Raw genomic sequence first — 57,671 nt, 5'->3', positions numbered from 1 at the left:
TTCGCATTTAAAAAGGGCCTTGAGGACGGCAGGCGGTATGACCTTGTCTGTCTCGACCTTGTTATGCCTGAGATGGACGGCCAGCAGGCTTTGCGGGAAATGCGTTCCATCGAAAAAGACTTCGACATAGCTGAACAGGATGAAGTGAAGGTCATCGTTACAACAATGCTTGATGACCGGAAAGAGACCCACGATGCATTTTTTCTCGGAGGAGCCACTTCCTATCTTGTTAAACCGATTGAAGAGACCAAGCTCCTTAAGGAGTTGAACAATCTGGGGTTCAGCCTGTAGAACTGTCCTGGCTTTGAATTTTAAGGATTTGGTAATTTCAGGTTCTAAATAGAGAATTTTTCTTAAAACAGGGAACAAATCCGCGGCATTTGCCGCGGATTTTTTTTGAGTATTATTTTATTTTGTATTATTCAAGCCCGTTAGAATAAAAAAACACAATTGAAGTTCATCATGAAGTGGTTTATTGTCAGTCCTTCATATCAAGTTTTATCCGCCTGCAAGGGCGGTTTTATATAAGGTCTTTGTAATGTCTCAAGTTTTAGGTGTTAAGTTTAATGATTTCGGACAGATATATTACTTTTCGTCCGGTCCGTTCGTAGTTTGCGAAGGACATTCCGTCATAGTCAAGACCGAGCAGGGAATGGGGCTCGGTAAAGTCTTTGTAGTTCAGCAGGATCTGCCTGAGGATGTGTCCGAAGAATCCCTGAAGACCATATACAGGCTGGCCGGGGATGAAGATCTGGAATCCGAGGCTGAAAATCGTGACCTTTCACGTGTTGCGCACAGGTTCTGCAAGGACTGTATAGACAGGCAGAAGCTGGACATGAAGCTGGTCGATGTAGAGGTCTTTTTCGATCGCAGCAAAATGATTTTTTATTTTACCGCACCGGGGCGGATAGATTTCAGGGAACTGGTCAAGGAACTGGTCAAGGAATACAGAACCCGCATAGAACTGCGTCAGATCGGAGTGCGGCATGAAACCCAGATGCTGGGTGCCATAGGCAATTGCGGACAGATCTGCTGCTGCAGAAGGTTTATGCGCAAGTTCATGCCCGTGACCATCAGAATGGCCAAGGAACAGAACCTTTTCCTTAACCCGACCAAAATTTCCGGCATCTGCGGACGCCTTTTGTGCTGCCTGTCTTTTGAGCAGGACAACTATGAAGATTTCCATCGCAAATGCCCGAAAATAGGGAAACGGTATAATACTGTTCACGGCAGTGTGCGGGTTACCCGATCAAACTTTTTTCGCAATGCCCTTACCGTACTGCCTGAAGAAGGTGAGGAAATAGAGATTTCCCTTGATGAGTGGCCGGATATTCTTCGTCAGCAGGCACCTGCTCGCGGAGGTCGGGGGGATAGCGCTGAACAGGAGCCGGAAGAGAACAGCCGCAGTTCCCGCACCAATATGGGCAATAAAGCGAAAGTTGTTCCGGGGAGAGATAATCAATCTTCCCGTGGCAAGGCAACTGCCCAATCCGTGCCGGAGAACCGTAGTGTCGATGTATCCGCAGAAGAAGGGGCCGGTACTGATTCGGTAAGTCCGGTGGAAAAATCAGGCCCGGCAGACAAGGCGGACGTAACCGCAAGTGCTGATCAGAAAACAGGTGCAGCAGTAAAAGATGGTGATGCCCAGAAAAAAGGTGGCAGACCCGGGCCGGCCAGGGAGGCCAAAGGGGCCAAAACCCGCCGTCCGACAAGGCGCAGACGTAAAAGGAAACCTTCAGGATCGCGTAAGAATTAAAAATTTGCTTATATTCGGGTTGTCCGCTATATGGCTGACTGCCCGCGACAGTGGTCAGTCCTGCGGCCGGATGAAGATGTAACTTCTCTCACCCGGCTGTATGGTTTTTTATACTGCTAAAAAAGTTCGGATTTATACCGGTGAAACAGCACCGTTTGTTTTTCTAACCTATTTGAAATCCGATTGTTATCACCGTAACAGGAGTAACTGATTTTGGATCCGTTTTATATTACGACTCCCATCTACTATGTTAATGCCAAACCCCATCTGGGACACGCATACACGACAATTGTCGCCGATGCCATGAATCGTTTTCATAAGCTTCTGGGAGAAGAAACCTTTTTTCTCACCGGAACTGACGAGCATGGAGACAAGATTGTTCAGGCTGCGGAAAAGGGCGGTCAGACACCTCGTGAATATGTAGACGAGATCAGTTCCATGTTCAGCAACCTGTGGCCGGGACTTCAGATTGAAAATGATGATTTCATTCGGACCACTGAAGAACGGCATATTAAATGCGTTCAGCAGGTTCTGCAGCAGGTATACGAAAACGGTGATATCTATTTCGGCGAATATGGCGGGCACTACTGCTTCGGGTGTGAAAGATTTTATACGGAAAAAGAACTGGTGGACGGAAAATGCCCTCAGCATGAAACCGTGCCGGAGTACATTGCCGAGAAAAACTATTTTTTCAAAATGTCCAAGTATCAGGATTGGTTGATTGCGCACATCAATGAAAATCCCGATTTTATCCGTCCTGAAAGATACAAAAACGAGGTCCTGAGCCTGCTCAAATCCGGAGCGCTTGAAGACCTGTGCATATCCCGCCCGAAAAGCCGGTTGGAGTGGGGCATAGAACTGCCTTTTGACAAGGAATTCGTTACCTACGTCTGGTTTGACGCCCTTATCAACTATATCACGGCTCTGAATTATCCTGAGGGAGAAAAATTTACCAAATTCTGGCCCGGTGTAAATCATCTTGTCGCCAAGGACATACTGAAACCCCATGCTGTTTTCTGGCCTACAATGCTCAAGGCTGCCGGAATTGAGCCCTATAAACATCTCAACGTGCACGGATATTGGCTCATCAAGGACACCAAGATGTCCAAATCTCTTGGGAACGTGGTCGCCCCTCTTGATATGGCGGAGCGCTACGGCGTCAACGCTTTTCGCTATTTCCTGCTGCGCGAGATGGTTTTCGGAAACGATTCCAGTTTTTCCGAAGAAGCGCTTGTCGGACGACTGAACGCAGACCTTGCCAACGACCTTGGCAACCTGTTCAGCCGGACCCTGTCCATGACCCACAAATATTTCGAAGGCAAGGTCCCTGTTCCCGGCGAGGAAGGAGATGAAGATTGTGAAATCAAGAGCCTTGGCCGCAAAGCCATGGCGGATTTCCAGAACAATTTTCTTGATGCCAAATTTTCACGCGGTCTTGAGGGACTCTGGGAACTTGTCAGAGGGCTGAACAAGTATATCGATACAACTCAGCCCTGGGCTCTTTTCAAAGAGGGCAATACTTCCCGTCTTGGTACTGTAATGTATGTGCTGCTGGAGAACATGCGCAAGATCGCGGTGCACCTCTGGCCGGTAATGCCGGAAGCAGGCGAAAAGATGCTTGAGCAGCTCGGCATCAAATTTATTCCCGATAAAATAAATCTTCAGGGTGAGATAGACGTGTGGGGCCTTCTTGAGTCCGGTACTGAAGTGGCATCCCGCTCCAACCTGTTTCCTCGGGTTGAAATGCCCAAGGATGATCCCGCCCCGGTCAAAAAGAAAGCCAAACCTTCAAAGAAGAAAGGAGAGGTTGCTGCCGAGATTCCCGGCGTTATTGAATTCCCCGATTTTCAGAAAGTTGATATGCGCGTGGGGACCGTCCTTTCCGCAACAAGGCATCCTGATGCGGATAAGCTGCTTCTGGTGAAGATCGATACCGGAGATGATGAGCCCCGTCAGGTGGTTGCCGGACTGGCCGAATTCTTCAAGCCTGAAGAACTTGAGGGACGTCAGGTGGTGGTTGTGGTGAATCTGAAGCCCCGCAAACTGCGTGGAGAGACTTCACAGGGCATGATTCTGGCTGTACGCAACGGCGAAGACATGCAGTTGCTGACTGTAAGCGCTCAGGTTGCCAACGGGTGCAAGGTTTCATAATTGCCTGATTCCTAATCCCGTTTATGAAAGTTGTTCCTGACCCCGCTTTTTGGATAAAAGGCGGGGTCTTTTTATGAAGTTTTTTTTGAAAAGTTGTGGGAAATGAATATGAACAGCCTCAAAGGATATGCCGATCAGGTTCAGCTGATAATTGACGAAATGAAAAGCGGAAAGCTGTCCATGGCGCAGGCGGTTATTGAACTGCAGGCTGTGGCTGTTCTGGCCGGACAGGATGCCTCGGAAATGGAAGGTTCCGAGTATGCAGGAAGACTGGAACAGTTCGCGGATATGATTTACGCCGTCATTGAAAAAATGGACCCGAAGCGCAGGGTGCTGCAATAGGAAATTAGTTTTTCTACGGGGTTAATTTTATTTTAGCTCGATAAATTACTTTGCAATCGTCTGGTTTGCCGTCTGCACTGCAATATCGGTTTCCGGTCCATGCGGCGGAATATTAAGCATAATCGCCGCCCCAAGTATAAACAGTCCCGGCAGTGCGTAGACAATTTTATTTTTCCCTTTCGATTGGGCGAATATGGCCCCGCCGGAAGATATTATTACTCCTATCTGCGGAAGTATTTTCATAAAATCGTATCTGGTTGCGGCATCGGCAGTCACAAAGTGCACGATTATTGAAATTACGCTGTAGAGCAGAAAGAAAACCCCGAATCCGCTCTGACCCTTTCTACGGGCGTAAATTGAAATTCCTATGATGGCGAGAAGTGTCATTCCCGCAAGAATAAGTGGCAGCATCCGGTTCTCCTTTAGTGTAATCCGTTTCGGCAGTCTTATGCCGTTCAGTCTGAATATATCCGCGTCCTGCTGTCAACTCCGTTCAAGCCTTTAGAACAGTTTGTACTGCTCAATCCACTTCTCTGGTCTGTTCGCCGGAAATCATGCAGAATTGGTTCATGTTTCTTATGATGAGATATGTAAGCTGATTATTTTGTTTGTGCGGCGCGTTTTCGAACATTCTGTTTTATGGTGTATGTATTTCGTATGATATACGCTGAAAATAAATTTCTTGTGCAAAAGTGTCTGTGTGGTTAAATGCTACTCCGTTTTTTTACTGTTTGGGGAATTGACGAGTTGTTTACTTTTGCAAAAAGGATTTATTGTGATTCAGATCGAAACTTTGATTACTTTTGCCGTATATCTTGTTTTTCTGCTTGCCGTGGGCTGGTATTTTTACAAACGCACTACGGATATTGAGGGATATATTCTTGGAGGAAGAGGGCTCGGTGGCTGGGTTACCGCTCTTTCCGCACAGGCAAGCGATATGTCCGGCTGGCTGCTGATGGGGCTTCCCGGTGCGGTCTATCTTAACGGACTGCCGTCGGCATGGATTGCCATCGGATTGTTCCTGGGGACCGCGTTGAACTGGATTTTTGTTTCCTCCCGCCTGCGGGTCTACACACAGCTTACCGGGACCCTGACCATCTCGTCCTTTTTCGAAAAGAGGTTCAACGACCCCACAAGCCTGTTACGGGTCGGTTCCGCTGTAATCATACTCATCTTTTTCACCATATATTCATCTTCGGGACTGGTTGCCGCCGGAAAACTCTTCGAGTCCATGTTCAACATCGATTACAGCGTGGCAGTAATATCCGGGGCAGTAGTTATTGTTGCCTATACTTTTCTCGGCGGTTTTATGGCCGTCTGCTGGACTGATTTCTTCCAGGGAGCGCTCATGTTCTTCGCCATTGTCCTGGTGCCGGGCCTGGCAACCGTTCATTGCGGAGGAATTTCCGCTGTGGAATCAGGGATGATCGCGAAACATATTTCAACCAGCCTGTTTCATAGCGGGACCGGGCAGGCCCTGTCCGGACTTGCAATAATTTCCACCATGGCCTGGGGGCTGGGATATTTCGGTCAGCCGCATATTCTTACCCGGTTCATGGGCATCCGTTCCGTCCGGGAGCTGCCCAAGGCAACTGTAGTGGCGCTTGTCTGGGTAATCATTTCTCTCGCCGGGGCGGTGATCACCGGGATGGTGGCCATACCCATGTTTGACGGTCTCAAGGGTGGGGATCAGGAAAAGGTCTTCATTTACATGATCGGAATTCTTTTTAATCCCTGGATCGGCGGTGTGCTCCTTGCGGCCATCCTTTCAGCGATAATGTCCACTATCGATTCTCAGCTTCTGGTCTCTTCTTCGGCCCTTACCGAGGATTTCTATAAAAAAATCCTGCGGCGTGAAGCTTCCGACAAGGAACTGGTGCTTGTCGGAAGACTTTGTGTGTTGGTCATTTCAATCATCGCCATGAGCATGGCCCTCACTCCGGGGAATACCATTCTTGGACTGGTGGCCTATGCCTGGGGCGGGTTCGGCGCTGCGTTCGGTCCCGTGGTTCTTTTTGCTCTGTTCAGCCGCAGAACGACATGGCTTTCCGCCCTTGGCGGTATGGTGGTCGGAACTCTGGTTCTTATTTTCTGGAAGGATGCCGGACTCGGAGCGGAGATGTACGAAATAGTACCCGGTTTTGCGGCCAACTTCCTGACTATATTTGTTGTGAATATGGTATGTCCGCAGAAGGATGAACAGGTCCTCGCTGATTATGACGCAATGAAGTCTCTTTTGAAAGAGTAAGGGTTGAGGTTTCTCGGCATGGAGTTTATAAGGCTCTGCTCTCTTGCGGCAGGGCCTTTTTTTATGCGGCCGAACCATGTAGTGTCGGATTATGCCTGCGGCGAAATTGAATTGTAAAAGAACTAAGCTCATTGAGCTCGTGTTTTAGAGATATTTCACGCTTCCAGCCAAATTGTTTAAGAGGTATATATGCTTGATTTTGAACGTAAAAGTGTTGTGCTTGCAACCTGCCCCAAAGGTTTCACCCCTTATCTTGCCGATGAAATAGGCCGTCTTGGATTCAAAGTAAGGGCCGAGCTCCCGGCCGGTGTGGAGATAAAGGGCTCGCTCAACGACTGCATGCGTCTCAACCTCTGGGTACGTTGCGGGCATCGGATTCTGTATCAGCTCAAGCGTTTTACCGCGGCAACGCCTGACCAATTGTATGAACAGGTCAGAGAGATGGTCTGGGAGCGCATAATCGAGCCGGACGGATACCTTACCGTGACTTCTTCGGTTAGAACGGAAACAGTCAACGATTCCCGGTTTGCCAATGTCAGGGTCAAGGATGCCATTGTAGACCGCATTCGGGAAAAAAGCGGGCGTCGGCCTTCATCCGGGCCGGATATGTCCGGTACGATTGTTTTTCTGCACTGGCGTGATGACGAATGCACGGTCTATCTTGATACGTCCGGTATTCCCCTTTCCCGCAGAGGGTATCGTAAGCTGCCCCACAAGGCACCGCTTCAGGAGACTCTTGCCGCCACTTTGATCCGCGCATCCGGCTGGCACGGGCAGGGCAATTTCATATCACCCATGTGCGGAAGCGGTACATTGGCCATAGAAGCTGCTCTCATCGCGCTGAACGGCGCTCCGGGGCTTATGCGTGAGGAATTCGCTTTCATGAAGATTCCGGGATTCAATCCCGAATACTGGGAAAATCTCTGCATTGAGGCCGAAGATCGTGAGCGGACTTCCCTGAAAGGGCAGATAATTGCGACCGATATTGATTCTGAAGCAGTGGAGGCCGCCCGCAAGAATGCCCGCGCTGCCGGTGTTGAACATCACATCCGGTTTGATGTATGTGACTTCAGGGATACGGATATTCCCGATGGCGGCGGTATAGTGATGATGAACCCTGAATACGGAGAGCGGCTCGGAAACGTTACAAAACTTGAAAAAATCTATGCCGGCATTGGTGATTTTCTAAAGAATAAATGTCAGGGCTACAGGGGCTACATTTTTACCGGGAATCTGGACCTTGCCAAGTTCATAGGACTCCGGGCATCACGCAGGCTGGTTTTTTTCAATGCCAAGATAGAGTGCAGGCTGTTGGAGTACGAAATATTCAAAGGTAGTGCCAGGGGAAGAGGGTAACTTTTTCACATAACCCTTGAAATTAAATTTCAATGAAGTTAGTTGCTATAATAAAGCCTCGTCCGGGCTCACAGGTAGGTATAGTAATGTTCATGATTGTTTGTTTAAAGGAGTTTGGATATGCCCAGGATTCTCGTCGTAGATGATGATCCGATTTCTCGCCAGGTTCTCAGGGCAATGCTGAAAAGGAAGGCCATCAGGTTTCTGAGGCGGAGGACGGCGCAAAAGCCGTCCGTAATTACGACAGCAGTTTGATTGATCTGGTCATTACCGATATTTTCATGCCGGAAAAAGAAGGCGTGCAGACCGTGCGGGAACTGATGAAGGAAAATCCGAAGGTGAAGATAATAGCTGTTTCCGGAGGCAGTTCCTCGGCCAACTATGATTCGCTGGACTGGATAAAAATGTTCGGAGTAAAGTATACTTTCACGAAGCCTTTCAACTCCAAAGCCATTCTTGATGCTGTGGATGATCTGCTTGAGCACTAGTTAATCTTTTTTTTACCTTTTGATCTGTTGCATAATATTTGTTCCTGCCTTATTTCTTGCTCAAAAAAATATGCAGGTTAAAAATTAATGGCGGATAAAGATAAAGTACGGGTCAAACTTGAATTCGAAGACGGCGGGCTGGCAAGCGTTCTTTTCGGTGCGCAGAATTCCAATCTTGAGCTTCTGTCACGTCATTCCGGGGTCAGGATAGAAAGTCGCGGCAATTCGATCATGCTTATCGCTGAAAACGAGGAACTGATTGATCCCGTAGCCAAGTCCTTCACTCAGCTCTATTCACTTCTCAAATCCGGCAAGGAAGTTTTTCCGCAGGATGTGGAAGCGGCCTACAGAATCCTTTGCCGCGATCCTTCCGCAGATCTGATCAAGATTTTCCGGGATGAGCTCTTTGCCGTTTCCCCCAAGAAAACGCTTACTCCGCGTACGCTAACACAAAGGGCGTATTTTTCCGCCATCCGTGAAAACGATATGGTCTTTTCCGTAGGTCCGGCCGGAACCGGAAAGACCTATATTGCCGTGGCCATGGCCGTTTATGCGTTGCAGCGCAAGGAAGTAAAAAAGATAATTCTTACCCGCCCCGCTGTGGAAGCCGGTGAAAAGCTGGGTTTTCTGCCCGGTGATCTTGTGGATAAGGTCAACCCGTATATGCGCCCGCTTTATGATGCCCTGTACGATATGCTCGATTTCAACCGCGTGCAGGAGATGATTGAGGAAAACATCATTGAGATAGCACCGCTGGCATTCATGCGCGGCCGGACTCTTTCGAACGCGTTCGTTATTCTGGACGAAGCGCAGAATACAACCCGCGAGCAGATGAAAATGTTCATCACCCGGCTGGGATTCGGGTCCAGAGCGGTCATCACCGGGGATATCACCCAGATAGACCTGCCCGGCAACGAACCTTCGGGGCTTGTGGATGCCTGCAACATTCTGCGCGATGTCTACGGGGTCAGTTTTATACATTTCGAAGATACGGATGTCATAAGACATCCCCTTGTCGCTCGAATCGTCAAGGCCTACGACTCCTATGAATGCAGGAGCAAGTAGCAGTGGGCGTGAACCTCAGTATGGAGTGCCTGCCTCTGGCCGAATTCCCCTTGAGCAGGCAGGAGCTTGTCCGTCTTTCCGGAATGCTTCTGAACGTGCTCGGTCTGGACTGCTTTGACTTTGACCTTAAAATAGTTGATGATTCGGCAATTTCCGTTATCAACGAAGAATTTCTGGGCTGTGTGGGGCCCACCAACGTATTAAGTTTTCCTTTTTCCGAAAATCCAGATCCGGATGTAAACAGATTTCTTGGAGAGATCGTCTTGTCAGTCAATACTCTTGCACGTGAAACACGGCTCTACGGCCAACTGCCGGAAGAGCATACCTCAAGGCTGCTGGCTCATGCCCTGCTGCATCTTGCCGGGTATGATCACGGGACTGAAATGTATTCACTTACCGATCTCGCTGTCGAATCCGTTTCCGCTGAATTCCGGCAGCGAATTCCGGGTTGGTTCTTTTAAGAAACCAGCCCGTATCCTGCAGCACGGTTTTTTCTTAAGCCGACCATGTGCTGCCTATGGAAAGTACCTTATCTGTCCCGTGTTTTCACTGGTGATCACACTATTTTATTGTTTACAACGGCGGGCCTTCTGCGCAATAATTCCCGACTGCCGTTTTCAAGCGGCGGGAACAGGCTCACCTAAAGAATTTATTGGAGTTTAACGATGATCAGAAATCTTCTGAAAATAAACGATGTTCCCCGTTCAGAACTCGGCCAGCTGCTGCTGCGGGCGAAAGAGCTGAAAGATAACAAGATTCAAAATGATTCCCTTGCCGGGAAAACCGTTATTCTTATCTTTGAGAAGGCGTCCACCCGTACAAGGGTTTCCTTTGATATTGCCATTGAGCAGCTCGGCGGTCACTCCGTCTTTATGACTCCAGCCGAATCCCAGCTTGGAAGAAGTGAACCGCTTGAAGATACCGCGCAGGTCCTTTCCCGCTATGCGGATGCCCTGGTTGTACGTACTTTCGGTCAGGAAAAGGTGCGCACCCTTGCGGATAATGCCTCCATTCCGGTTATCAACGCACTTACAGACAGATATCATCCCTGTCAGGTGCTGAGCGATATGCTGACCATCTATGAGCGGACCCCGGACCTTAACAAGGTGCACGTGGCCTGGGTGGGAGACGGCAACAACATGGCCCACTCATGGATAAACGCGGCAATTTATTTCCCGTTCTACCTGACCATGGCTTTCCCCAAAGGTTACGAGCCTGATCGTGATATTCTTTCCCGGGCACTGTCCATGGGGGCGAAGATCAACCTCAGCTATGATCCGGTGGAAGCTGTGAAGGGCGCACATTACGTGAACACCGACGTGTTCGCTTCCATGGGACAGGAAGAAGAGCAGAAAAAGCGTGAAATCGCTTTTGACGGCTATCAGGTCAATGCGGAACTGCTCAAGCATGCTGATCCGGATTGCAAGATCATGCACTGTCTGCCCGCCCATCGCGGAGAGGAAGTGACCGCTGAAGTTCTGGATGGACCAAACTCCATTATTTATGATCAGGCCGAGAACAGGCTGCATATGCAGAAAGCCATTCTCGAATGGGCTGTAAACGGTCTTGAAGTTGATCTGGAAGCCGTATCCAGGGTTCTTGGCCCGGTACAGGCCGTTCCCCATATGCATACTGTTGAATAATAGATGTAATTAATGACGGCTTCGGTTTGTTTCAGGCGCTGCCGCAGAATGCGGATATTTCGCTTGTAGGCAGGGCTGACCTGAAATTGAGTCCCGGAGATCCGGTCGGAGATATTTGTAATCAAGAGGATTGTTAAAATGAGCAAAATCGAAAAAGTAGTATTGGCTTATTCCGGCGGTCTTGATACCTCCATCATCCTGAAATGGATCAAGAAGGAATATAACTGCGAAGTAATCACTCTCACCGCAGACCTCGGTCAGGGCGAAGAACTGGACGGCATTGAGGAAAAAGCCCTCAATACCGGTGCCACCAAGGCCTATGTTGAAGACCTCAGGGAAGAGTTCGCCCGCGATTTTATTTTTCCCGCGTTTCGCGCCGGGGCTATTTATGAAGGCCGTTACCTGCTTGGAACTTCCATCGCTCGTCCGCTGATCGCCAAGAGACTGGTTGAGATTGCGGAAAGCGAAGGAGCACAGGCCGTTGCCCACGGTGCAACCGGAAAGGGCAATGACCAGGTCCGGTTTGAACTGGGAGCCATGGGCATGGACCCCAAACTCAAGACAATTGCTCCCTGGCGTGAATGGGACCTCAAGTCCCGTACCGATCTCATGGCCTTTGCAGAGGAGAACGGTATTCCCATCCCGGTAAACCGCAAGAAACCCTGGTCCATGGATGCCAACCTGCTTCACGTGAGCTTTGAAGGTGCTGAACTGGAAGATCCCTGGAACGCTCCGTCCCCGGAATCCTACCGTTATTGCACCCCCATTGAAAAAGCACCGGATGAGCCTGAAATAATCACCATTGATTTTGAAAAGGGTGATCCCGTTGCCATCAACGGAATCAAGTATTCTCCGGCTGCTCTTGTGGAAAAGCTGAATGAAGTAGGCGGCAAGCACGGTATCGGTCGTGTGGACATGGTTGAAAACCGGTTCGTCGGCATGAAATCTCGCGGTGTGTACGAGACCCCCGGCGGAACGATCATCCACGCTGCCCATCGCGACCTTGAAGGATTGTGCATGGACCGTGAAGTAATGCACCTGCGCGACAGCCTGATTCCCAGATATGCCGAAATGCTTTACAATGGATTCTGGTATGCACCGGAACGCATTGCGCTTCAGGCCATGATCGATGAAACCCAGAAGACCATAACCGGAACGGTTCGTGTAAAGCTTTACAAGGGTAATGTTATCCCTGAAGGCCGCAAGTCTCCGTACTCTCTGTACCGTGAAGACCTCGCAACCTTTGAGGAAGACGAAGTCTACAACCAGAAGGATGCCGAAGGCTTCATCAAGCTGGTAGGACTGAGACTCAAGGGCAAAACCTCTTCGGGCTCCAATTGGATCAAAGAATCCGATGTAGAAGATTAATATGGTTTATTTACCCGGACGGACCCAAGGCCCGTCCGGGTTTTCACTATCCTGCCCGGCATGCTGACTCAGCTGACGGCAGGGTTTTTATTTTATCAACCGTATTACGGTTTTTGGGTATAATTAAAGCAGGTTGTGAAGGCATAACTTGAATATTTTATGAAAGTAATGTTTTGCCAAATGAAGTGGCAAAGCCTTAACGGAAGGTTTTGGGATTCTCAAGCCCTTTTGCAAAAGAGTTTGAGGCCCCGGCAGGCCTTACAGTCGCTAAAACAAAAAGCTATGTTTTTGTTTTAGCTCTCTGTTGAGAGCAGAGATGCGCCCTGCGAGGCAGCCGACGGCGAAATCAAATATATTAAAAGCGCGCAGCGCATCAAAGCGTCAAATATAGAAATCATACACAGCGGCACCATGCCGTTAGTCGTACCGGACGTAAAAAAGAGGTAGCAATGGCTGACAATAAACTCTGGGGTGGAAGATTCGCCCGCAAGACCGCGGCATCTGTTGAGGAATATACCGAATCCGTAAGTTATGACCGGAACCTTTATCGTGAAGATATCGCAGGTTCTCAGGCCCATGCAAAAATGCTGGCCGAGCAGGGAGTGCTGACCTCCGAAGAGGCCGAAACTCTCATCAAAGGGCTGGATACGGTTCTTCAGGAGATCGAGTCCGGTAAATTTGAATGGAAAAGGGAGATGGAAGATCTCCATATGAATATTGAGAGCCGACTGACTGAAATAGTCGGTGCCGTTGGCGGCAAGCTGCATACCGGGCGCAGTAGGAACGATCAGGTGGCGACCGATTTTCGTCTGCATGTCCTGCGTTCCCTTGAAGCATGGAGAGAGGCTCTTGTCAGACTCGTGAAAAGTTTTGCGGAAAAGGCCGGTGAAAACACGGATGTGCTTTTGCCCGGATATACACATATGCAGCCTGCCCAGCCAGTAAGCCTTGCTCATCACATGCTGGCTTATGCTTGGATGTTCAAGCGCGATTACAGCCGGGTGGAAGATTGCCTGAGAAGGGCGGATGTATGTCCGCTGGGAGCTGCCGCTCTGGCCGGGACCACATATCCGCTGAATCCTTCGTCTTCGGCAAAAAGCCTGGGCATGAGCGAAACTTTCCGCAACAGCCTTGATGCTGTTTCCGACCGCGATTTCGTCATGGAAGCCATGTTTACCGGCAGCTTGATCATGACCCATCTTAGCCGCATCTGCGAGGAACTTATCATCTGGGCCAACCCCTGTTTCGGTTTTGTCCGTCTGCCGGATGAGTTTTCGACCGGATCGTCCATTATGCCGCAGAAGAAAAATCCGGATGTGTGCGAACTGATGCGCGGTAAAACCGGAAGGGTTTTCGGTGACCTCATTTCACTGATGACTACCTGTAAAGGACTTCCGCTTGCCTACAACAGGGATATGCAGGAAGACAAGGAACCTTTTTTCGATTGCGACAAGACCGTGCTGGCTTCGGTTTCCATCATGGCTGATATGATGACGGCAATGGAGTTCAAGCCGGAAAATATGCGTGATGCCCTGAAGAAGGGATTCCTTAATGCCACCGAGCTTGCTGATTATCTTGTGGGCAAGGGTATTCCTTTCCGTGAAGCGCACCACATTACCGGCTCTGCTGTTGCACGGGCGGAAGAGGAAGGTCGCGGACTTGAGGACATGAGCCTTGACGAACTGAAGACTTTTTCCGACAGGATTGAAGAAGACGTTTTCGAGGTCCTTTCGTACGATGCCGCGGTCCGCCGCAGGGTTTCTCCCGGGAGCACCGGTCCGGAATCGGTTTCCGCACAGTTGGCCGAACTCCGGGAATGGATTCAGCCCAAATCATAATTTAAGAGTATTCCAACCGGGGGATTCCACTTTGCAGTCAGTGGTTTTCCCCGGCCTTTACCTTTGCCAGATCAACCATGTCTGTTTCCAATATGTGTTCGAAGAGCCATTTTTCAAGAAAGTCGCACATTCCCTGTGCAAGCAGGCAGCTGTCGGTCAGATTTTCAAGCCGATATTCTTCAATCTTTTCTGTAAGAAGATTGTGTTTTTTCTGATGAGCTTCAAAATTTTCAACCTTGCTTTCCTTGAGTAATTTTTCTTCTGTTTCAAAATGATAAAGGGTGTACAGATGAAGTTCATCAATCAGGGTTGCGAGTTTTTCAGAGTCGGTACGGTCGCAATTCTTTATTTTTTCCAGAATAGTCAGGAAAGTCTGGTGCTGGCTGTCTAAGATGCCTATCCCGGTATGGAGATCGTAGTCTGTCATCCTCTCTCTCCTGTTGTTTTTGAACAATATTCAATGTAAATAATACAGCATTGATCAGTCAGGGCAAGATAAAACGCAGTACGGGTCGAAAAACCGAGAATATTTGAAGGAATTTGTTATGAGGTGGCGGAAGTGTATAGGAGTCGAACCTACCGACGAGGGTTAACCCGTCCACTGGATTTGAAGTCCAGGCGCCACACCGGTGACGATACACTTCCATTGGAGAGAAAAATCAGCTACCAATTTTATGAACCGAGGGCAAGCATTAATAATATTTCTCTAAATGGCTTGCCTTTTGCCGAATTAACCTTATTAATAGCTGATTGAAACTAGCTGCTGATGTAAATTAAATCCGGGCCTGGCGGAGAATATATCCGACTTGTAAGCCGGAAACATATCAAGGAGTTTTAATTTGAATAGTTTTGCCAAGAATCTCTTGGTCTGGGTAACGATCATGCTGGTTATGATTGTCCTGTTCAATCTTTTCAACCAGCCGCAGGCATCCCAGCTTAAACTCTCCTATACCGATTTCCTCATGAAGGTGGACGAAGGAGAGGTTATACAGGTCAAGATGCAGGGGCAGAAAATCAGTGGGGTAATGGTAGGTGACAAACGGTTTGTGACCTATAATCCGGATGATCCCACTCTCGTCCAGAACCTGATCAAGAAGAAAATAGAAGTCGTTGCGGAGCCTGAAGAAGAGGCCCCGTGGTATATGACTTTGTTTATATCGTGGTTCCCGATGCTTTTGCTTGTCGGGGTTTGGATCTTTTTTATGCGCCAGATGCAGGGAGGCGGCGGAGGTCGTGGCGGGGCCATGTCTTTCGGTCGGTCCCGTGCCCGCATGATCAACGAGGAAACCGCGCGCGTCACTTTCGAGGATGTTGCCGGTGTTGATGAGGCCAAGGACGAGCTTGAAGAAGTTGTCCAGTTCCTCAGCGAACCTCGTAAGTTCACCCGTCTCGGTGGCCGCATACCCAAAGGTGTTCTGCTGGTGGGCCCCCCCGGAACAGGTAAAACCCTGCTCGCAAGGGCTGTTGCAGGAGAGGCCGGTGTGCCGTTCTTCTCCATATCCGGTTCCGACTTTGTCGAAATGTTTGTCGGTGTCGGTGCTGCACGTGTGCGTGACCTGTTTACTCAGGGCAAGAAGAATGCTCCGTGTCTGATTTTTATTGACGAAATCGACGCTGTCGGTCGTCAGCGCGGTGCCGGTCTCGGAGGCGGTCACGATGAACGCGAACAGACCCTTAACCAGTTGCTGGTTGAGATGGACGGTTTCGAGTCCAACGAAGGGGTAATTCTTATTGCCGCTACCAACAGACCGGACGTTCTTGACCCGGCGCTGCTGCGTCCCGGACGTTTCGACCGTCAGGTTGTGGTTCCCACTCCGGATGTGCAGGGGCGTGCTCATATCCTTAAGGTACATACCCGCAAAACCCCGCTGGCCGGTGAGATTGATCTTGATGTCATTGCCCGCGGAACTCCCGGTTTTTCCGGTGCGGATCTTGAAAACCTCGTTAACGAAGCCGCGCTTTATGCTGCCAAGAACAATCAGGACAGCGTGAAGATGGCCGACTTTGAAGAAGCCAAGGACAAGGTTCTGATGGGCCGTGAACGCCGCAGCCTGATCCTGACCGATGACGAGAAAAAGACTACCGCTTATCATGAAGCCGGGCATGCACTCATCGCCAAGCTTCTCAAGAACTGCGATCCGGTTCACAAGGTAACTATCATTCCCCGCGGAAGGGCGCTTGGTGTAACCCAGCAGCTTCCCGTGGATGACCGCCATAACTATTCCAGAGCATATCTGGAAGATACTCTGGTAATGCTGCTGGGCGGAAGGGTGGCCGAGGAACTTATCCTCGACCAGTTGACCACCGGAGCAAGCAACGATATCGAGCGTGCCACCAAGATGGCCCGTTCCATGGTCTGTCAGTGGGGCATGAGCGACAAGCTCGGACCCATGACTTTCGGTGAGAGCCAGGATCAGGTCTTTCTCGGCCGTGAACTTGTTCAGCACAGGGACTTCAGCGAGGACACCTCCCGTCTCATCGATTCGGAAGTGCGCCGTATCATCGATACTGCACACGAAACGGCCCGCAGGCTGCTCAGTGAAAACGAGAAGCATCTTCATGCAGTTGCCGAGTCACTGCTTGAACGTGAAACCATTGCCGGAGATGATATCGATACCCTTATGGCCGGTGGTGTGCTTCCTCCCCTTGAAACCGTATCCAGGGTGAAAACCTCTTCCGCAGCCAGGGCATACGGTTCTGCCGCTCAGGCCGGTTACACTCCGGTTAAGGAACAGCAGGATAAGGCTGATGAAGAATCCGGGGATGATTTCTCTTTTGAGGAACATTCAACTGATGCGGAACAAGATGTTTCCGAAGCGGATAAAGAAAAGAAGCCCGAAGAAGCTGAATCTTCCGAGGACAAAAAAGGCTCTGAATAATAGATGACCAAAGAATATTCATGGACCGTTATGGGGGGCAGGGTTTTAGGCCCTGCCCCCTTTTTAATTGCCGGTATTGTCAACGTTACCCCGGATTCCTTTTATGACGGGGGCAAGAATTTTGATTCGCGTACAGCTGTGGCTCATGGGCGGCTGTTGGCGGAGCAGGGAGCGCATATCCTCGATATCGGAGGGGAAAGCACAAGACCTTTTGCCGATTCTGTTTCCGAGGCCGAAGAACTGGCCCGTGTCATTCCGGTTATCCGTGAATTGGCGACCGATTATGTTGTTTCCGTTGATACGGTTAAGGCCGAGGTGGCCCGTCAGTCCATTGAGGCTGGTGCTGCAATCGTAAATGATGTTTCCGCTTTTTCGCTTGATCCTCAACTGCTTGAAGTCGTTGCTGATTTAAAGCCCGGGTATGTCCTTATGCATAGTCAGGGAAAACCTGAGGACATGCAGATTGCCCCCAGATATGATAATGTGGTAGAGGATATTTTGACCTTTTTTAAAAAAAGTCTTGAAAAACTTGTAAAAGCAGGCTTACCGGAGAATCGTATAGTGCTTGATCCGGGTATAGGGTTCGGTAAAACCATGGAGCATAATCTGGAAATATTGCGGAATATCGACCAGGTTGCCGAACTTGGTTTTCCTGTCTACATGGCCCTTTCAAATAAGTCCGTATGGGGCTCATTGCTGGGTCTTGGACCGGATTGCAGGCAGAATGCCACTCAGGCGGCTACGGCCGTTCTGGCCGCACGGGGGATTCCCATTCACCGTGTGCATGAAGTCGAACTGACAAGCCAGACTTTGAAGATAGTTAAGGAGATAGGCGGGGCGAATTAATGTTCGAGCTGTTCGGATTTCAGATTTCCTGGAAAGAGCTGCTGGACATAGGTCTGGTGGCCGTAGTCTATTACTACGTAATTCTCCTGGTACGCGGCACCCGTGCTGCTGCGGTCATCTGGGGTCTCATGCTTCTGCTGCTTGTTTACTACCTGTCGGACGTCTTCGGCCTGTACACTCTCAACTGGCTTCTGACCAATTTCCTGAGTTCAATCTTTCTGGTAATAATCGTCCTGTTTCAGCGGGACATCCGCAAAGGTCTGGCCCAGATGGGGGCAGGTCGTCTGTGGCGCAGAAACGACTATGATTTAGCTGTAATTGACGAAATCTGTTCCGCAATGGATTCCATGGCCCGTCAGAAGATAGGGGCTCTGCTTGTCATTCAGAAAAATGTCCCTCTGGGAGATATCATAGAGAAAGGTGTTGAAATCAACGGTCGGGTCAGCAAACAGCTGCTTATCAATATTTTCTGGCCCGATACTCCGTTGCATGACGGGGCGGTGGTGGTCAATTCAAACAAGATTGTCGCCGCTTCCTGTATATTGCCGTTGGCCCAGGTTTCCACCCGGCAGAGTTCCATAGGAACCCGGCACCGCGCGGCTCTGGGGATTAGTGAGGAAACCGATGCCGTGGCTATCGTTGTTTCCGAGGAACGCGGAACCATTTCCGCCGCGATAGGCGGAAAGCTGACTACAAGTCTTGATATCACCCGGTTGAAGCGGGTGCTCAAAAACGTTTTTAGCTGAGTATGTCTGCACAACGCTGGAAAATTGCCGCACTGGCAATCCTTATGGCCCTCCTGACCTGGTATCTGGTTACCGGAAGGGACCTTGTTGAAACCTGGGTTGAATTTCCGCTTGAGATTATAAACCCTCCGCAGGGCATGATAATCCGTGACGGGATGATAACCAAGGTTTCCGCGCGACTGCGCGGTCCCAAGGGGCTTATACGCAATCTGGATACAAAAAAACTTGCCTATTCCCTTGATACCGGCAATCTGGTCGTCGGCAACAATCCCATAGAAATAGTTCCGGAGAGGCTCGGACTCGGTAGTGCCCTTGAAGTGGTGGAAATCAAGCCTTCTCACATCAATCTGGTCATGGATATGTATGTGAACAAGAAGGTTGCAGTTATCCCCGTATGGAAGGGAGATCTGCACCGCGATTATGCGCTCAAGGAAAAGCGCTGCGATCCTGCCGAAGTCGTTCTGCGCGGTCCCGCCTCTGTTCTTAAAAAGGTCGCGCAGGTAAATACCCAGCCTGTTCTCATCGATACCAATACCCCTGAAAACTGGGATGGTGATGTTCCTCTGCATCTTCCACAGGCTGTAGAGGCAACCCCCGGCATGGTTCATGTCTATCTGGATTTTGCAGTGCGCCGGGGTAAAATGTGGGTTAAGGTTCCGCTCTATATCCTGGGACCGGAAGATGTTGACTTCTCTGCCAGTCAGAATTACGTCAGGCTGCTTGTGGAAGCTCCTAAACCCTTTTTCCGTAAAAGCGGATTCAGAAACGAAATTACCGCTTCGATTGATCTGAACGCCACAATTCCGGACGGCGATAACATTATTCCTTATGAAGTAAGTCTGCCTAAAGGGTGCAGCATAACCAAACAAAAACCGGAAGCAATAACAGTAACCGTATCCAGACAGGCTTTACCGGGACATTGATGCCCGCAGCCACGACATTTTCGGGAGATTTTAATGAATAAACGTTTATTTGGTACCGACGGCCTGCGCGGGCAGGTCAATATTTTCCCCATGACTGCCGAGATTGCGCTTCGACTCGGCCTTGCCGCAGGTTATTATTTCAGAAACGGCAAACAGCGGCACAAGGTTATCATAGGCAAGGATACCCGTCTTTCGGGATATGTTTTTGAATATGCGCTTACTTCCGGGCTGTGCGCCATGGGTATGGATGTTTTTCAGGTCGGGCCGATGCCTACTCCGGCTGTGTCTTTTCTGACGAGAAACATGCGTGCCGATATCGGCATAGTTATTTCAGCCTCTCATAACCCGTTCATGGATAACGGAATCAAGTTTTTTGATTCGCAGGGGTACAAGCTCCCTGATGATGTCGAAGACGAGATTTCCGCCATGGTTATGTCCGGGGACAGCAACTGGGACTACCCGCAGTCGGAGAAAGTGGGCCGCGCCTTCAAGATAGAAGATGCACGGGGAAGGTATATTGTCTACCTGAAGTACAGTTTTCCGCAGGATATGACGCTGAAAGGAATCAAGATGGTTCTCGACAGCGCCAACGGAGCGACTTACAGTCTGGGGCATATGTTCGAAGAGCTCGGTGCCGAAGTTGTCAGAATAGGCAACAAACCGGACGGCCTGAATATCAACGACAAATGCGGCTCGCTCTACCCCGAAGTCATGGGACGCCGTGTGGTGGAGGAGCATGCTGATATAGGCCTCGCTCTGGACGGCGACGGTGATCGTCTCATTGTTGTGGATGAAAAGGGGCAGGTGCTTGACGGTGACCTGATCATGGCTCTTTGTGCGGCCGATCTCATGGAACGGGGTAAGCTTGCCAAGAATATGCTTGTTGCAACTGTCATGAGCAACATGGCCCTGGAAAATTTCATGAAGGAACGCGGCGGCACCATGCTCAGGACCCCGGTGGGTGACAGATACGTGGTGGAAGCCATGCGCAGGGAAGGAGCCGTTCTGGGCGGAGAACAGTCCGGTCATCTCATCTTCAGGGAATACAGCACCACCGGTGACGGACTGCTTGCAGCGTTGCAGTTATTGCGTATAATATGCACAAAAAACAGACCTCTTTCCGAACTTTCCGGTCTGCTTGCTCTCTATCCTCAGAAGCTGCAGAATGTTCACGTTCAGCGGAAAATTCCATTTGATGAAGTTCCTGCCGTGCGGGATGCTCTCAAGCAGGTGGAACATGAGCTGGCAGGCAAGGGACGGGTGCTTTTGCGCTATTCCGGCACCGAGTCCGTTGCAAGGGTTATGGTTGAAGCTGAAGACAGCGCCAAGGTTGAACTTTACACCTCCGGTCTTGCCAAGGTGCTGGAGGAAAATTTACGCTAATATTTTTTCAGTTGCGTAGGTGCAAACTGAATCTACCCAAGGAGTCTTAATCAATGGTCATCAAGAAAGTTATTATTCCGGTTGCCGGATGGGGCACCAGATCATTGCCTGCAACCAAGAATATTCCCAAAGAGATGCTGCCCATCTTCAAGAAGCCTGTTGTTCAGCATGTGGTGGAAGAAGCAATGTCCAGCGGGCTTACGGATGTTGTTTTCATCAACAACCAGAACAAGAAGATCATTGAAGACCATTTCGATTACAACCTTTCTCTGGAAGACGTTCTTGAGCGCGGCGGTAAGACAGAGGCTCTTGAGGAAGTCAGAAGAGTGGCGGAGATGGTAAATATCATTTCCGTTCGTCAGAAAAAACAGCTCGGCCTCGGGCATGCGGTTCTCTGCGCCAAGGAAGTCTGCAAAAACGATCCCTTCGCCGTAATGGTCGGTGACGACCTTATGTTCGGTATGGAACCCGGCATCAAGCAGCTTATTGACGCGGCTCGGACGGAAAATATGGCCGTAATCGGCGTTATCGAGGTCCCCGAGAACAAGGTCAACAGATACGGAATCATCCAGGGCGAGGAATTTGCCCCCGGAATGTACCGCGTCCGTTCTCTGGTTGAGAAACCGGCCATCGGTCAGGCTCCTTCCAGGCTGGCCATTGTCGGACGTTATGTATTGCTGCCGGAGATTTTTGATCACCTTGAAAATGTCGAGCCCGGAGTGGGTGGAGAAATCCAGCTTACCGATGCCCTGCAGGGACTGGCCGCAAACAACAAGCTGCTGGCCGTAAAACTGCGCGGGCAGAGGTTTGACGCCGGGGACTGGGTGGACTATCTTACCGCGAACGTTTATTTTGCACTTCAGGATGAAGAATTGCGTGACGGCATAGTATCCAGATTGCGGGAGCTCCTGTCTTGTTCGTAAAAAAGATCAATTTTTATGTGATGCTTACAGTCCTTGCCGCGACCCTGCTTGTCTGCAGCCCGGCAAGGGCTTTTTTTCCGTCCGACCAGGACATTGATGAGACAATGTACCGCAACTACGGCGCATTGACTTCATATGAGGCGGTAATCACCTTTCCTTCCGAGCCGGGAACAAGTCTGACTCTTCGTCGCGGGTACGACCGCTGGCAGCAGACTTTCAGTTGTGCGGATGGAAATGCCACTGTTGCTGCGGAAAGTGTCGGGCAGTATTTCAAGACTATTGCCCAGTGTCCGCAGAACGGTGATATGCCTGTTTCCGTGCTTCAGCTCTGGGCGCCGGACGATCCGGTCAATGATTGGATGTCGGCAGGTTTCAGCAATGGAACGCGGAGCTACGGTTTTTATGAAGACACGCCTGTTTTCGTGTTCGGAGCTCAGGCCGGAGATGAGAATTCTCCCCAGATCTGGTTCGATAACGAGAATTTTGTTCCGCTCAAAATTATTCTCGGAGCCGGAAGAAGTATTACTTTCGGGGGATATTCCAAATTTGCAGGTTTTATCCTTCCCCACAGCGGAACGTTGACTTCCGGTGACGAAACCGTTGATTTCAGGATTGAATGGAAGGGCATCAGGAAGAAAATCGCTTCGGCTCTTTTTTCGCCGGTAGCCGTAAAAAAGAAAACCGGTTGCGCAGTGCCTTCCGGATCGGTCTACGAGATGCTTCGCAAATGCCTCAAGCTTAAATTGATGGATAAATAATGACTGTCCTCTGGCAGGCCTGCCTCGCCAGTCCGCCTTATTCAATATACACTTACGTTGCGCCCGCTGATATTCCGGAACTCTCGGAAGGTCAGCGGGTGCTTGTGCCTTTGGGGCGTTCCGTGCGGGTCGCCTTCCTTATGGAAACCGTAGAATCCGGTCCCGAAGGGGTGGAACTTAAATCCGTTATCTGGCCGCTGGAACGGGTCCCCCTGCTGAACCCCAATCATTTCAAGCTGTATCGCAGCATAGGCGCACGGCAGATGCAGCCGCTTGGCAAGGTGCTGGAAAATGTCGTACCTGCCCGCTTTCGCAGCGCAAGGATTTCTTTTCGAGTTGCGGACAGAGGTTTTCCTTCCCGTTTAAAGGGCCTTGATATTGCGCGCATGCCGGTGGAAAGACGTCTGGAGCTTGTTGAAATATACAATGACGGCCGGATGGACGTCTGTCTTCCTGCTTCGCTTGAAAAGGAAGAATATGTAAGTCTTGCCGCAGATCCTCCATGGCCGGTCAGGCCGAATGCCGCCCGGCAGTTGCAGCTGCTGGAATATCTGTATGAAAACGGGCCGAGGGAGAAGGGTTTTTTAAAGAACGTTCTGGGCGAATGGACCGGGGGTGTCATCAGGAAACTGCATTCCGATTCTCTCCTGAAGATAGGCCCTCCTCCGGATGACGAATCCGATCCTGCAGAGAAGTGTACTGCCGGAATGCCCGCTTGGGATTTCGTCCCGACCGAGCAGCAGGAACAGGCTATTTCCGATCTTTCCCATGCTCTTGATGAAGGTCACAATGCCGTTCGGCTGCTGCACGGTATAACAGGAAGCGGCAAGACGCTGGTCTATATGACTGTTGCCAGACGCTGCATGGAGCAGGGCAGGTCGGCGATCATACTGGTTCCGGAGATTGCTCTTGCGTATGCCCTATGGAACGGAATATGCCCTCTTTTTCCGGACAGCAGGAAATATCTCTATCACGGCTACCAGACTCCGGTACGCAAGGAAGCCATTTTCCGTGCTCTGGCCGAGGATGACAGCCCCGCCCTGATCATCGGAACCCGTTCGGCTCTTTTTCTTCCTGTCCGCAATCCCGGTCTGATCATCGTGGATGAAGAGCATGACGAATCGTATAAGCAGGAAGAACGCCTGCCGTATCAGGCCAAGGAAGTGGCGTATTATCTTGCCGGATTAACCGGAAGCCTGCTGGTTCTGGGCTCTGCCACACCGGATGTGAAAACTTTTTTTGCGGCAAAACAGGGTGCTTTTGATGTAATTTCCATGGAGAAAAGGGTCGGGAAGTCCGTACTTCCCGCAGTTCGTGTTGTTGATGTCTCGGCTATAAAAGACCCTGAACAGCCTTTCGCCCCGGAAACACAGGCCAGATTGCTTGAGGTTGTGGAAAAAGGCGAGCAGGCCGTGGTCATGCTCAACCGCCGTGGATTTTCTCCGATTATTTATTGCACCGATTGCGAAGAGCCCATCAAGTGCCCTCACTGTAACGTCAGTATGACCTATCATAAGGCAAGGGAAAGGGTGATCTGCCATTATTGCGGCAACTCCTATCCTTTTCCGTTGCCGTGCACGGCATGCGGCGGCAGTAATCTGCTGCCTCTTGGTGGAGGCACGGAGCGGCTGGAAGAACAGGTCGCCAAGGTGCTGCCCAAAGAAGCGAAGATTCTGCGTCTGGACCGGGACTCAACCCGCAGGCAGGAAAGACTGGACGAGATTCTGAAAAGTTTTGCCAGGGGTGATGCGCAGGTACTGGTCGGAACGCAGATGCTTTCCAAGGGCCACAATTTTCCCGGTGTCACACTGGTTGTTGTGTCTGAGGGTGATCTGGGGCTGAATCTGCCGGATTACCGGTCCGCGGAGCGGACATTCCAGCTTCTGGTGCAGGTATCCGGAAGGGCCGGGCGCGGAGACAAGCCTGGTGAAGTCATCATTCAGACCCGCAACCCGGAAAATCCGATCTGGTCCGCGGTAACATCAGCGGATTATCAGACTTTCTTTGAAAAGGAGATAGAGCGGCGCAAGAGATTCCGCTACCCGCCCTTTACCAAATTGACCCTGATCAGGATAAGTTATCCGCTTGGCTGGGAAGGAGAGGAGCTTTGCCCCGGTTTCTTCGCAGCAGTAAGGGATGCCGCTCGCGAAGCCGGTCTAATGGCGATGGGCCCGGTTCCTGCTCCTCTTTCGCAACTGCGCGGGCGTAAGCGTTTCAACTGTCTGCTCAAGGCGGATGACTGGATGAAAAGCAGAGAGCTTTACGGCAGGATTCTCGTACTCAATCCGGACAAAAAGAATATCCGGATCACAATGGATGTTGATCCGGTAAGCATGCTGTGATGCTGGATTAAGTCTGGTTGCAGGTGGCCTAGTACTAAGTGCGGCCGAAGCAGATATGTCCTGAAAGGGCTGGTGATTGAATCCGGGATTCGTCCATCTGATTCGTTAAACCTGCCCGTAATGCGGGGGAGGGGCGTCATCCATGGGGGTGGCGTGTGCAACGGCTTCTTTCAGGTCTTTCATCTGTGCCGCCATAATTGCGATTTTCTTTTCCAGTTCGCCTATCTGTTTTTGCTGTGCTATAATGAACCGGTTCAGTTCTTCAAGCGTCTGGTCCTGCAGAGCCAGCGCTGTTTCCAGCCGCTCTATGCGTTCTTCTTCGGAGTAGTTTGTTTCCATATGCGGAAAATGCCAGAATGCGGAATAATAGGCAAACAGAGATTTCAGTGAGAGGATGCGGGATGAGGATTCTATGCCGCCTGCAGGCTAGGCTTTTGTCTTTTTCGGAAGGTCGTAAGGCACATCCGCACCGTTGATAACGAGGTTTACAACGCGTCCTTCGGTCCGTTCCGCGAATTCTTTGTAGCTGTTCAGGGAGTTCATGGTCGCCACTGTATCCTGTGTATTGGACCAGACTCCGTAGTCGTTCTGCAGTCTGTCATGCCACTTTTTCATTTCGAGCATGGTCAGGGACAGAGGTGAGCGGTCATTGGCAAGAATTTCTATGGATCGCCATTTTGAATTTGAATCCATGTATGAATCTCCTGCAATTTATTATGCTGTATTCAGGGGACTTAATATGTTTTTCGGCAGTCGTCGCAATCGCGTACCGGGATGGCCATGATTTTGGCTGCCATCTCACAGCCGATTGCAAACTGGGAAGATCTGACCCTGATGGTCATTCTTCCGCAACTGCTTAGTACTGTGATTATTGTGCCGGGGATGATGCCAAGGGCAAGCAGCCTGCTGCGGCAGCAGCGTCCGCCTTCCAGGGCGGTCACTCTTACCGACACACCGTTTCCATAGCAGGAAAGAGGTCTTGGAGTAGTTTTTTCAGTAAGTGCGTTCATTGCAATTGAGATTTAAAGTCAATTATGATGTTTGTCAATAAGTGAACAGTCTTAGTTGCTAAATAATATAAACGTTAGAGGGGTTGCCCATCTTGCAATAATAATTTATATCTTCTCGTCTCTTCACAGGTCCTATGCGCGAACATAAGTTCGCCGAGACATAAACAGGACCGCACAGCCAATATCTCAAACCTTTATTTGGGTGGAGTTCATGCCTAAACGCACTGATATCAAGAAAATTATGCTCATCGGCTCAGGGCCGATCGTAATCGGTCAGGCCTGCGAGTTCGACTATTCCGGAACTCAGGCTCTCAAAGCTCTCAAAGAAGAAGGATACGAGGTCATCCTCGTAAATTCCAATCCCGCGACTATTATGACTGATCCGCACCTTGCGGACCGAACCTATATTGAACCTATTGAACCTGAAACAATCGCCAAGATCATCGAGAAGGAAAGGCCCGATGCCCTCCTGCCGACCCTTGGCGGCCAGACCGCGCTTAACACCGCACTGGCTGTGGCTGAAGCCGGTGTTCTCGATAAATTCAATGTTGAACTTATCGGCGCATCCGTTGATGTTATTGAAAAGGCGGAAAGCCGTGAGCTTTTCCGTGCAGCCATGGAAAAGATCGGCCTCAAGGTTCCTTCAAGCGGAATCGCCCGAAATATTGATGATGTCCGCTACTGGGGCAAGCAGCTCAGCTTCCCGATCATCATCCGGCCCGCCTTTACTCTCGGCGGTACCGGCGGCGGTGTGGCTTACAATCTGGAGGATCTGGAACACATAGCCATGCAGGGTATTGCCGCCAGCCTTCACAGCGAAGTAATGCTTGAGGAATCCATCCTCGGCTGGAAGGAATACGAGCTTGAAGTCATGCGCGATCGCAAGGATAACTGCGTGATCATTTGTTCCATCGAGAACATTGATCCCATGGGGGTGCATACCGGTGACTCCATCACCGTGGCCCCTGCCCAGACCCTTACCGACCGGGAATATCAGGTCATGAGGGACGCTTCCCTTGCAATCATGCGCGAAATCGGCGTTGAAACCGGTGGGTCCAACGTTCAGTTTGCCGTCAATCCGGAAAACGGGGAGCTTGCGGTCATTGAGATGAACCCCCGTGTTTCCCGCTCGTCAGCCCTGGCTTCCAAGGCTACCGGGTTCCCCATTGCCAAGATCGCGGCCAAACTTGCCGTCGGCTACACGCTGGATGAAATTCCCAACGACATCACCCGCGAGACCATGGCGTCTTTCGAACCTACAATTGACTACTGTGTCATCAAGATTCCGAGATTTACTTTCGAGAAATTCCCCGGTTCCGAAGACTATCTGACCACTGCCATGAAGAGTGTCGGCGAAACCATGGCTATCGGACGTACATTTAAAGAATGTCTGCAGAAAGGGCTGCGCTCACTTGAAGTGGGTATGCCCGGTTTCGGCAAGAAGTTCGATAAATGCGATTTTGACCGCGAAAAACTCGTCGGCCTGTTGCGCAAGCCCAATTCCAAGCGGATTTTCTTTCTGCGGGAAGCTTTTCTCTGCGGCATGACTCTGGAAGAAATTTTCGATATCACCAAGATTGACCCCTGGTTCCTGCATCAGTTCGAGGACATCGTTAAATTCGAGGATGAACTGAGGACCTTCACTCTTGAGGTCGGAATGTATTCCGGTGATGAGCGCGTTGCCACAATGTTTAAAAAGGCCAAGGAATACGGTTATTCCGATCCTCAGCTTGCGTCCATGTGGCGTGAAACAGAAGAGAATGTACGTAATTTCAGGAAAAAGCTTGAGCTTATTCCCACATACTACCTTGTAGATACCTGTGCTGCCGAATTCGAGGCATACACACCGTATTTTTATTCCACCTACGAATCCGGTCAGGAAGCCGCTCCCATGGAGGACCGCAAGGTCATGATCCTTGGGGGAGGGCCCAACAGGATCGGTCAGGGGATCGAGTTTGACTACTGCTGCTGCCATTCTTCATTTGCGTTGAATGAAATGGGCATAAAGTCGATTATGGTCAACTCAAACCCGGAAACAGTTTCAACCGACTACGATACCTCGGACAGACTTTATTTTGAACCGCTCACCTATGAAGATGTGCTCAACATCATCGAGTTCGAGAAGCCTGAAGGCGTAATTGTCCAGTTCGGAGGTCAGACTCCGCTGAACCTCGCCATTCCGCTGCTCAAGGCCGGAGTCAATATTCTGGGAACTTCCCCGGACGCCATTGACCGTGCGGAGGATCGTGAAAGGTTTCAGGCCCTGCTCAGAAAGCTGGATCTGAAACAGCCGGACAACGGCACGGCCATGTCTCTTGAAGACGCAAAGGTTATCGCCGCCGATCTCGGTTATCCTCTTGTGCTGCGTCCCTCCTATGTCCTCGGTGGTCGGGGCATGGACATCGTATACAGCGATGAGGAATTTGATTCCTATTTCCGCGAAGCAGCGGTTGTTTCTCCTGAGCATCCCATTCTCATTGACAAATTCCTTGAGAATGCGATCGAGATTGATGTTGATGCTCTTTCGGACGGCGAGCAGACCTACGTTGCCGGTGTCATGGAGCATATCGAAGAAGCCGGAATCCATTCCGGCGACTCCGCCTGCGTACTGCCTCCGCATACCCTGAGCGATGCAATCGTGGAAGAGATCAAAAGGCAGACCGTGGCGCTGGCCGAAGAGCTTGAAGTCGTCGGTCTGATGAACATTCAGTTCGCGGTGAAGGATGATGTTGTTTATATCATCGAGGTAAACCCCAGAGCATCGCGTACTGTGCCTTTTGTCAGCAAGGCTACCGGAATTCAGCTTGCCAAGATGGCAACCAAGGTAATGCTTGGCGAAAAGCTGAAGGATCTTGATCCCTGGTCCATGCGCAAGGAAGGTTTTTATTCCGTCAAGGAAGCGGTTTTCCCCTTCAACAGGTTCCCGAATGTCGATGTAATGCTCGGACCTGAAATGCGTTCAACCGGTGAAGTCATGGGTATGGATTATACTCCGGGACTGGCCTTCATGAAGGCTCAGCTCGGTGCCGGTCTCAAACTTCCCCTTGAAGGAACGGTCTTCATCTCCGTCAAGGACCGGGACAAGGAAAGCATCCTTCCCGCTGCGGCAAACTTCAGCGAACTCGGTTTCCGCATACTGGCAACCGGAGGTACTGCAGATTTCCTTAATGAAAAAGGGATAAGTACCGAAAAGATACTCAAGGTAAACGAAGGAAGACCTCATGTTGTCGACTACATCAAGAACGGCCACATTGATCTTCTTATAAATACCCCGTCCGGAAAACAGACGGTCACCGACTCCAAGGAGATACGGCAGACTGTTTTGCTTTACGGTCTGGCATACACCACAACCGTGGCCGGAGCCCATGCCATGAGTCTGGCAATCAAGGAACGGCGCGGAAAAGGGCTTGACGTGCAGTGTTTGCAGCACTATCACGGCATGTAACAAATTCTGACTGGAAATATCGGGCCGGGCATAACTGCTCCGGTCCTTTTTCCTTTTAGCGGAAGCGGCGTTCAAGAGCTTCTTATCCAGTGGTTTTTTAGTGACTGCTTTCGATGTTACCTCTTTAATTATTAGGGATTCCAAAGGGAGTTATTCCCTTATTAATTAACCCTTACGACCAAAACCGGTTTGTTTGCTTTCAGCTATTCATTGTAATAGTTAAAACAGCAATTCAAGTCTGATCATGCAATATGCAGGCTAAACATGCAGTCAATGCAAGAGCAGGAAAGATGAAAAAAGAATATTGCGGACTGTTCGGAATATACGGACATCCTGAAGCGGCTAGAATGACCTATTTCGGCCTTTACGCCATGCAGCACCGCGGGCAGGAATCTGCCGGCATAGTCACCTGGGATGGTGACAGTATCCGTGAGCAGAAGGGCATGGGCCTTGTCGCCGATGTCTTTAACGAGCGTCACCTCGGCAAGGAACTCAAAGGTGATATCGCTGTCGGGCATATCCGCTACTCGACAACAGGTGCTTCTCTTATCAGGAACGCCCAGCCGTTTCTGGTGCGTTTCGGTGATTTGCGCCTTGCCATTGCCCACAACGGCAACCTCGTAAACACCAAGGAACTGCGTGAAGAGCTAGAAGCTCAGGGCTCCATTTTTCAGACCACTATGGATTCGGAAGTCTTTGTCCACCTGATTGCCAAGAACCTGAACGGCAATACTATTGAAGACGCCATAATGAAGACCTGCCGCAAGGTTAAGGGCGCCTTCTCGCTGTTGATAATGGCCAATAACAAGCTTATCGCGATAAAAGATCCTCATGGTTTCCGCCCGCTGGCTATGGGCCGTGTCGGCGATAACTATGTATTTGCTTCCGAAACCTGCGCCTTCGATCTGATTGATGCCGAGGAAATACGTCCCCTCAATCCCGGTGAAATGATTGTGGTGGAAGACGGAAAGCTCACATCATACACATATTGTGAATCCATCCCCAGACGTCAGTGCATATTCGAACTCATTTATTTTGCCCGTCCGGACTCCACTGTTTTCGGTGAAGTAGTCTACGAACGGCGCAAGAAAATGGGTGCAGTCCTTTCCACCGAAAAGCCGGTTGATGTTGATTTTGTAATGCCTTTTCCTGATTCCGGTAACTACGCGGCTGTCGGCTATTCGCAGGAGTCCGGCATTCCCTTCGAGCTGGCCATGATCCGCAACCATTATGTCGGCAGAACTTTTATTCAGCCCTCTCAGGACATGCGTGATTTCAGCGTGCGTGTGAAGTTGAACCCGGTAAAATCTATGATCAAGGATAAAAAAATCATGATCGTGGAAGATTCTATTGTACGCGGCACCACCACCCGCACAAGAATCAAGAAACTTCGCGAGATGGGTGCCCGTGAAATCCATATGCGGGTCAGCTGCCCGGCTATCCGCTACCCATGCTATTACGGGATTGACTTTTCTTCCAAGGGAGAGCTTATTGCCGCCAACAGCACAGAAGAGGAAATCGCACGTTTCCTCGGCCTTGATTCTCTGCACTATCTTTCTATTGATGGATTGCTCAGTTCTGTGGGAGACAAGGATTCATACTGTCTGGCCTGTTTTAACGGTGATTATCCTATTCCTCCCTGCAACGGATACGGGAAGATGTGTTTTGAGGACGAAAACAAGTAATTTTCGATCACATGGAGTGCTCATCTGATGAAGGATCCTTTTGTCTGCGCACGCTGTGCCGCCAAGGGACCCACATGTTGTGAAATAACTCCGGGTCTCGAAGAGGTCTGTTTTCCTGTTTCAGATTTTGAAAGGGAACGCATCCGCGAGTGCGTTCCCTATTCCGGCGGGTTCGTTTTGCAACCGAACACCGCCGTTTTTATTGAAAATCTGCTCAGGCTGTTTCCGGATCAGCGCAGAACTGTACGGGAAGTGTTTCCTCCCGGAGGTATGCACTACAGGCTGGCGGTGGACTCTTCCGGGAAATGTGTCTTTCTCGGTGCCGAAGGGTGCCGCATTCCCGTGGAGGCCAGGCCGTTCTACTGCCGTCTTTTCCCTTTCTGGATAGATGAGCGGGGCCGGATAAGCCTGCTTGAAATAGAACGATGCCTTGCCAGGCATGAAAATAAGACCCCGTCCAGGTTGTTCGGGGCGCTGGGAACTTCCCAGTCGAAGGTCCGGCAGCTGCATGCCGGGCTCAGAACCGCATGGGGATTTGTTCCGCATGGTGAATAGCAGCGTGCGGCGCCTCTACATTGCGCCTGAAAGTGAAACGAATACCGTCAATTGCCGAGTTCCTTAAATGAAAAAAGTTTATAAGATTTCACTGATCGTATTGCTTGTGATCGGTATCCTCGGAATAGCATCGCTGGCCGGGCTTTATTTCTGGGCTTCCAGCGAGCTGCCCGGATTCAAGAATATAACCGACTACAACCCTCCGCTGGTAACTACCGTTTACACCAGAAATAAGAAAGTTCTGGGGTATTTTTATAAGGAAAAACGTTTTCTGGTACGCATGGACGAAATGAGCCCTTTTCTGCCCAAGGCTTTTCTTGCGGCGGAAGATGCTTCTTTTTACGAACATGACGGAGTCGACCTTACGGCCATTTCCCGTGCATTCGTTGCCAACATGAAAACCGGCGCAAGGACTCAGGGCGGCAGTACAATTACCCAGCAGATCATCAAAAGGCTGCTTCTGTCCCCGGAAAAAAGCTACAAGCGTAAACTTAAGGAAGCCATCCTGGCCTTTCGCCTTGAGCACTACCTTGAAAAAGATGAAATCCTGACCATCTATCTGAACCAGATTTATCTCGGAGCCGGAGCCTACGGGGTAGAAGCTGCGGCCAGGACTTATTTCGGAAAGCATGTCGGTGAGCTCAGCATTGCGGAATGTGCGTTGCTGGCAGGACTGCCGCAGGCTCCCAGTCGCTATGACCCCTACAAACACCCGGAAAAGGCAAGAGCCCGTCAGCTTTATGTGCTGGGCCAGATGTACGAACACGGCTGGGTTAATCGCGAAGAATACAACAAAGCCGTTGACGAGCCTCTTGTCTACGGCAGTATGGAAGATCCTTCATGGAAGCACGGAGCTTACTTTCTTGAGGAGGTTCGCCGCTGGCTTGTGGATAAATTCGGAGAGGAAACCGTCTACACAGGTGGACTGAACGTCTACACCTCCTGCGATATCAAGCATCAGGATGCTGCGGATGAGGCCGTTAAGGAAGGGCTTGAAAATTCTACCTTTCGTCGTGGATGGAGAGGTCCTCTCAAGCAGCTCAAACCTGAGCAATATGCAGAATTTCTGGCCTCTGATATTATTCCTGAGTCGCAACTGCGTCCCGGAAAATGGGTCCAGGTACTGGTTACCAAGGTCTCCAAAAAGGAAGCACAGGTAAAATTCAACAAATACGCTGCGGTAATGCCGGTTACCAGCATGGGCTGGTGTCGCACCCCTGATGTGAAAAAAGCACATGATGAAGTACGTCCCAAAAAGGACGCCACGGAAGTTCTCAATAAAGGTGATGTTGTATGGGCAAAGCTCGACAAGGCTTTTTTCAAGGACGGCAGTGAAGTCAATTTCAATCAGGTCGACCCTGATACCGATACTCTCGGCGATGTAAGCTGGGAGGTCTCGCTGGTTCAAAAACCCATTGTACAGGGTGCACTTGTCTCCATGGACCCCAAGGACGGAGAAGTCCTTGCCATGGTAGGCGGCTATTCCTTTTCCGAAAGCCAGTTCAACCGCGCAACTCAGGCCAGACGGCAACCCGGTTCGGCGTTCAAACCCATAGTCTACTCCACAGCTATGGATAACGGGTTTACTCCCGCATCAATCCTCATGGACGCTCCTTTCGTTTATACGGATATGGAAGCCGGAAAGCTCTGGAAGCCGGAAAACTTTGAAGGTGTCTTCTACGGACCGACCCTGCTGCGTACCGCGTTGGTGAAATCACGAAATCTCGTTACCATCAGGCTGGCCCGCAAACTCGGCATCGACAAGATAATAAAACGGGCTAAGGACATGGGGCTTGAAAGCGATTTCCCGCAGGACCTGTCCGTGGCACTGGGGTCCGCCTCCGTAAGTCTGCTGAACATGGTCGAAGCCTATTCCGCTTTTGCCCGTGGCGGAACGCGTGTAAAAGCCCGGATGATTCTTTCGGTGAACAGCCCCTGGGGAGATCTCCTCTATGAGTCCAAGCCCGAAGTGACCGAAGCTATCAGCCCCCAGACGGCCTACATAATGTGCTGTCTGCTCAAGGAAGTTGTTCAGCACGGCACAGGCTGGCGCGCCAAGGTCCTTAAACGGCCCGTTGCCGGTAAAACCGGTACAACCAACAACGAACAGGACGCATGGTACATGGGATTTTCACCCTATCTGCTTACCGGTATTTTTGTCGGGTTTGACCAGCTTACCCCCATGGGCAAGTGGGAAACAGGTTCGCGTGCGGCAAGTCCTATCTGGGTTTCCTATCGCAAACAGGTTGAAAATGACTATCCCTACACGGACTTCACCCAGCCCGAAGGTATAGTTATGGCGAAAATTGACGCATCAACCGGACTGCTGGCAGGGCCATCGTCCGCAGAGTCCTTCTTTTTACCATTCAAGGAAGGAACGCAGCCGACCAGAACAACCCCCGGTGCGGACGGAGATTCCGGCAGTGGAGGGTCAGGTTCAAGCGAAGACCTGTTCAAGCAGACCTTTTAATCTGTATTAATGGAGTTGCTGGCCGCCCCTTAAGGTGTTGCCTACCGGCGTCCCTTAGGGTGTTGCCTGCCGGCGGCCCCTCCGGGGGCCAAAGAAACTTTTTGGGAAAAAGTTTCTCTGGACTCTTCAAAAACTTTTTAACGATGCTTCGCAGCTTCGTGAGGCGAAGCTATATGAAATATGAAAGCCCCTGTCGGTAAATTACCGGCAGGGGCTTTTTTTGATATTAGTAGCTTTTTATTTGTACGAATGTCTTATTAATCCTATGCTTGGTCTTTAGCTTGTTGTTCTAATAACTGGTTGAATGTTAATGGCATTTAGTCGTGTGGAACGGCGAAGCCTAAACAAAAAAGTTTGGGATTCTTAAACCCTTTTCAAAGGGTTTAAGGCTCCCGGCAGGGCGCCCCGCGAGGCCGTCGGAGACGAACTCAAATTATTACAAGCGCGAAGCGCATCAAAATTGCTAAAAATTCTTTTCTTTCCACTCGGCGAAGACTTCCATGGCACGCTTGCCGTAGAGTTCTTTGCGCATGCGTTTGGGAGCCCGTTTCTTGAGGTCCGGCATGAGTCCGAACTGAACGTTTGAAGGCTGGAAGTTTTTCTTCTTTTCGCGCAGGTGGCCTAGCAGGGCACCCAGTGAAGTTTCCGCAGGCGGAGTGGGGAGATTGTGTCCCTTGGACTGTTCTGCCAGCATGAGCCCCACCCAGAGCCCGCAGGCTGCGGATTCCAGATATCCTTCCACTCCGGTTATCTGACCGGCCAGATGGATGCGTGAATCCGTTTTGAGGGCCAGGTTTTCGTCCAGCACTTCCGGGGCGTTTACGTAGGTGTTGCGGTGAATTGAGCCAAGGCGCAGGAATTCTGCGTTTTCGAGTCCGGGAATCATGCGGAAGATGCGTTTTTGTTCCGGGTATTTCAGCTTTGTCTGAAAGCCGACAAGGTTGAAGGCGGTTCTGTCTTTGTTTTCGGCACGGAGCTGGACCACGGCAAAGGCCTGTTCGCCTGTGCGCGGGTCAATGAGGCCCACCGGTTTGAGCGGTCCGAATGCCAGGGTCATGTCACCGCGATCAGCCATTTCTTCTACGGGCAGACATCCCTCAAAATGGATTTCCTTTTCGAATTCACGGGGAACGACTCGTTCGCCGGTCTTGAGTTCCTTGAGGAAGGCATAGTACTGCTCCTCGGTCATGGGGCAGTTCAGGTAATCATCGTCTTCGGGCTTGTAGCGCGAACCGTAGAAGGCCGTGTCCATGTTGACTGAATCACGGCTGACGATGGGGGCTATGGCGTCATAGAAATAGAGCCGTTTTTCGCCTGTTCGGCTTATGAGGCTTTCCGTAAGCGGCTGGGAGGCCAGCGGCCCGGCAGCTATTACGATTTTGGCGTAATCGGCGAGTTCCGGGTCGTCTATGGAAGTTATTTCACGGCGGATAACGGTGATGTTTTCGTTGGATTCTATCAGCCCGGTGACTATATTTGAAAAAATTTCACGGTCAACAGCCAGGGCGGAACCGGCCGGTACGCGGGATTCCATTGCCGCTTTCATTATTACGGAATCAAGTTCTACCAGTTCATGTTTGAGAATCCCGATGGCGGTATTCAGTTCGCCGGAGCGCAGAGAATTTGAGCAGACCAGCTCGGCCAGACCCGGCATGGTGTGGGCTTCGGAATATTTTTCGGGCTTCATTTCATACAGGTCGACGGGTATTCCTGCCTTGGCGAGCTGCATTGCGCATTCACACCCGGCAAGCCCTCCTCCGATTACAGCGATCTTGTCCACTTGACACTCTCCGAAGTCGATTGAATTTTTCAGTTATCTCAATTACTACTTTGCTGAGGAAAGATGAACCGTGAAGCATTGTCTGTACGTATTCACATGTCCGGTTCAGCCAGCATTGCAGCTAATCAATTAAAGCATACACATAGTTACGGCTCGCGTTTATGACCGCACCAATTTTAGAAATCAGGAATCTTACCACCTCGTTCGCAACTCCGGGCGGAGTTGTCAATGCTGTGGATAATGCCAGTATCGAGTTAGGGCAAGGAGAAACTTTGGCAGTGGTCGGGGAATCCGGCTGCGGCAAGACGGTTCTCTCACTTTCCATAATGGGACTGGTTCCGGACCCTCCGGGCAGAATAACCGGTGGACAGGTTCTGTACCGCGGAAGGGATCTGGTACAGCTGCCGGAAAAGGAATTGCAGAAAATTCGCGGCAACAGTCTCTCCATGATTTTTCAGGAGCCCATGACCTCGCTGAACCCTGTATTCAGAATAGGCGATCAGATAAGCGAGACTTTGCGGCTGCATCAGGGTGTTTCGGCTCATGAGGCTGAAGAGGCCGCTGTTGATGCTTTGAAGCTGGTCGGCATTCCCAATCCGCAGAAAAGGATAAACAGTTTTCCGCATGAACTGAGCGGGGGCATGCGCCAGCGGGTCATGATTGCCATGGCTCTTGTCTGCTCACCGGAAATACTCATTGCCGATGAGCCGACAACCGCGCTTGATGTGACCATTCAAGCCCAGATTCTCAGATTACTGAATGACCTCAGGAACCGGATGAACGGATCACTGATGCTCATCACTCACGATCTCGGAGTGGTGGCCCGGGTGGCTTCGCGTGTAGCGGTCATGTATGCTGGTCAGATTGTCGAGTCCGCAGGCTTGAATGATCTTTTCAAGGACCCGCTTCATCCCTATACCAGAGGGTTGCTTGCTTCCGTTCCCCGGCTCGGCAGCCGTGAGGAACTTACCCCCATTCCCGGAAATGTTCCGGCTCTGACCAATCTCCCCAAGGGGTGCCGTTTTCATCCCCGGTGCGCACATGCCTTTGATCTATGCCGGGAGCAGGAGCCGCAATTGATTACGGAAAACGGCCGCAGTGTCCGTTGCTGGCTGCATTCCTGGGACGCAGGAAAGGACAATATGAAATGAGCGGATTTATTCTGGAAGTTGCTGATGTTAAGAGACATTACCCGGTAAGCGGCGGGCTCCTGTCTATGTCCAAGGCAACGGTCAAGGCTGTAAACGGTATTTCCCTGCGGGTTGAAAACGGCGAGACTCTCGGGCTGGTTGGGGAGTCCGGTTGCGGCAAATCCACGCTTGCGCGGCTTTTGTCCGGGCTGGAAAAACCGGATTCCGGGACAATCTTTTTTAAGGGTAAGCCTCTTTCGGAGTGGAGTTCCGCTGAAAAGGGCGGATTGCTGCAGATGGTTTTTCAGGACCCGTATTCCTCATTAAATCCGCGCCAGAAGATAGGGAAAATTATTTCGGAAGGTTTGCGCATTCATCATATGGGAACCGGGAAAGAGATTAAGGACAGGGTTTCCGAACTGCTGCAGCAGGTCGGTTTGCGCCCGGAACATGCTTCCCGTTATCCGCATGAATTTTCCGGAGGTCAGCGGCAGAGGGTGGCAATCGCCCGGGCGATTGCCATGAATCCGGACCTTGTAATCTGTGACGAGCCCGTTTCCGCTCTTGATGTTTCCGTGCAGGCTCAGGTGCTTAATCTGCTCAAGTCGATCCAGAAGGAGTTCGGTTTGAGTTACGTCTTCATTTCGCATGATCTTTCGGTGGTCAGTCATATCAGTGACCGGGTAGCGGTCATGTATCTCGGCAAGCTCATGGAAGTCGCACCTGCCGAAGCTTTGTACCGGGAACCGCTGCATCCGTATTCGCGTATACTGCTGGACGCAGTCCCGATTCCCGATCCGTCTGCCCCCGGCGGGGATGTCATTGTTCCCGGAGATATGCCCAGCCCCATCTCGCCGCCGGAAGGATGTCCATTTCACCCGCGTTGTCCCAGGGCCATGGATATCTGTTCATCTGAGCCACCTGAGAGTGTTGAGGTTGGGGAAGGGCGGACTGTTTTTTGCCACTTGTATTGATTTTAAATAATTAGGAGTTGTCAAAATGATATCACGTGATGAAGCGTTTGAGCTTCTCAAGGCCAATGTTCCCGAGGAAAATCTTATTCAGCATTCACTTGAATCCGAGGCTGTGCTTGGCGCATTGGCTCGCAAGCTTGGGCAGGATGAGGAATTGTGGTCCATCACCGGGCTGCTGCACGACCTCGATTACAGCAGCACGGCATCGCAGCCGGAGAAGCACGGGCTTGTATCCGCTGAAATGCTTGATGGAAAGCTGCCGGATGAAGCCGTGCAGGCCATCCGTGCGCACAACGGGGAGATGACCGGAGTTGCTCCGCAGACAGATTTTGATTTTGCACTGCGTTGCGGCGAGACTGTTACCGGCCTTATCCATGCAAATGCTTTGATGAGACCCGAAAAGATGTCGGGCATGACTCCCAAGAGTCTGAAGAAGAAAATGAAGTCAAAGGCGTTTGCCGCCAGCGTGAACAGAGATATCATCAAGGAATGTGACAGGATTGGATTGGAGTTGGGTGATTTTTTTGCAATTGCTATTGATGCCGTTACCGGCATTGCTCCTGAAGTCGGTCTCGATTAATTGTTCAGCCGATCGGCAGGAATAAGAAAGCCCGCTCAGTTTACTGAGCGGGCTTTCTTTGTGATTTTGATTTTGACCGCTTAAATGATCCCGTTTTCCTTGAGCGTTGCTTCAAGCTTGCTTTCGTTTTCGGGAAGCAGCGGGACAAGGGGCAGCCTGAAGGATGTTTCAAGCTTGCCCATCATTCCAAGTGCTGTTTTGACTGGAATGGGGTTTGTCTCAATAAACATGGCCCGGTTCAGGGGCTGCATTTTATAGTGCAGTTCCTGAGCTTTCTTGATGTCCCCGTTACGGAAGGCTGCGCACATGCCGGACATTACATCGGGCATGATGTTGGAGACAACGGATATTACTCCGTGACCGCCCAGTGCAAGCAGGGGCAGTACGGTGAAATCGTCACCGGAAAGCACCGTGAATCCTTCTGGGCATTTTTCGATCACATCGGAAACCTGGGACAGGTTGCCGGTAGCTTCTTTTACACCGATTACGTCCGGAACTTCTCTTGCAATTCTGGCAATGGTTTCCGGCAGAGCATTCAGTCCTGTTCTGCCCGGTACATTGTAAAGAATGAAGGGCATGGAAGCCTCTTCAGACAGAGTTTTAAAATGAGCAATCAGTCCGTTCGGAGTCGGTTTATTGTAATAGGGTGTTATCTGGAGGGTGGCATCGGCGCCCGCATTTTTGGCGAGCAGGGTCAGGTTTACGGCTTCTTTAGTATTGTTTGAACCTGCACCGGCGATGACGGGAATGCGTCCCTTCACCTGCTCAACACAGATTCTTATAACCTCACCTTGTTCTTCGTGGGTCATTGTTGCCGCTTCGCCGGTCGTTCCGCATGGAACCAGACCGTCGATCCCCTGTTCAATCTGCCATTCGATCAGTTCGCGGTATGCGTCCTGATCAATCGCTCCGTCCTTGAACGGAGTGACCAGAGCAGTTAATGCTCCTTGGAAACTCATTGTTTGCCTCCGATTTAATCCTATTACTTTTCATCCACAATATCAGCCAGCAGCTCGGCTACTTTCGGATCTTCCCTTTGATTCTGATGCAAAGTCTGCAGGAACCATTTTGCGTTTTCGTCGGAAACCCATTTGAATCCGGGATCTCGCGTCGGGAATTTAAAAATATCGATCCGGTTGACCGCCTTTCCGGTGGGGTAGCTGCGAACCCACAAAGTCCTGCCTTGCGCGGCAAGACTGCCGGTCATCCCCGGTCCGTCGCCGCTCCCCAGAAGAATATCCGGAGGATTTTCGGTGACCCCGATGGAACCGAGAAATTTCTTTTCTCTGAAATAACCCCAGGAGCTCATGGCGATAACAATATCGCATTTGCTTCTGTATTCCTCAAAGAGCTTTTCCGCACTGTCGACAATATCATCCGGGATGTCATTCGAGCCTTTTTCCAGGTATGGAAGTATGATGATTGCCGCTGTACTGCCGTCCTGCAGTTTTTTTTCAACAACCTTCATTTCCCGGCTATCGATCCAGTTGGGAGGGATACCCCGTGGACTGCTCTTGAGAAAATCTTTTTCTGCCGGGCTCAGGATTCCTAAATCATAATCAAGTTTCAGGAAAGCCTCAGGCAGAGTTTTCTGTTTGTTTTCGGGAACATATTCGCCAGATGTCGGCAGAAACTCATAAGCACCGCCAAGCACAAGCACATCGTTTTTGAGAACCTTTTTCAGGTCCTCGAAATATCCGGCCCTCCGGGCCAGTCCGCCAATGGTCTTGTGTCCTCACGTGGGGCAGGGATTTACTGTCCCGAAGGTATTGGCCGTGTCAACAATAGATAATAATACATCCCTGCCGGCATAGGCATTGGCAGAGCCACCTAAACCGGCAAGGAAAATAAGCGCAAATATGATCAGTCGCATTAAGCGTTCAGATATTCCTTCAATTCTTTACCCGGACGGAAGAAAGGCAGTTTTTTGGGAGTTACGTCCACTACATCTCCGGTTTTGGGATTGCGTCCGGTATAACCTTTGTATTCTTTCATCTTGAAACTTCCGAAGCCTCTGATTTCGACCCTGTCACCGCGGATAAGGGCTTCCTTGATGGCATCGACAAAAGCATCCACTATTTCAGCAGATTCGTCGACGTGCAGACCTTTCTCTTCCGCAAGACTCTTGATCAGTTCGCTTTTGTTCATTCTTATCTCCCGCGTCGTGTTTGTTGTGGCTTTCACATGTTTGGCCATCAATATTACAACCATGCCGAAAAGCTGTCCTTTTCGTCAAGCAATTAGTCGGCAAGAATCGGAAATTTTTTTATGATCGGCTGTTCAGCAAGTTTGGCCATGTTGTCCATGCGTATTTTCTGAATTTTGACTGCGATATTTAAAATATCTCTGCTCGCATCGGATTTCGGGGCAAATTTGATGAACGGTATCTGTCTTCTCACCGCTTCAGTAACGTTGGGATCATAGCGCACAAAACCCATATTTTTCAACTGAATATTCAGGAATTTTTCACAGGCCATATTCAGCCTGTTGAAGGTCTCATTTGCTTCCTTGGCGGATGATGCCTGATTGACCACGATGTGAAAATCGCTGACCCCGTGCTGTGAATTCAGAACCTTGATCAGGGCATAACTGTCTGTCAGCGAAGTAGGTTCCGGGGTGATGACAACGATTCTTGAGTGCACCATGGCCGCGAAGGAAAGTACGGTTCCGTTTATGCCCGCGCCGAGATCCAGAACCAGAAACTGGTAACTGCCCACAAGATCGGTAATCTTGCTGAAGAGCATTTCCTGCATGTCCTCGTCCATTTCGACGAGTTCCGGAACCCCGGAAGCTGCGGGCAGAATGTCGAACCTGCGGCCTTTTTCTATGGGAATTACGATATCGGAAGGTCTGGCCCCGCTGATCAGCAGATCCTGCATATTGCTTTCCGGGGAGATTCCCAGAAGGACGTCAAGGTTGGCAAGTCCCAGATCGCAGTCCATGAGCAGCAGACTGTTGCCCCCGGTGTTGAGGGCATAGGACAGGTTAAGGGACAGGTTGGTTTTACCAACGCCTCCTTTTCCGCTCATAATCGCAAGGCTCATTGTCTTGTTGGCATTTATCATGAAAGAACCGTCCTTTATTTACCCGTAAATAGAAATTTTTTTTCGTTGGCGTGCACGAGAGTTTCCTTGCTCACAGCTTCGTAATCAAGAACATCCGCTGTACAGACTCGATCCTTGCCGCTGCTTTTGGCTTTGTAAAGAGCCTTGTCCGCTTTGTCTATCAGATCGTTTGTGTTGCTGATTACAATGCCTTTGTAGCAGACCAGCCCGGCTGAACAGGTTACGGAAAAAGTTTCTTTGTTGTCCGGTGTGGAAAAGACCAGACTTTTTGTTTTCTCAAGAATTCTCTGCAGGAGCTGCTTGGCCTTGAAAAGTCCTACTCCGGAAAGCAGAACGGCGAATTCCTCGCCACCGATGCGGGCAACAATGTCGTATCTTCTTGCCCGGTGCGAAAGCATTTCGGCGAAATTCATAAGCACCTCATCCCCTTTGAGGTGCCCCCAGGTGTCGTTTACGGACTTGAAATTGTCTATATCCAGAATGGCCAGGCTAAGGGGCGTCTTGTGGCGGCGCGAGCGCTCCATTTCCTGATCCAGAGCCCTTTCGAATGCTCTGCGGTTGGAAAGTCCGGTCAGCGGGTCATGGTCAGTCTTATATGAAAGTTCCTGCAGAACATGCTGTACATGGTTGAGGTGAGGCACGGCGTTTCTGTCCAGCGGCAACGTCATCCAGTCGTTCAGCCCGTGGCGTTCAGCCAGAATTTCCCATGCTTCAAGAGTCATGCCCGGACAAAGCTTCATTACCGCAAGTCCGTCCGCATCGGCGGTCTCGGAACATGCTTCGTTGTCCTTGCAGAAGCGGTCACGAACAGAAAGCAACTCTTCAAGCAGGCATGCCTCGTTTTCAGCAATGTATTCAGCGCTCATTTTCTCCGCCGTATGCGTGGAGCATGTAGTTTCTGATCAGATTGTCAAGTTCTCCGTCCAGAACCGCTTCAACATTCCCGTCTTCAGCTCCGCAGCGGTGGTCCTTGACCAATCTGTATGGTTGGAGGGTGTATGTCCGTATCTGGCTTCCCCAAGCTATTGAATCCTTTGTTGCGTAGTCCGCTTTCTTGCTTTCCTCCTGTTTCTTGAGCTCCTGCTCGTAGAGACGGGATTTGAGCACCTTCATTGCCGTTTCCTTGTTTTTGATCTGCGATTTTTCATTCTGGCACTGCACGACTATGTTGGTCGGCAGGTGGGTGATTCGCACTGCGGAGTTGGTCTTGTTGACGTGCTGTCCGCCGGGGCCTGAAGCCCTGAATACGTCAATACGCAGATCCTCGTCCCGCACTTCAATCTCGATATCCTGAGAGATTTCCGGATAAACGTCCACCGAGGCAAACGAGGTGTGCCTCCTGCCGGATGCATCAAACGGAGATATGCGGATCAGGCGGTGTATGCCTGCTTCACCCTTTAGAAAGCCGTAGGCGTAAAGTCCTTCGACCCGCAGAGTCACACTCTTGATCCCGGCCTCGTCATCGGGCTGGTAATCAAGGTAGCTGGTCTTCCAATTGCGTTTGTCGCACCAGCGCAGATACATGCGCAGAAGCATTTCCGCCCAGTCCTGGGATTCAAGCCCGCCGGCACCCGGATGGATTTCAAGTATGGCCGTGCTTTTGTCTTCGGGACCGGCGAGCAGGGCGGCAAGCTCAATCTGTTCCACCATTGCCGAAAGCTTTTCCACGTTGTCCGAAAGAGCTTCAAGTATTTCCTGATCCTGATCTTCAGCAGCCATAAGCAGCCATTCTTCTACATCATCTCTGGTAGATGAAAGGGCATCATATGAGCCTATTTTTTCTTCAAGGACCGCTTTTTCGCGCAGGACAGGCGTCAGTTCATCGGGTTTGTCCCATGCACCGGGTTTGCTGAGGTCGTGTTCTATTTCATCAAGGCGCTCTTTGCTCTGAGCGTGGTCAAAGACGCCCCCAGAGGGTTTCGAATTTTTCCATGCTCTCCTGAGCCCGTGATTTTATATCTGAAAACTGAAGCATACTGTGGCTTTCTTTCCTTTGATTCTTGACGTTGAACGAAAATAATTTGTCGACCTGTTCCGGTGCTCTGTCCCGGCTAGTTGTTCCGTTTTATGCAGATTTTTTTCCGGTCAGTCCTGTAACTTTATGATTCCTGTTTCTTTCTTTTGCGGATGATCAGGAATATCCAGCAAATCATGATACCCGTGAGGCTCGGGGGCGTAACTGTTTCCACCATGTAGTTCGCATGAAAAAATGTATTGCCGCTCATAAGTACCGGGTGTGTCAATTCCGCCGAGTCGACAAAGAGGCCGGTGCTTTCGCTTATTCTTCCCAGAGGGTCGATGCAGGCTGATATGCCGGTGTTGGTACAGCGGATCATATACCGGCCCTGTTCCACCGCACGCAGAGTGACAAGCGCCAAGTGCTGGAGCGGGGCGGATGTTCTGCCGTACCATGCATCATTGCTGATGTTTATCAGCAGGTTGGCTCCTTTGGCCACCCGTTCCTGCGCAAGTTCCGGGAAGATTCCTTCATAACAGATGAGCACTCCCATCGCAAGGCTGCCGCTTTGCAGCGGGGCGCAGTCGTTGCCGGGAATGAAATCTCCTGCTCCCTGTACCAGTTTCTGCAGCGGCAGAAAGTCCTTGAGCGGAACATATTCCCCGAAAGGGACAAGGTGGTGTTTGTCGTACCACGAAAGTTCCGAGGTATGCGGCTTGATCAGAAAGGCCCTGTTGTAGAGGGAAAATGAATCCCGGCTGTGCATTATATAGCCCGGAGCACCGGTAAGAATCGGAGTTTCGGTGCGGCTGGCGAAGTTGAAAAGCATGGCCCGCATCAGTCCGTGATCCTGAATGTAGAACGGCATGGCGGTTTCAGGCCAGACGACCAGATCCGCCTTCGGGGTGAGTTTTTCGCTCAGACGTAGATACTTATCAAAAGTGGTCTTTTTGTATTTTGCATCCCATTTGCTCGCCTGGTCGATGTTTCCCTGTACTATTCCTATGGTAGCGTTTCCGGTCCGTGCCAGTGTGCTGAACCGTTCCGGCACGGTGCGCGCTCCCCCCAGTATCAGAATTGCGGAGATTGCAGCCAGAGCCCACATTTTGGGAGAATGAGAATTACGGCAGTACAGGATTGCAGTGGTTATGGATGCGAGCACACCGGAAAGGGCGTACGCACCGATGAAGGCCGCGCCCTGTATCCATTCCGGCCGAAAGGAAAAAGCCGAACTCAGAACCATCCACGGAAAACCGGTCAGCAATATTCCCTGAGCCGTTTCAAGCGTTGTCCATAAAAGTGCGCTGAACAGGCAGACCGCCAGTGGCGGCATTGTCTTCATCGCATAGTGCAGTAAATACGAATAGACTCCGTAATAGGTGCCGACAGCCATGCCGACCAGAACCGGACAGGGCAGGGCTAGAGCCCATGGTATATCTCCGTAAACTCCGACAGGATAAGCGATCCAGTACATGACCGCAATACTGGCTGTGGAACCGGCTATCCAGCCTCGTTTGAGGGCCTTGCGCGGGGTCGGGGCCGAGAGTCCGATCATTCCCAGAGCAAGGGGAAATCCCAGGGCTGCCGCAGGAAGATGATAAAGAGGATTGGGATAGCCCAATCCGGCCGAAACAGCCGCAATGATAACCGGGATGATCAGCGGCATTTTATATTCCGGCAGGAGGTTCGATGAGGATGGATATGATCTGTTTGGCATCTGCTTCGTGGACAGTGAATTTAAATCCCGAGATATTCAGGAATTCTCCTACATGTGGAATTCTTCCGGTGAGTTCGGACATGTATCCGCCGATTGTTTCGACATGTTCGGAATCGAGGTGCAGGTGGAGTCTGTCGGAAATTTCGTGCAGCGGCACCCTGCCGGACACAAGATAGCTTCCGCTGTCCAGTCTGGCAAAGTCCGAGGGACGTTCGGCATCGTGCTCATCAGAAATATCGCCTACAATTTCTTCCAGGACGTCTTCCATGGTGATGAGACCGGATGTTCCGCCGTATTCATCCTGTAAAATGGCCATGTGCACGTGACCTGTCTGGAATTCCCTGAGCAGCGTTTTAACCTTTATGTTTTCGGATACAAAGAAAGGGGTACGCATGATATTTTCCAGGGAAATGGCTGTCTGTCCGTGCAGGAGCGGGGCGATTATGTCCTTGGCGTGGACTATTCCGATAATCTTGTCCTTGGTGTCCCGGTATACGGGAACACGGGAATGTCCGTGTTCGATGATCAGTTCCGCAAGTCCTGAGAGCCCTTCTTCCACATCCACACCGATTATATCGGTACGGGGGATCATTATTTCATGGGCTTCGGTATCCTTGAGTTCAAGGACGTTGAGCAGCATGGAAACGACTTCACCCTTGATTTCGCCATCTTCACTTGCTTCGAGGATATGTTCTTCAAGAGGAGAGTCGGTCTTTTTGAAAATATTGACCATTTTGGCCCACAATCGGCCTTCTGAACCGTCGTCCAACTCTGTTTCTCCTTTTTTGATTGTTCGGGGTTGGTGATGGATAAAATTAATTATGGTTTATAACTACGTATTATGTACTGATCGTGTCAACAATCATATGCAACTGTTACAATCGGACCGTTACTGTGTCCCTTCGCGGTACAGTTCAAGGTAGAGGTTGTAAGTCCAGTCATCCATTTCAGGGCAGCCGCCCTGTGTGAATCTTTCCCAGACCGGTTTTTGGGTGTCTTCGTCATAGCCCTTGAAACTGGCTTCAAATGAAAGTCCTATCTGGGCTCTGCTTTGAGTGGGGTCGATATATACCCGGCGGACTTTGCAGACAAACAGGTGGCGGACAATGCCTCGGTTGCCGGTGTCCACAAGCCCGAGCAGAACAAGAAAGTTGTTACCTTTCTTGAGCTTGAACCTGAGGGCCTTTTTGGTGTTCATGTGTGTGAGTTCCAGCGAAAGGCCTCCGCCTGAAATGTCGGATAAAAAGACACTGGCTTCCTTTCCGCCCATGAATCCGGGGGAGTATTCACCGAAGGAGGACAGAAATTTAAGTCCGGCCTTCATCCCCTGCTTGGTGTCCGGTATGATGTTCACGTAATCGTAGTGGCGTGAGGCCGGTGCGATGCGCAGGAATTCCCTTTTTTGCGTCTGCTCCAGATATTCCGGAAAATTCAGATTGATATTAATGTACTGACTTCCCTTGGGAACTATATCCGCTATGGTAGAAGAAAAATTGAAAAAAATTACACTGCCGGTTTTCCCGGCCGGTATGTGGAAAAAACCGGAAACCTGCCTGCCGATCCAGTTTTTGCCGATGCCGTCCCTTGCGCCGATTTCAAGCACCAGCCTGTCATCAAGCACATCGGCAATAGAACACGCTATGGTCCTTCTTTTTTCTGAATTGGAATGGAAACTGAGGTCGATTTTTGAACGGTGCAGGAGAGCAGTCTCGAGAATTTTGAAGACCTTTGCATGATCAGTAAGCCAGCTTACCGGAACCTTGTGCAGTTTTCTTTTGAGTTCACGGTTGTTGTACCAGAGTATCCCTGCGGCTATGGTCAGGATTGCAAAACCCAGCATCAGCAGCATGTTTACGGTTTCCTGCGGGAGTCCGGTGTCGCCGAATCCCCTCAGGACCTTGTACATATATTCCTGATCTACTGCCATGGGTGCCAATCCTTTTGAATGAGCCGGCGTATCCACCCGAACCGGCGGTCATGATTCCCGAATCGCGCTCCAACTTTATTGAACCGTTTTCAGGTAATCTTTCCTTCCCGCCCCGCACAGGAAAGGCAGAGGAGGAACCTGGCCGGTTCTGCCTCATGATTGTTTTTTTCGGGCAACAGCACCCGGACTTTCGGTCCGGGAAAGGTGCTTTTTACCAACAGCCTTTTATTATTTATACTTTTATTTTATCAAATTGGAAAGCATAAGTTTTTTAAAGGGCTGTCTGTAAATTCGTACCTAGAGAACGCCTGTTTTTTTCAGATGAATTTCTATGGATGAGACTGCCGCCGGAGTAATCCCGGATATCCTGCTGGCCTGCCCCAGTGTGAGCGGTCTTACTCTGGTGAGTTTTTCCACTGCCTCGCGGGTGAGCCCGGAGACTTCGGAGTAGTCCAGATTTTCCGGTAGAGCTACGGACTCCATACGCCGGAATTTTTCCACCAGTTCCTGCTGCCGGACAAGATAGCCTTCGTATTTGACCTGTGTTTCAGCTTCTAGAAGAACATCCTGTCCGTAATTTTCGATATCGGGCCAGAAGTGTTTCATGTCCTCAATGCCAAGCTCCGGCTGGCGCAGTATTGTTGCCAGCGGAACGGACTTTCCGGGAGGGGTTCCGCCGATCTTTTCCAGCGTCTCTCTGGTGGCGGCGTCCGGTTTGATTTTGATGTCGTTAAGGGCTGTCAGGACCTTGTCCAGAGCCTCTTTTTTGGCGCTGTACATGGTCCAGTGGTCATCTTTGACCAGTCCTAGTTCCCTGCCTGTTGCGGTCAGGCGCAGATCGGCATTGCCCTCGCGCAGCAGCAGCCTGTATTCCGCTCTGGAAGTGAACATGCGGTACGGTTCCAGCGTGCCCTTGGTGACAAGGTCGTCCACCAGTACCGCAATGTAGGCCTGATCTCTGGAAAGCAGGAACGGGTCGCGTCCTGTCAGTTTGCAGAATGCGTTGCAAGCTGCCCAGAGTCCCTGTGCAGCAGCTTCCTCGTAACCGGATGTGCCGTTGATCTGTCCTGCCAGATACAGGCCGGGCAGAACTTTTGTCTCCAGTGTCGGCAAAAGCTGGGTGGGCGGGACGAAATCGTACTCGATGGCATAGCCCGGACGTACTATCTGGGCCTTTTCCAGCCCTTCGATAGAGTTGATCATCCGTTTCTGTACATCAAGCGGCAGGCTGGTGGGAATCCCGCTGGGATATATTTCCGGGCTTTCGTATCCTTCCGGTTCAAGGAAAATCTGGTGCCGTTCTTTTTCCGGAAAACGGGCAACCTTGTCTTCAATGGACGGGCAGTAGCGAGCTCCGGTGCCCTTGATCACACCTGTGAACATGGGAGAGCGTTCAAAACCGCTGCGTATGGCTTCATGCGCTTTTTCGTTCGTGTAGGTGATGTGGCAGGGCACTTGCGGCATGGGAATTTCGGAAGTTCGAAAGCTGAACGGCTGCGGAGGATTGTCTCCGTTCTGCACTTCAAGGCGATCGAAATCGATGGAGTCCTTGAGAAGCCTCGGAGTCGTTCCTGTCTTCAGCCTGCCCAGAGTGAGCCCAGCTTCTTCCAGGCTTCTGGACATGCCCATGGAAGCGGGATCGCCCATACGTCCGCCGCTGAAATTTTCGAGGCCGATGTGGATCAGCCCCTGCAGAAAAGTTCCGGTTGTGAGCAGCACGGACCGGGACAGGAATTTCTCTCCGATACCGGTCACTATGCCTGCGGCACGTCCGTCCTCAATGATCAGTTTTTCAGCCATGTCCTGCCGGACCCAGAGATTTTCCTGCGAGAAAACATCTTTCTGGACAACACGCATGTATTCATTGCGGTCTATCTGAGCGCGGCTGGCCCTGACTGCCGGGCCTTTGCGCGTATTCAGAATGCGGAACTGGATTCCGGCCTTGTCCGCCCATTGCCCCATGTAGCCGCCAAGAGCGTCAATTTCCTTGACCATGTGGCCCTTGGCAAGCCCGCCGATGGCCGGGTTGCAGGACAGATGCCCGATGCGATCCACGTTGATGGTCAGGAGCAGGGTTTTAAGACCCAGGCTGGAAGCGACCATTGCCGCCTCGCAACCTGCATGGCCGGCCCCTGCCACAATGAGGTCGAATATTTCCGGTGGCGGCTGTTTTCTGATCATACCGGGCTAGTTCCTTAACTGCATGAAGTGCGTTTAAGAGGCTGAATTTGATGCGCTTTGCGCTTATGATATTTTGATTTCGCCTCTGGCAGCCAAAGGGGATAATCCCCTTTGGAAACCCTAATCAACATATTGCATTGACAGTTTGTTTAAATAAAGTTTTGCCATATGAAGCGGCGAAGCCTTATCAAAAAAGTTTGGGATTCTTGCACTAGCTCTTAGGCGAGCGGTCTTTCCGCGAGTCTTAGAGATAGCGACAGTGTAACAAACCCTTTTCAAAGGGTTTAAGGCTCCCGGCAGGGCCGTCGGAGACAATTCAGGATTATCCTGATTAAAAAGGCAGCAGAGCCATTACCTTGGCATCACCGAGGGTGTTCTTCACCGAGCCTGTTTCATTGGGCTGATGCGCCTGGCCGAGTTGAGTTCCCCACACTACGGTCTGGTAACCTCTTTCGCGTAGATGGGCAGCCACTGTTCCACCACCTATCCCGCCGGGTTTGGCTTCGATGTTGTAAACTTCCTTGATAGCGAAAAGCACTTTTTCAACTATTTCGGAATCAGCAGGAGTCGGGGGAGCGGCCTGATGCTTATTCACAGATTCCACTTTTGTGGTGACGCCGTACTCTTCCGCCACATACTGAGCCATACCTTTAACCTGTTCGATAACTTCCGAAATATCGTAGCTGGGCAGAACCCGGCAGTCGATGTAGAATACGTCTTTGCCGGGCAGGGTGTTGACGTTGTCTACGTTGGCTTCCTTTTTGGTGGGTTCGAAAGTCGAGTAGGGGGGAGTGAAAAGTTCATCTTCGGCATCAAACTGAAATTTGAGTTCCGGAATTTCCATGATCATAGCCGCCGCAGGAACAAGCGAGTTGACGCCCTGTTCCGGGGTAGAGGCATGGCACTGGGAGCCTTCGACCGTTACCTTTAGCCAGATGAGGGATTTTTCGGCAATTTCCACCAGAGTGGAATCCGGTGATCCGAAATCAGGAACGAGAAAGAGATCGTTTTTCCTGAACAGGTCTTCGTGTTCCTTGAGCAGGTATTCCAATCCGTATTCGCTTCCGGTTTCTTCATCGGATACGAATATAAGTCCGAGGTTGATTCCCGGAGTTACGCCTGCATCGAGCAGAGCGCGGGCGGCAATGACGGAGCTGACCAGGCCCTGGTGGTTGTCTTCCACTCCGCGGCCGTAGAGAGCGTCTCCTTCGCGGACCATGGTGAACGGGTCTGTTTTCCAGAGGCTGAGGTCGCCCAGAGGAACAACATCCATGTGCGAGATGATCCACAGGGTTCTGGAACTGTCCTGTCCGGGGATGACGGTGAGCAGGTTGGGGCGGTATCCGCACTCAACCCGGTCGTCCGGAGCATTGTAGGACTTTACTTCACCGAATCCTTTTTCCTTCAGATAAGCGGTGAGGAAATCTGCTTTGTCCTTTTCTCCGGTTCCGTTGTTTGCGGGACCGATTGCAGGTATGGAAACAAGTTTGGCATGCAGTTCTACTGCTTCGTCTTCCATTTGGTCAATTTTTGCCAGAAGGCTTGTGGGCATTGTGGTGCCTCCGGTTGCGGATCGGGTTTATGGTTGCAGTTGAATTTGGTCTGGACGTACCAAAGCGAAGAGCCGGAACAAGTCCGGCTCCCATTATACACGAAATTAATCATCTGAAAACCAGTTCAAGAACTGTTCTCCAGGCAGGATTAGGCTGGCGACTTGCCTGAAATGACAGACTAGCGACCGCGTGCAGCACGCTTGGATGCTTTAAGCGGGTTGACCTTGACCTTACCTTCTTTGTCGACACCGGCACGTACGTGTGTTGCGAAGTTGCAAACGCTGTGAGCCCATTTCTGAGCGGGCTGAGCGTAGCTGTGGCAGTATTTCTGTCCATCGAATTCTACGGTGCGTTCGCAGCCGTCACACTTTTCTACAACGGGTTCCATGATTACGCCTTTGTAGGAAAGACCTTCGGCAGTCATTTCTGCTCCTTCAAGTGCGTGTACTTTTACATTCTTCTTAGCCATGTAGCGCCTCCTGTTTGGCAAGTCGCTTGCGAGCAAGCGTTGTTTATCTCAATTTGCTTGTGAAAAGCACATTTCCCTATGCAGTGTTTGCCTATGTTGTCAAGGAAAAAAACTGCCCGGCTGGCTGTGAATCGGATATTACCGACTCAACCAAGTCGCTTCAAGGCCCATTTTACGGCCTTTTCCGCTTCCCGTGAAATGGATTCCACATCAAGGGTCATATGTTTTCCGTCTCGGTAGACAACATTTCCGTCGCAGACAGTCAGGGCCACATCCTGACCTCCGGCGCTGTATACGACGTGCGAGAGCGGATTGTATACAGGTTTCAGGTGCATCTTGTCCATATCCACGGCGATAATATCCGCGCTGAATCCCGGTTTTATCGATCCTGTATCCTCAAAACCGAGAAAACGTGCTCCGTTGATTGTTGCCATGTCCAGAACAGTGCCGGCGGGCATGGCTTCGGGGTCCCTGAGAAATCCCTTCTGAAGCAGGGCTGCGGTGCGCATTTCATCAAACATGTCCAGATTGTTGTTGCTGGCCGCTCCGTCCGTTCCCAGTCCGGTGTTGATCCCGGCCGCAATGAATTTTGTGACCGGACATATGCCGGACCCCAGTTTCAGGTTGCTTTGCGGGTTGTGCGAAATCTGTGCCCGTGATTTTCGGATCAGCTCTATTTCGTCAGCGGTGACATCCACGCAATGGTGAATTCTGGTCCTTTCGGTCAGCAGACCGTATTCGGCAAGAATTTCAATGGGACGTTTACCGAAGGTCTCAAGGGTCAGTTTCGTTTCGGGCACGGATTCGGCCGCGTGTATCTGCCAGAGCAGCCCCAGCTTCTCGGCCAGTTTCATGCTCTCTGCCAGTTGGTCCGGATCGGTGGTGAAAACCGCATGCGGAGTTACGGCAGTCCTGATGCGTGGGTTGTCGTGGAATAGGTCATCAAGTTTTTTAACGGTATCCCAGGCTTTCTCGGCTGTTTTGAAAAACGGGGACGGGAATTTGAAAAAACCTTCCCCCAGAACCGCTTTCAGGCCGGATTGATCAACTGCCCGCCCGACCGCGTCTTCGTACATATATCCATCAAGAAAAGCGGTAGTCCCGGAAGCGGCTATTTCCGCACAGCCCAGCATTGCCCCCAGTTCCACCAGTTCTCTTGTGAGTCCTGATTCAATGGGAAACATGTAGTTGTGCAGCCAGTCCAGCAGCGGCAGATCGTCCGCTACCCCTCGCATGAGCGTCATGGGCACATGCGTATGTGCGTTAATCAGTCCCGGCATTATCACGGACTTGCCGGTGTCGATCACGCTTTCGGCTTTCCAGTCGCGCTCTATTTCCTTGTCCGGGCCTGCCTCGGCAATTTTTCTGCCGCAGACCGCCACGGCGCCGTTTTCAATTAAAGTTCTGTTTTCATCCTGCGTGAGAATGTATGAACCCTTGATGATCAGGTCGCATTCGTTGTGCTGCATTTTTACCGTCCTGACCGAAGCTGTTGGAATCCGGTGTCAGATCAATTGAAAAGGCAACAACAATCGGCGGCTGCCGTGTCTATGATTCGCGCCGAAGATAAGTTGTTGCAGACCGGATATCACTGTTGCAGCCGTCTGGCCGTTTTGAGTTGTTAATCCAGTTTTCCGATAGTCTTGATGAGTGCTGAAGTCACATTTTCGGCATTGGCTTTAAATATTTTTAATATTTCGTCCCATGTAACCGGTGCTTCATCTGTTTTCCAGCAGTCGTAGTCTGTGGACATGGCTATGGCAGCGTAAGGTATTCCGGCTTCGTTGGCGAGGATTGCTTCCGGGGCGGTGGACATATTGATGATGTCCGCTCCCCATGCTCGGAACATGTATGATTCCGCTCTGGTGGAAAATCTCGGGCCCTCGATCGTTACCACTGTTCCCTTGTCGTGGACGGTTACGCCGAGTTCGTTGCAGGATTCGATCATCATTGTTCTCAGGGCTGCGTCGAAGGGTTCGGCCATGGGTGTGTGGGCCGGAGCATGCGGTTCGAATGTTTCATGGAAGGTCAGTGCGCGTCTGCGGGTGAAATCAATAAACTGGTCCATGACCACGAGGTGACCCCGGCCTATTTCCTCCCGCAGGGAGCCGACTGCCGTGGTGGCGAGAATGCAGTCGCAACCGAGATCCTTGAGAGCCTGTATATTGGCCCGATTGTTTACAAAGGTGGGCGGAATGGTGTGCTCGCGGCCGTGACGGCCGATTATATGAACTTTTTTCCCTGCAATGGTTCCTGATTTTACGGGAGAACTAGGGGCTCCCCAGACTGTCGTTGTTTCCGAATCCTTTGCGTCTTTCAGGATGTCCGGATTATCAAGTCCGCTGCCGCCTATGATGCCGATCACTGCCATGGGAAAATCCTTTGTTGTTAAGTGAAAATAAAAAAGCTCCTTTCCTCCGGACGGAGAAAAGGAGCCTGTGCCGGTACTTTATTAAAGCTGGAGCAGATGGCTGTTCGGAATACCGTTGAGTTTGGTTTTACCGTCAAGGAATCCGAGTTCCACCAGAAAACCGATGCCGGAAACAACTCCGCCTGCTTTTTCAACAAGCTTGACCATGCCTTCGGCTGTTCCACCGGTGGCCAGAACATCGTCAACGAGCAGAACCTTTTCGTCCTTTGCAACAGCATCAATGTGCATGCTCAGACTGTCGGTGCCGTATTCCAGATCGTAATTAACGGAAATGGTATCATAGGGCAGTTTGCCGGGCTTGCGGATGGGCACGAACCCTATGCCGAGCTTGTAGGCGAGCGGAGCGCCGAAGATGAATCCGCGTGCTTCAGCCGCTGCGATTTTGTCGGCTTTGTAATCGCTGAAGCGTTCAGCCATCATGTCGATGGTATACTGAAATGCGCCGGGATCAGCCAGAAGAGGGGTTATGTCGAAATAAACGATGCCTTCTTTGGGAAAGTTGGGTACATCGCGGATATGGTCCCTTAAATTCATGTATTTCCTCCATCCTTAATGGATTGTTTATGCCAATGGAGTAATTATTTTGAGCGCATTTGTCAAAGGTCATGGGGGCGTTCGCTATCGATGTCCCTTTTGTTTATTCAGGGAATGGAAATCGTCTTATTCCGCTTTAAAAGCATGCGTGGTAAGAACGGATCAGGTCAGCGAATTCGAGAATCCCTGGGCTCTGGTTCCACCGCCTATGCTCGTGCCGGAGCTTTTGGCCTGCTGTTCCAGAAGTTCTGTCAGCTGCCCTTGAATCTGCATCAGTTCGTTTTCCTTGGCAGATATCTGTTCCTTGTTTTCTTCAGGGCTCTGCTTTAACTTTTCAATTTCCTGTTGCAGCTTTTCAATCTGCTCCTTGAGCCGGCTGATCATTTCTTCCTGCTGGGAGCTTGAGGAGTCCTCGCTTTCCTCGGAAGATTCGGTGTCCGATGTCTGGTCTGCGGATTTTGACTGGGCCAGAAGGCTTTTGGCTGTATCGGAAATTTCCACCGTGTCACCGCTGGTGCCGGTCGACAGGGAGGTCTGTTCCTCTTCATCCTTTTCCACGTTTTTTACGTTAACGCTTGGTGATGTGTACGATTGGACCTGCTCGGAACCTATGCGGAGATTGAAGTCCATATAAACCTCCTCTGTTGTGGTTTATAGAAGTAATTATGTTTTTCTTGTCGGTCGTTTTGGGAAATAGTTTATGTCTTGAGCGATAATTGGCGCATTTAGCTAGATCATCTTTTGGTTGTCTTGTGTGGTGATTGCAGATAATGCCGGACCTGCAGATTGCGCGCACCTGGCGGACAACCCGTTCCTGAGTGAGTTTTGAGATTGATTCATGGCGGAGCGTGCAGATAAGCAAAGGTGTAACCCTAATTTGAAACCGGAGTTTTTGTGCAGATAAATCACAGGGCCAAGAAAAGTCTCGGCCAGAATTTTTTGCAGGATGACAATATAGCCCGCAAGATTGTGGACAGCCTCGGAATAACCGCAGATGACTCGGTAATAGAAATAGGTCCCGGACAGGGGGCCTTGACCCGTTTTATACGCGAGGCCGGACCCGCAAGTCTGAAGCTTATTGAAATGGATCGGGATCTGGCCCCGGCACTGGCTCAGGAGTATCCTGAAGCCGAGGTTGTGCAGCTGGATGCGCTGAAGTTCGATTGGTCGAAACTTGATCCTTCCGTAAGCTGGAAAATTGTGGGCAACCTGCCGTACAATGTCGCCTCGAAAATAATGTGGGATGTGGCTTCCGGGTGCAACGCCACCTGCGTTTTCATGGTTCAGCATGAGGTGGGGCAGCGCATCACCGCTGAACCGGGGTCCCGGAAATACGGGGCGATAAGTGTCTGGATTCAGAGCTTCTGCCGTGTTGTGTATCTTTTCAAGGTTCCGCCCACGGTTTTCAGGCCGCGTCCCAAAGTGGATTCGGCGGTGATAAAATTTTTCCCACGGGCCGCGGATGAAAAACCTGTTGATATTGAAGGGCTTGCGGGTTTTGTAAAATACTGTTTCCAATACCGTCGCAAACAACTCGGCAAGATACTGAAATCATTCATTTCAGATTGTATGCTGGAATGGGCGGAGAAGGAGGGCGTAGCCCTGTCTGATCGCCCCGAGGCCTTGTCACCGCTGCAATTTCAGGGGTTGCATAAATGCATTAAAAACGATTTTCCCTCTTGACTTGTTGGGCAAAATCCTGTTTTAGATTTTCTTCAGGGTCTGTATCTTAAGTTTTTCGCTGTATTGTGGTAAAGACTGTGCAGACCGGGGGGCTTGTTTTTGTGGGTTTTTTGGGTGGTAGCTTTCACGATTCCGTCTGGATTGCTGCTGCGACTTGATTAAAACCAACTCTTGCCGTTGGGCAAGGTTAATGGCAGGAGCGCGCAAGTGTTCCGCAATAATCATTTTCCCGTTTTAAGGAGGAAGGACTGATGACTAAGGCTGAACTCGTGGTAAAAATCGCCGACAAAGCCGGCATGACCAAGGCAGACGCAGAGCGTTGCCTGAACTATTTCCTTGATACAGTAGAGGAAACTCTTGTAAACGAAGGTAAACTGACCCTTACAGGATTCGGAACCTTTCAGGTTGACGAAAGAAAGGAACGTACCGGTCGCAATCCCCGTACAGGTGATGAGATCAAGATTCCCGCATGCAAGGTGGTAAAATTCCGCCCCGGCAAGCTGCTCAAAGACGCTGTAAAATAATCAAGGAGTTTTGGAATGATGTTGCATGGAGAAACTGTTCAAAGTCCTCTTCCTCAGGATCTTCCCTGGTGGATGCCTGATCATTTTATCTTTTTCGGCGTTCTGTACATTGTTATCGGTATCCTCGGCGCCGGCCTTGCCTACTGTGCTGTAAAGGCATGGATGGATTCCAGAAAGGACGCAATAGGGCATTAATTTTCGATACTTTCGTATTTTTATATCCGGTACCCAGTGATGGGTGCCGGATATTTTTTTGTGTTACACCCCTTGACTTCAAGGGTAAAATGCGTCTATAAAACCGCTCTTCCGTACATGAATTTAGTGCGAGATTTATGAAGGGGGGGTGATTTTATTGCCCGGTGTTTACCTCGAAGATTCTGACAACTTTGAAATAGCCCTTCGCCGCTTCAAGAAGCAGGTTGAAAAGGCAGGAGTTCTTTCCGAACTCAAAAAGCGTCAGCACTACGAAAAGCCCAGCGTTCAGCGTAAAAAGAAAAAAGCTGCTGCCCGCAAAAGGCTTGTTAAAAAAATGCGCAAAATGTCAATTGGTTAGCATATGAGTCTCATTGAGAAGATCGATAAAGATTACATAGCGGCCTATAAGGCCAAAGATGATGTGAAGAAGCAGGTTTTGAGGCATCTCAAGACTGCAATCAAGAATCGCATTGTCGAAGCCAAGGGTGCTGAGCTTACCGATGCAGATGTGCTTGAACTTGTTGCAAAGCAGATCAAGCAACGCCGGGATGCCATAGAGCAGTACAATACTGCCGGTCGCCCGGAACTGGCCGAGATCGAGGCTGTAGAAGTCGAAGCGTTGTCCGAATACATGCCGCCCGAGCTTTCCGCAGAGGAACTTGAGGCAGCCGTGGACAAGGCTATTTCCGATCTCGGAGCATCTTCAATGCAGGATATGGGCAAGGTGATGCAGGCCATCATGGCAGCCCAT

The 57,671-nt window shown here is 50.7% G+C and carries 53 protein-coding genes, 1 tRNA gene and 1 pseudogene (2 of these 55 running past the window's edge); 32 read left to right on the top strand and 23 right to left on the bottom strand.

Annotation, left to right across the window (positions count from 1 at the left end):
* From ACKU4E_RS05590 to ACKU4E_RS05575, 4 genes are all read left to right on the top strand, one after another.
* Positions 1 to 291, top strand: the 3' portion of a protein-coding gene (locus ACKU4E_RS05590) for a response regulator (protein WP_320170093.1). The gene continues 108 nt to the left of window position 1, outside the view; only the last 291 of its 399 coding nucleotides appear in the window; its start codon lies beyond the left edge, outside the window; its stop codon occupies positions 289 to 291.
* Between the two features lie 247 nt (positions 292 to 538).
* Positions 539 to 1,756: a regulatory iron-sulfur-containing complex subunit RicT gene (locus ACKU4E_RS05585; protein ID WP_320170092.1), complete on the top strand. Its 1,218-nt coding sequence runs from the start codon at positions 539 to 541 to the stop codon at positions 1,754 to 1,756.
* A 213-nt stretch (positions 1,757 to 1,969) separates the two neighbouring features.
* Positions 1,970 to 3,907 (top strand): methionine--tRNA ligase, encoded by a 1,938-nt coding sequence (metG, locus tag ACKU4E_RS05580; RefSeq protein ID WP_320170091.1) that lies wholly within the window; start codon positions 1,970 to 1,972, stop codon positions 3,905 to 3,907.
* 108 nt (positions 3,908 to 4,015) lie between these two features.
* Positions 4,016 to 4,249 carry a hypothetical protein gene (locus ACKU4E_RS05575; RefSeq protein ID WP_320170090.1) on the top strand — a complete coding sequence of 78 codons (234 nt, stop codon included), beginning with the start codon at positions 4,016 to 4,018 and terminating at the stop codon, positions 4,247 to 4,249.
* Positions 4,250 to 4,294: 45 nt separating this feature from the next.
* Here the strand turns inward: ACKU4E_RS05575 and ACKU4E_RS05570 are convergent, their stop codons facing one another.
* A complete protein-coding gene (locus tag ACKU4E_RS05570; RefSeq protein ID WP_320170089.1) occupies positions 4,295 to 4,660 on the bottom strand; it encodes a hypothetical protein in 366 nt (121 codons plus the stop codon).
* Between the two features lie 364 nt (positions 4,661 to 5,024).
* Here ACKU4E_RS05570 and putP point away from each other — a divergent pair, with 364 nt between their 5' ends.
* The 8 genes and pseudogenes from putP (at position 5,025) to argH (ending at position 14,255) form a co-directional block, all read left to right on the top strand.
* The gene (putP, locus tag ACKU4E_RS05565; protein ID WP_320170088.1) at positions 5,025 to 6,497 is read left to right on the top strand and encodes a sodium/proline symporter PutP; all 1,473 of its coding nucleotides are present in this window, start codon (positions 5,025 to 5,027) and stop codon (positions 6,495 to 6,497) included.
* A gap of 189 nt (positions 6,498 to 6,686) precedes the next feature.
* Positions 6,687 to 7,853 (top strand): THUMP domain-containing protein, encoded by a 1,167-nt coding sequence (locus ACKU4E_RS05560; RefSeq protein ID WP_320170087.1) that lies wholly within the window; start codon positions 6,687 to 6,689, stop codon positions 7,851 to 7,853.
* 242 nt (positions 7,854 to 8,095) lie between these two features.
* Positions 8,096 to 8,341, top strand: a pseudogene (locus tag ACKU4E_RS05555) (response regulator); the annotation flags it as partial.
* An 87-nt stretch (positions 8,342 to 8,428) separates the two neighbouring features.
* Positions 8,429 to 9,406, top strand: coding sequence for a PhoH family protein (locus tag ACKU4E_RS05550; RefSeq protein ID WP_320170086.1), 978 nt, complete (start codon positions 8,429 to 8,431; stop codon positions 9,404 to 9,406).
* Positions 9,391 to 9,867, top strand: coding sequence for an rRNA maturation RNase YbeY (ybeY, locus tag ACKU4E_RS05545; protein ID WP_320170085.1), 477 nt, complete (start codon positions 9,391 to 9,393; stop codon positions 9,865 to 9,867). The genes ACKU4E_RS05550 and ybeY overlap by 16 nt, the downstream gene beginning before the upstream one ends.
* A 204-nt stretch (positions 9,868 to 10,071) precedes the next feature.
* Complete coding sequence (gene argF, locus ACKU4E_RS05540; protein ID WP_320170084.1) at positions 10,072 to 11,049, top strand: ornithine carbamoyltransferase; 978 nt, start codon at positions 10,072 to 10,074, stop codon at positions 11,047 to 11,049.
* Between the two features lie 138 nt (positions 11,050 to 11,187).
* The gene (locus tag ACKU4E_RS05535; protein WP_320170083.1) at positions 11,188 to 12,417 is read left to right on the top strand and encodes an argininosuccinate synthase; all 1,230 of its coding nucleotides are present in this window, start codon (positions 11,188 to 11,190) and stop codon (positions 12,415 to 12,417) included.
* A 449-nt stretch (positions 12,418 to 12,866) separates the two neighbouring features.
* A complete protein-coding gene (argH, locus tag ACKU4E_RS05530; protein ID WP_320170082.1) occupies positions 12,867 to 14,255 on the top strand; it encodes an argininosuccinate lyase in 1,389 nt (462 codons plus the stop codon).
* 37 nt (positions 14,256 to 14,292) lie between these two features.
* On the opposite strand, the gene ACKU4E_RS05525 is transcribed toward argH, so the two are convergent.
* Complete coding sequence (locus ACKU4E_RS05525; RefSeq protein ID WP_320170081.1) at positions 14,293 to 14,682, bottom strand: hemerythrin domain-containing protein; 390 nt, start codon at positions 14,680 to 14,682, stop codon at positions 14,293 to 14,295.
* Between the two features lie 124 nt (positions 14,683 to 14,806).
* A tRNA-Sec gene (locus ACKU4E_RS05520) sits at positions 14,807 to 14,900 on the bottom strand.
* 194 nt (positions 14,901 to 15,094) lie between these two features.
* On the opposite strand from ACKU4E_RS05520, the gene ftsH reads away from it, so the two are divergent.
* The 8 genes from ftsH to priA are packed head-to-tail and all read left to right on the top strand — an operon-like array spanning position 15,095 to position 25,055.
* Positions 15,095 to 17,134: an ATP-dependent zinc metalloprotease FtsH gene (ftsH, locus tag ACKU4E_RS05515; protein WP_320170080.1), complete on the top strand. Its 2,040-nt coding sequence runs from the start codon at positions 15,095 to 15,097 to the stop codon at positions 17,132 to 17,134.
* A 3-nt stretch (positions 17,135 to 17,137) separates the two neighbouring features.
* Positions 17,138 to 17,980, top strand: a complete 843-nt coding sequence (gene folP / locus ACKU4E_RS05510; RefSeq protein WP_320170079.1) for a dihydropteroate synthase — start codon at positions 17,138 to 17,140, stop codon at positions 17,978 to 17,980.
* Positions 17,980 to 18,726: a diadenylate cyclase CdaA gene (gene cdaA / locus ACKU4E_RS05505; protein WP_320170078.1), complete on the top strand. Its 747-nt coding sequence runs from the start codon at positions 17,980 to 17,982 to the stop codon at positions 18,724 to 18,726. The genes folP and cdaA overlap by 1 nt, the downstream gene beginning before the upstream one ends.
* 2 nt (positions 18,727 to 18,728) lie before the next feature.
* Positions 18,729 to 19,649: a CdaR family protein gene (locus ACKU4E_RS05500; RefSeq protein ID WP_320170077.1), complete on the top strand. Its 921-nt coding sequence runs from the start codon at positions 18,729 to 18,731 to the stop codon at positions 19,647 to 19,649.
* A gap of 33 nt (positions 19,650 to 19,682) precedes the next feature.
* Entirely contained in the window at positions 19,683 to 21,032 is a 1,350-nt protein-coding gene (gene glmM, locus ACKU4E_RS05495; protein ID WP_320170076.1) for a phosphoglucosamine mutase, read from the top strand.
* A 53-nt stretch (positions 21,033 to 21,085) separates the two neighbouring features.
* Positions 21,086 to 21,955 (top strand): UTP--glucose-1-phosphate uridylyltransferase GalU, encoded by an 870-nt coding sequence (galU, locus tag ACKU4E_RS05490; protein WP_320170075.1) that lies wholly within the window; start codon positions 21,086 to 21,088, stop codon positions 21,953 to 21,955.
* Positions 21,946 to 22,713 (top strand): hypothetical protein, encoded by a 768-nt coding sequence (locus ACKU4E_RS05485; protein WP_320170074.1) that lies wholly within the window; start codon positions 21,946 to 21,948, stop codon positions 22,711 to 22,713. Before galU ends, ACKU4E_RS05485 begins: the two co-directional genes overlap by 10 nt.
* Positions 22,713 to 25,055 carry a primosomal protein N' gene (priA, locus tag ACKU4E_RS05480; protein WP_320170073.1) on the top strand — a complete coding sequence of 781 codons (2,343 nt, stop codon included), beginning with the start codon at positions 22,713 to 22,715 and terminating at the stop codon, positions 25,053 to 25,055. The genes ACKU4E_RS05485 and priA overlap by 1 nt, the downstream gene beginning before the upstream one ends.
* Before the next feature lie 105 nt (positions 25,056 to 25,160).
* Here priA and ACKU4E_RS05475 read toward each other — a convergent pair whose 3' ends face one another.
* The 3 genes from ACKU4E_RS05475 to ACKU4E_RS05465 all read right to left on the bottom strand — a co-directional run bounded on the left by ACKU4E_RS05475 (position 25,161) and on the right by ACKU4E_RS05465 (position 26,065).
* Positions 25,161 to 25,394, bottom strand: coding sequence for a SlyX family protein (locus ACKU4E_RS05475; protein WP_320170072.1), 234 nt, complete (start codon positions 25,392 to 25,394; stop codon positions 25,161 to 25,163).
* An 87-nt stretch (positions 25,395 to 25,481) separates the two neighbouring features.
* Entirely contained in the window at positions 25,482 to 25,748 is a 267-nt protein-coding gene (locus tag ACKU4E_RS05470; RefSeq protein ID WP_320170071.1) for a hypothetical protein, read from the bottom strand.
* A 41-nt stretch (positions 25,749 to 25,789) separates the two neighbouring features.
* Entirely contained in the window at positions 25,790 to 26,065 is a 276-nt protein-coding gene (locus tag ACKU4E_RS05465; RefSeq protein WP_320170070.1) for a FeoA domain-containing protein, read from the bottom strand.
* 211 nt (positions 26,066 to 26,276) lie between these two features.
* On the opposite strand from ACKU4E_RS05465, the gene carB reads away from it, so the two are divergent.
* The 4 genes from carB (at position 26,277) to ACKU4E_RS05445 (ending at position 34,220) form a co-directional block, all read left to right on the top strand.
* Positions 26,277 to 29,510, top strand: a complete 3,234-nt coding sequence (carB, locus tag ACKU4E_RS05460) for a carbamoyl-phosphate synthase large subunit (protein ID WP_320170069.1) — start codon at positions 26,277 to 26,279, stop codon at positions 29,508 to 29,510.
* 290 nt (positions 29,511 to 29,800) lie between these two features.
* The gene (purF, locus tag ACKU4E_RS05455) at positions 29,801 to 31,195 is read left to right on the top strand and encodes an amidophosphoribosyltransferase (protein ID WP_320170068.1); all 1,395 of its coding nucleotides are present in this window, start codon (positions 29,801 to 29,803) and stop codon (positions 31,193 to 31,195) included.
* A 27-nt stretch (positions 31,196 to 31,222) separates the two neighbouring features.
* Positions 31,223 to 31,750, top strand: coding sequence for a zinc/iron-chelating domain-containing protein (locus ACKU4E_RS05450; protein WP_320170067.1), 528 nt, complete (start codon positions 31,223 to 31,225; stop codon positions 31,748 to 31,750).
* Between the two features lie 67 nt (positions 31,751 to 31,817).
* The gene (locus ACKU4E_RS05445) at positions 31,818 to 34,220 is read left to right on the top strand and encodes a PBP1A family penicillin-binding protein (RefSeq protein ID WP_320170066.1); all 2,403 of its coding nucleotides are present in this window, start codon (positions 31,818 to 31,820) and stop codon (positions 34,218 to 34,220) included.
* A gap of 463 nt (positions 34,221 to 34,683) precedes the next feature.
* On the opposite strand, the gene trmFO is transcribed toward ACKU4E_RS05445, so the two are convergent.
* A complete protein-coding gene (gene trmFO, locus ACKU4E_RS05440; RefSeq protein ID WP_320170065.1) occupies positions 34,684 to 36,000 on the bottom strand; it encodes a methylenetetrahydrofolate--tRNA-(uracil(54)-C(5))-methyltransferase (FADH(2)-oxidizing) TrmFO in 1,317 nt (438 codons plus the stop codon).
* A 161-nt stretch (positions 36,001 to 36,161) separates the two neighbouring features.
* Between trmFO and ACKU4E_RS05435 the strand changes: the two genes are divergently transcribed.
* From ACKU4E_RS05435 to ACKU4E_RS05425, 3 genes are read left to right on the top strand one after another with little or no spacing between them, the layout of a single operon-like run.
* Positions 36,162 to 37,151 (top strand): ABC transporter ATP-binding protein, encoded by a 990-nt coding sequence (locus ACKU4E_RS05435; protein WP_320170064.1) that lies wholly within the window; start codon positions 36,162 to 36,164, stop codon positions 37,149 to 37,151.
* A complete protein-coding gene (locus ACKU4E_RS05430; RefSeq protein ID WP_320170063.1) occupies positions 37,148 to 38,104 on the top strand; it encodes an oligopeptide/dipeptide ABC transporter ATP-binding protein in 957 nt (318 codons plus the stop codon). The genes ACKU4E_RS05435 and ACKU4E_RS05430 overlap by 4 nt, the downstream gene beginning before the upstream one ends.
* A 25-nt stretch (positions 38,105 to 38,129) precedes the next feature.
* Positions 38,130 to 38,684: an HDIG domain-containing metalloprotein gene (locus ACKU4E_RS05425; RefSeq protein WP_320170062.1), complete on the top strand. Its 555-nt coding sequence runs from the start codon at positions 38,130 to 38,132 to the stop codon at positions 38,682 to 38,684.
* Between the two features lie 80 nt (positions 38,685 to 38,764).
* Here ACKU4E_RS05425 and dapA read toward each other — a convergent pair whose 3' ends face one another.
* The 16 genes from dapA to ACKU4E_RS05345 all read right to left on the bottom strand — a co-directional run bounded on the left by dapA (position 38,765) and on the right by ACKU4E_RS05345 (position 55,148).
* On the bottom strand, positions 38,765 to 39,643 hold the full coding sequence (gene dapA, locus ACKU4E_RS05420; RefSeq protein WP_320170061.1) for a 4-hydroxy-tetrahydrodipicolinate synthase: 879 nt from the start codon (positions 39,641 to 39,643) through the stop codon (positions 38,765 to 38,767).
* A gap of 23 nt (positions 39,644 to 39,666) precedes the next feature.
* Positions 39,667 to 40,344, bottom strand: a complete 678-nt coding sequence (locus ACKU4E_RS05415; protein WP_320170060.1) for a hypothetical protein — start codon at positions 40,342 to 40,344, stop codon at positions 39,667 to 39,669.
* A 212-nt stretch (positions 40,345 to 40,556) separates the two neighbouring features.
* Positions 40,557 to 40,832, bottom strand: a complete 276-nt coding sequence (locus ACKU4E_RS05410; RefSeq protein ID WP_324292990.1) for an HU family DNA-binding protein — start codon at positions 40,830 to 40,832, stop codon at positions 40,557 to 40,559.
* A 92-nt stretch (positions 40,833 to 40,924) separates the two neighbouring features.
* Positions 40,925 to 41,749 (bottom strand): MinD/ParA family protein, encoded by an 825-nt coding sequence (locus ACKU4E_RS05405; RefSeq protein ID WP_320170059.1) that lies wholly within the window; start codon positions 41,747 to 41,749, stop codon positions 40,925 to 40,927.
* Between the two features lie 14 nt (positions 41,750 to 41,763).
* Positions 41,764 to 42,615 (bottom strand): GGDEF domain-containing protein, encoded by an 852-nt coding sequence (locus tag ACKU4E_RS05400; protein ID WP_320170058.1) that lies wholly within the window; start codon positions 42,613 to 42,615, stop codon positions 41,764 to 41,766.
* A protein-coding gene (prfB, locus tag ACKU4E_RS05395; protein ID WP_320170057.1) for a peptide chain release factor 2 occupies positions 42,605 to 43,724 on the bottom strand; the annotation gives its coding sequence in 2 pieces (ribosomal slippage) (positions 42,605 to 43,648 and positions 43,650 to 43,724; 1,119 coding nt in all). The genes ACKU4E_RS05400 and prfB overlap by 11 nt, the downstream gene beginning before the upstream one ends.
* A gap of 124 nt (positions 43,725 to 43,848) precedes the next feature.
* Positions 43,849 to 45,372 carry an apolipoprotein N-acyltransferase gene (lnt, locus tag ACKU4E_RS05390; RefSeq protein WP_320170056.1) on the bottom strand — a complete coding sequence of 508 codons (1,524 nt, stop codon included), beginning with the start codon at positions 45,370 to 45,372 and terminating at the stop codon, positions 43,849 to 43,851.
* Between the two features lies 1 nt (position 45,373).
* The gene (locus tag ACKU4E_RS05385; RefSeq protein ID WP_320170055.1) at positions 45,374 to 46,192 is read right to left on the bottom strand and encodes a hemolysin family protein; all 819 of its coding nucleotides are present in this window, start codon (positions 46,190 to 46,192) and stop codon (positions 45,374 to 45,376) included.
* A gap of 120 nt (positions 46,193 to 46,312) precedes the next feature.
* Complete coding sequence (locus ACKU4E_RS05380) at positions 46,313 to 47,350, bottom strand: hypothetical protein (protein ID WP_320170054.1); 1,038 nt, start codon at positions 47,348 to 47,350, stop codon at positions 46,313 to 46,315.
* Positions 47,351 to 47,647: 297 nt separating this feature from the next.
* Entirely contained in the window at positions 47,648 to 49,531 is a 1,884-nt protein-coding gene (gene mnmG, locus ACKU4E_RS05375; RefSeq protein WP_320170053.1) for a tRNA uridine-5-carboxymethylaminomethyl(34) synthesis enzyme MnmG, read from the bottom strand.
* A gap of 331 nt (positions 49,532 to 49,862) precedes the next feature.
* Entirely contained in the window at positions 49,863 to 51,083 is a 1,221-nt protein-coding gene (locus tag ACKU4E_RS05370) for a M20 family metallo-hydrolase (RefSeq protein ID WP_320170052.1), read from the bottom strand.
* A 179-nt stretch (positions 51,084 to 51,262) separates the two neighbouring features.
* The gene (locus tag ACKU4E_RS05365) at positions 51,263 to 51,553 is read right to left on the bottom strand and encodes a PxxKW family cysteine-rich protein (RefSeq protein ID WP_320170051.1); all 291 of its coding nucleotides are present in this window, start codon (positions 51,551 to 51,553) and stop codon (positions 51,263 to 51,265) included.
* Positions 51,554 to 51,699: 146 nt separating this feature from the next.
* Positions 51,700 to 53,022: an amidohydrolase gene (locus tag ACKU4E_RS05360; RefSeq protein WP_320170050.1), complete on the bottom strand. Its 1,323-nt coding sequence runs from the start codon at positions 53,020 to 53,022 to the stop codon at positions 51,700 to 51,702.
* A gap of 152 nt (positions 53,023 to 53,174) precedes the next feature.
* Positions 53,175 to 53,924 (bottom strand): S-methyl-5'-thioadenosine phosphorylase, encoded by a 750-nt coding sequence (gene mtnP / locus ACKU4E_RS05355; protein ID WP_320170049.1) that lies wholly within the window; start codon positions 53,922 to 53,924, stop codon positions 53,175 to 53,177.
* A gap of 81 nt (positions 53,925 to 54,005) precedes the next feature.
* A complete protein-coding gene (locus ACKU4E_RS05350; protein WP_320170048.1) occupies positions 54,006 to 54,518 on the bottom strand; it encodes an adenine phosphoribosyltransferase in 513 nt (170 codons plus the stop codon).
* Positions 54,519 to 54,680: 162 nt separating this feature from the next.
* Complete coding sequence (locus ACKU4E_RS05345) at positions 54,681 to 55,148, bottom strand: hypothetical protein (RefSeq protein WP_320170047.1); 468 nt, start codon at positions 55,146 to 55,148, stop codon at positions 54,681 to 54,683.
* Positions 55,149 to 55,412: 264 nt separating this feature from the next.
* On the opposite strand from ACKU4E_RS05345, the gene rsmA reads away from it, so the two are divergent.
* The 5 genes from rsmA to ACKU4E_RS05320 form a co-directional block, all read left to right on the top strand.
* Positions 55,413 to 56,201, top strand: coding sequence for a 16S rRNA (adenine(1518)-N(6)/adenine(1519)-N(6))-dimethyltransferase RsmA (gene rsmA / locus ACKU4E_RS05340; RefSeq protein WP_320170046.1), 789 nt, complete (start codon positions 55,413 to 55,415; stop codon positions 56,199 to 56,201).
* 251 nt (positions 56,202 to 56,452) lie between these two features.
* The gene (locus tag ACKU4E_RS05335; RefSeq protein ID WP_320170045.1) at positions 56,453 to 56,725 is read left to right on the top strand and encodes an HU family DNA-binding protein; all 273 of its coding nucleotides are present in this window, start codon (positions 56,453 to 56,455) and stop codon (positions 56,723 to 56,725) included.
* Positions 56,726 to 56,740: 15 nt separating this feature from the next.
* Positions 56,741 to 56,920 (top strand): hypothetical protein, encoded by a 180-nt coding sequence (locus tag ACKU4E_RS05330; RefSeq protein ID WP_320172660.1) that lies wholly within the window; start codon positions 56,741 to 56,743, stop codon positions 56,918 to 56,920.
* Positions 56,921 to 57,077: 157 nt separating this feature from the next.
* The gene (gene rpsU, locus ACKU4E_RS05325; RefSeq protein ID WP_320170044.1) at positions 57,078 to 57,278 is read left to right on the top strand and encodes a 30S ribosomal protein S21; all 201 of its coding nucleotides are present in this window, start codon (positions 57,078 to 57,080) and stop codon (positions 57,276 to 57,278) included.
* A 3-nt stretch (positions 57,279 to 57,281) separates the two neighbouring features.
* A protein-coding gene (locus ACKU4E_RS05320) for a GatB/YqeY domain-containing protein (protein ID WP_320170043.1) crosses the window boundary here: on the top strand, positions 57,282 to 57,671 show its 5' portion. Its footprint extends 57 nt past the window's final position; 390 of the gene's 447 nt are visible here — the first part of the coding sequence; the start codon lies at positions 57,282 to 57,284; its stop codon lies beyond the right edge, outside the window.

The organism is Maridesulfovibrio sp. (genome assembly GCF_963677005.1).
GTDB lineage: Bacteria > Desulfobacterota > Desulfovibrionia > Desulfovibrionales > Desulfovibrionaceae > Maridesulfovibrio.
This window is presented reverse-complemented; position numbering and strand designations above follow the sequence as displayed.

Coding starts and splice junctions, on each gene's coding strand:
- ACKU4E_RS05585 (WP_320170092.1), top strand. CDS start 539: ATGTCTCAAGTTTTAGGTGTTAAGTTTAATGATTTCGGACAGATATAT.
- ACKU4E_RS05575 (WP_320170090.1), top strand. CDS start 4,016: ATGAACAGCCTCAAAGGATATGCCGATCAGGTTCAGCTGATAATTGAC.
- ACKU4E_RS05570 (WP_320170089.1), bottom strand. CDS start 4,660: ATGCTGCCACTTATTCTTGCGGGAATGACACTTCTCGCCATCATAGGA.
- ACKU4E_RS05560 (WP_320170087.1), top strand. CDS start 6,687: ATGCTTGATTTTGAACGTAAAAGTGTTGTGCTTGCAACCTGCCCCAAA.
- ACKU4E_RS05550 (WP_320170086.1), top strand. CDS start 8,429: ATGGCGGATAAAGATAAAGTACGGGTCAAACTTGAATTCGAAGACGGC.
- ybeY (WP_320170085.1), top strand. CDS start 9,391: ATGCAGGAGCAAGTAGCAGTGGGCGTGAACCTCAGTATGGAGTGCCTG.
- argF (WP_320170084.1), top strand. CDS start 10,072: ATGATCAGAAATCTTCTGAAAATAAACGATGTTCCCCGTTCAGAACTC.
- ACKU4E_RS05535 (WP_320170083.1), top strand. CDS start 11,188: ATGAGCAAAATCGAAAAAGTAGTATTGGCTTATTCCGGCGGTCTTGAT.
- argH (WP_320170082.1), top strand. CDS start 12,867: ATGGCTGACAATAAACTCTGGGGTGGAAGATTCGCCCGCAAGACCGCG.
- ACKU4E_RS05525 (WP_320170081.1), bottom strand. CDS start 14,682: ATGACAGACTACGATCTCCATACCGGGATAGGCATCTTAGACAGCCAG.
- folP (WP_320170079.1), top strand. CDS start 17,138: ATGACCAAAGAATATTCATGGACCGTTATGGGGGGCAGGGTTTTAGGC.
- cdaA (WP_320170078.1), top strand. CDS start 17,980: ATGTTCGAGCTGTTCGGATTTCAGATTTCCTGGAAAGAGCTGCTGGAC.
- ACKU4E_RS05500 (WP_320170077.1), top strand. CDS start 18,729: ATGTCTGCACAACGCTGGAAAATTGCCGCACTGGCAATCCTTATGGCC.
- glmM (WP_320170076.1), top strand. CDS start 19,683: ATGAATAAACGTTTATTTGGTACCGACGGCCTGCGCGGGCAGGTCAAT.
- galU (WP_320170075.1), top strand. CDS start 21,086: ATGGTCATCAAGAAAGTTATTATTCCGGTTGCCGGATGGGGCACCAGA.
- priA (WP_320170073.1), top strand. CDS start 22,713: ATGACTGTCCTCTGGCAGGCCTGCCTCGCCAGTCCGCCTTATTCAATA.
- ACKU4E_RS05475 (WP_320170072.1), bottom strand. CDS start 25,394: ATGGAAACAAACTACTCCGAAGAAGAACGCATAGAGCGGCTGGAAACA.
- ACKU4E_RS05470 (WP_320170071.1), bottom strand. CDS start 25,748: ATGGATTCAAATTCAAAATGGCGATCCATAGAAATTCTTGCCAATGAC.
- ACKU4E_RS05465 (WP_320170070.1), bottom strand. CDS start 26,065: ATGAACGCACTTACTGAAAAAACTACTCCAAGACCTCTTTCCTGCTAT.
- carB (WP_320170069.1), top strand. CDS start 26,277: ATGCCTAAACGCACTGATATCAAGAAAATTATGCTCATCGGCTCAGGG.
- purF (WP_320170068.1), top strand. CDS start 29,801: ATGAAAAAAGAATATTGCGGACTGTTCGGAATATACGGACATCCTGAA.
- ACKU4E_RS05450 (WP_320170067.1), top strand. CDS start 31,223: ATGAAGGATCCTTTTGTCTGCGCACGCTGTGCCGCCAAGGGACCCACA.
- ACKU4E_RS05445 (WP_320170066.1), top strand. CDS start 31,818: ATGAAAAAAGTTTATAAGATTTCACTGATCGTATTGCTTGTGATCGGT.
- ACKU4E_RS05435 (WP_320170064.1), top strand. CDS start 36,162: ATGACCGCACCAATTTTAGAAATCAGGAATCTTACCACCTCGTTCGCA.
- ACKU4E_RS05430 (WP_320170063.1), top strand. CDS start 37,148: ATGAGCGGATTTATTCTGGAAGTTGCTGATGTTAAGAGACATTACCCG.
- ACKU4E_RS05425 (WP_320170062.1), top strand. CDS start 38,130: ATGATATCACGTGATGAAGCGTTTGAGCTTCTCAAGGCCAATGTTCCC.
- dapA (WP_320170061.1), bottom strand. CDS start 39,643: ATGAGTTTCCAAGGAGCATTAACTGCTCTGGTCACTCCGTTCAAGGAC.
- ACKU4E_RS05410 (WP_324292990.1), bottom strand. CDS start 40,832: ATGAACAAAAGCGAACTGATCAAGAGTCTTGCGGAAGAGAAAGGTCTG.
- ACKU4E_RS05405 (WP_320170059.1), bottom strand. CDS start 41,749: ATGATAAATGCCAACAAGACAATGAGCCTTGCGATTATGAGCGGAAAA.
- ACKU4E_RS05400 (WP_320170058.1), bottom strand. CDS start 42,615: ATGAGCGCTGAATACATTGCTGAAAACGAGGCATGCCTGCTTGAAGAG.
- lnt (WP_320170056.1), bottom strand. CDS start 45,372: ATGCCGCTGATCATCCCGGTTATCATTGCGGCTGTTTCGGCCGGATTG.
- ACKU4E_RS05380 (WP_320170054.1), bottom strand. CDS start 47,350: ATGGCAGTAGATCAGGAATATATGTACAAGGTCCTGAGGGGATTCGGC.
- mnmG (WP_320170053.1), bottom strand. CDS start 49,531: ATGATCAGAAAACAGCCGCCACCGGAAATATTCGACCTCATTGTGGCA.
- ACKU4E_RS05370 (WP_320170052.1), bottom strand. CDS start 51,083: ATGCCCACAAGCCTTCTGGCAAAAATTGACCAAATGGAAGACGAAGCA.
- ACKU4E_RS05365 (WP_320170051.1), bottom strand. CDS start 51,553: ATGGCTAAGAAGAATGTAAAAGTACACGCACTTGAAGGAGCAGAAATG.
- ACKU4E_RS05360 (WP_320170050.1), bottom strand. CDS start 53,022: ATGCAGCACAACGAATGCGACCTGATCATCAAGGGTTCATACATTCTC.
- mtnP (WP_320170049.1), bottom strand. CDS start 53,924: ATGGCAGTGATCGGCATCATAGGCGGCAGCGGACTTGATAATCCGGAC.
- ACKU4E_RS05350 (WP_320170048.1), bottom strand. CDS start 54,518: ATGAATTTAAGGGACCATATCCGCGATGTACCCAACTTTCCCAAAGAA.
- ACKU4E_RS05345 (WP_320170047.1), bottom strand. CDS start 55,148: ATGGACTTCAATCTCCGCATAGGTTCCGAGCAGGTCCAATCGTACACA.
- ACKU4E_RS05335 (WP_320170045.1), top strand. CDS start 56,453: ATGACTAAGGCTGAACTCGTGGTAAAAATCGCCGACAAAGCCGGCATG.
- ACKU4E_RS05330 (WP_320172660.1), top strand. CDS start 56,741: ATGATGTTGCATGGAGAAACTGTTCAAAGTCCTCTTCCTCAGGATCTT.